This is a genomic window from Aeromicrobium sp. 636 (genome assembly GCF_024433585.1).
In the GTDB taxonomy this organism is placed as follows: Bacteria; Actinomycetota; Actinomycetes; order Propionibacteriales; family Nocardioidaceae; genus Aeromicrobium; species Aeromicrobium senzhongii.
Genome location: NZ_WNJU01000001.1, coordinates 55700 through 111870, shown reverse-complemented (window position 1 = coordinate 111870; position 56171 = coordinate 55700). Strand labels below are relative to the sequence as shown.

Annotated in this window: 61 protein-coding genes (2 of these 61 running past the window's edge); 15 read left to right on the top strand and 46 right to left on the bottom strand. The window is 70.2% G+C overall.

Features of this window, described 5'->3' with window-relative positions; all coding sequences use genetic code 11:
• From miaB to GL325_RS00605, 3 genes are all read right to left on the bottom strand, one after another.
• On the bottom strand, nt 1-1320 hold the 5' portion of the coding sequence (gene miaB / locus GL325_RS00615; RefSeq protein ID WP_187768292.1) for a tRNA (N6-isopentenyl adenosine(37)-C2)-methylthiotransferase MiaB. 165 nt of this gene lie to the left of the window's left edge; only the first 1320 of its 1485 coding nucleotides appear in the window; it begins with the start codon at nt 1318-1320; the stop codon falls past the left edge of the window.
• A 97-nt stretch (nt 1321-1417) separates the two neighbouring features.
• Nucleotides 1418-2026, bottom strand: a complete 609-nt coding sequence (locus tag GL325_RS00610) for a DUF305 domain-containing protein (RefSeq protein ID WP_154594779.1) — start codon at nt 2024-2026, stop codon at nt 1418-1420.
• A gap of 26 nt (nt 2027-2052) precedes the next feature.
• Nucleotides 2053-4452, bottom strand: coding sequence for an Ig-like domain repeat protein (locus GL325_RS00605; protein WP_187768291.1), 2400 nt, complete (start codon nt 4450-4452; stop codon nt 2053-2055).
• 429 nt (nt 4453-4881) lie between these two features.
• On the opposite strand from GL325_RS00605, the gene GL325_RS00600 reads away from it, so the two are divergent.
• From GL325_RS00600 to GL325_RS00580, 5 genes are read left to right on the top strand one after another with little or no spacing between them, the layout of a single operon-like run.
• Entirely contained in the window at nt 4882-5610 is a 729-nt protein-coding gene (locus GL325_RS00600; protein ID WP_154596121.1) for an amino acid ABC transporter ATP-binding protein, read from the top strand.
• A gap of 57 nt (nt 5611-5667) precedes the next feature.
• The gene (locus GL325_RS00595; protein ID WP_187768290.1) at nt 5668-6555 is read left to right on the top strand and encodes a glutamate ABC transporter substrate-binding protein; all 888 of its coding nucleotides are present in this window, start codon (nt 5668-5670) and stop codon (nt 6553-6555) included.
• Between the two features lie 40 nt (nt 6556-6595).
• Nucleotides 6596-7252, top strand: coding sequence for an amino acid ABC transporter permease (locus GL325_RS00590; protein ID WP_255955290.1), 657 nt, complete (start codon nt 6596-6598; stop codon nt 7250-7252).
• Entirely contained in the window at nt 7249-8085 is an 837-nt protein-coding gene (locus tag GL325_RS00585) for an amino acid ABC transporter permease (RefSeq protein ID WP_187768289.1), read from the top strand. Before GL325_RS00590 ends, GL325_RS00585 begins: the two co-directional genes overlap by 4 nt.
• Before the next feature lie 42 nt (nt 8086-8127).
• Nucleotides 8128-9627, top strand: a complete 1500-nt coding sequence (locus tag GL325_RS00580; protein ID WP_187411403.1) for an amidohydrolase — start codon at nt 8128-8130, stop codon at nt 9625-9627.
• 1 nt (nt 9628) lies between these two features.
• On the opposite strand, the gene GL325_RS00575 is transcribed toward GL325_RS00580, so the two are convergent.
• From GL325_RS00575 to dapA, 14 genes are all read right to left on the bottom strand, one after another.
• Nucleotides 9629-10150: a GNAT family N-acetyltransferase gene (locus GL325_RS00575; RefSeq protein WP_154594775.1), complete on the bottom strand. Its 522-nt coding sequence runs from the start codon at nt 10148-10150 to the stop codon at nt 9629-9631.
• Between the two features lie 9 nt (nt 10151-10159).
• Nucleotides 10160-10678, bottom strand: a complete 519-nt coding sequence (locus GL325_RS00570; RefSeq protein ID WP_154594774.1) for a regulatory protein RecX — start codon at nt 10676-10678, stop codon at nt 10160-10162.
• Complete coding sequence (gene recA, locus GL325_RS00565) at nt 10678-11787, bottom strand: recombinase RecA (RefSeq protein ID WP_154594773.1); 1110 nt, start codon at nt 11785-11787, stop codon at nt 10678-10680. The genes GL325_RS00570 and recA overlap by 1 nt, the downstream gene beginning before the upstream one ends.
• A 281-nt stretch (nt 11788-12068) precedes the next feature.
• Nucleotides 12069-12617, bottom strand: coding sequence for a type 1 glutamine amidotransferase domain-containing protein (locus GL325_RS00560; RefSeq protein ID WP_187768288.1), 549 nt, complete (start codon nt 12615-12617; stop codon nt 12069-12071).
• Between the two features lie 14 nt (nt 12618-12631).
• On the bottom strand, nt 12632-12826 hold the full coding sequence (locus tag GL325_RS00555; protein ID WP_187411404.1) for a DUF3046 domain-containing protein: 195 nt from the start codon (nt 12824-12826) through the stop codon (nt 12632-12634).
• A complete protein-coding gene (locus GL325_RS00550; RefSeq protein WP_154594770.1) occupies nt 12823-13119 on the bottom strand; it encodes a helix-turn-helix domain-containing protein in 297 nt (98 codons plus the stop codon). The genes GL325_RS00555 and GL325_RS00550 overlap by 4 nt, the downstream gene beginning before the upstream one ends.
• On the bottom strand, nt 13103-13636 hold the full coding sequence (locus tag GL325_RS00545) for a CinA family protein (RefSeq protein WP_222865752.1): 534 nt from the start codon (nt 13634-13636) through the stop codon (nt 13103-13105). Before GL325_RS00545 ends, GL325_RS00550 begins: the two co-directional genes overlap by 17 nt.
• On the bottom strand, nt 13633-14268 hold the full coding sequence (locus tag GL325_RS00540; protein ID WP_187768287.1) for a CDP-alcohol phosphatidyltransferase family protein: 636 nt from the start codon (nt 14266-14268) through the stop codon (nt 13633-13635). Before GL325_RS00540 ends, GL325_RS00545 begins: the two co-directional genes overlap by 4 nt.
• Before the next feature lie 15 nt (nt 14269-14283).
• Nucleotides 14284-14700, bottom strand: a complete 417-nt coding sequence (locus GL325_RS00535) for a DUF2752 domain-containing protein (RefSeq protein WP_222865753.1) — start codon at nt 14698-14700, stop codon at nt 14284-14286.
• Nucleotides 14701-14725: 25 nt separating this feature from the next.
• Nucleotides 14726-15037, bottom strand: a complete 312-nt coding sequence (locus GL325_RS00530; RefSeq protein ID WP_154594766.1) for a CD225/dispanin family protein — start codon at nt 15035-15037, stop codon at nt 14726-14728.
• A gap of 83 nt (nt 15038-15120) precedes the next feature.
• Complete coding sequence (locus GL325_RS00525) at nt 15121-17562, bottom strand: DNA translocase FtsK (RefSeq protein WP_154594765.1); 2442 nt, start codon at nt 17560-17562, stop codon at nt 15121-15123.
• 63 nt (nt 17563-17625) lie between these two features.
• On the bottom strand, nt 17626-18333 hold the full coding sequence (locus GL325_RS00520) for a sirohydrochlorin chelatase (protein ID WP_154594764.1): 708 nt from the start codon (nt 18331-18333) through the stop codon (nt 17626-17628).
• Nucleotides 18334-18408: 75 nt separating this feature from the next.
• A complete protein-coding gene (locus tag GL325_RS00515; RefSeq protein ID WP_154594763.1) occupies nt 18409-20088 on the bottom strand; it encodes a ribonuclease J in 1680 nt (559 codons plus the stop codon).
• The gene (dapA, locus tag GL325_RS00510; RefSeq protein WP_187768286.1) at nt 20085-20996 is read right to left on the bottom strand and encodes a 4-hydroxy-tetrahydrodipicolinate synthase; all 912 of its coding nucleotides are present in this window, start codon (nt 20994-20996) and stop codon (nt 20085-20087) included. Before dapA ends, GL325_RS00515 begins: the two co-directional genes overlap by 4 nt.
• 49 nt (nt 20997-21045) lie before the next feature.
• Here dapA and GL325_RS00505 point away from each other — a divergent pair, with 49 nt between their 5' ends.
• On the top strand, nt 21046-21831 hold the full coding sequence (locus GL325_RS00505) for a thioesterase family protein (protein WP_187768285.1): 786 nt from the start codon (nt 21046-21048) through the stop codon (nt 21829-21831).
• A gap of 3 nt (nt 21832-21834) precedes the next feature.
• Here the strand turns inward: GL325_RS00505 and GL325_RS00500 are convergent, their stop codons facing one another.
• From GL325_RS00500 to GL325_RS00490, 3 genes are read right to left on the bottom strand one after another with little or no spacing between them, the layout of a single operon-like run.
• Entirely contained in the window at nt 21835-22203 is a 369-nt protein-coding gene (locus GL325_RS00500) for a VOC family protein (protein ID WP_187768284.1), read from the bottom strand.
• A 57-nt stretch (nt 22204-22260) separates the two neighbouring features.
• A complete protein-coding gene (locus GL325_RS00495) occupies nt 22261-22749 on the bottom strand; it encodes a dihydrofolate reductase (protein WP_154594759.1) in 489 nt (162 codons plus the stop codon).
• Nucleotides 22749-23543, bottom strand: coding sequence for a thymidylate synthase (locus tag GL325_RS00490; RefSeq protein WP_187768283.1), 795 nt, complete (start codon nt 23541-23543; stop codon nt 22749-22751). The genes GL325_RS00495 and GL325_RS00490 overlap by 1 nt, the downstream gene beginning before the upstream one ends.
• Before the next feature lie 60 nt (nt 23544-23603).
• Between GL325_RS00490 and GL325_RS00485 the strand changes: the two genes are divergently transcribed.
• The 5 genes from GL325_RS00485 (at nt 23604) to GL325_RS00465 (ending at nt 26292) form a co-directional block, all read left to right on the top strand.
• Entirely contained in the window at nt 23604-24092 is a 489-nt protein-coding gene (locus GL325_RS00485) for a hypothetical protein (protein WP_187768282.1), read from the top strand.
• Nucleotides 24089-24619 carry a GNAT family N-acetyltransferase gene (locus GL325_RS00480; protein ID WP_187768281.1) on the top strand — a complete coding sequence of 177 codons (531 nt, stop codon included), beginning with the start codon at nt 24089-24091 and terminating at the stop codon, nt 24617-24619. The genes GL325_RS00485 and GL325_RS00480 overlap by 4 nt, the downstream gene beginning before the upstream one ends.
• Nucleotides 24616-25308 carry an AzlC family ABC transporter permease gene (locus GL325_RS00475; protein ID WP_255955282.1) on the top strand — a complete coding sequence of 231 codons (693 nt, stop codon included), beginning with the start codon at nt 24616-24618 and terminating at the stop codon, nt 25306-25308. The genes GL325_RS00480 and GL325_RS00475 overlap by 4 nt, the downstream gene beginning before the upstream one ends.
• On the top strand, nt 25301-25612 hold the full coding sequence (locus tag GL325_RS00470) for an AzlD domain-containing protein (RefSeq protein WP_187768280.1): 312 nt from the start codon (nt 25301-25303) through the stop codon (nt 25610-25612). Before GL325_RS00475 ends, GL325_RS00470 begins: the two co-directional genes overlap by 8 nt.
• 161 nt (nt 25613-25773) lie before the next feature.
• Nucleotides 25774-26292 carry a hypothetical protein gene (locus GL325_RS00465; protein WP_187768279.1) on the top strand — a complete coding sequence of 173 codons (519 nt, stop codon included), beginning with the start codon at nt 25774-25776 and terminating at the stop codon, nt 26290-26292.
• Between the two features lie 14 nt (nt 26293-26306).
• On the opposite strand, the gene dapB is transcribed toward GL325_RS00465, so the two are convergent.
• From dapB to hppD, 15 genes are all read right to left on the bottom strand, one after another.
• Nucleotides 26307-27053 (bottom strand): 4-hydroxy-tetrahydrodipicolinate reductase, encoded by a 747-nt coding sequence (gene dapB / locus GL325_RS00460; protein ID WP_154594752.1) that lies wholly within the window; start codon nt 27051-27053, stop codon nt 26307-26309.
• Between the two features lie 10 nt (nt 27054-27063).
• Nucleotides 27064-28137 (bottom strand): ABC transporter ATP-binding protein, encoded by a 1074-nt coding sequence (locus GL325_RS00455; RefSeq protein WP_187768278.1) that lies wholly within the window; start codon nt 28135-28137, stop codon nt 27064-27066.
• Between the two features lie 76 nt (nt 28138-28213).
• Nucleotides 28214-29218, bottom strand: coding sequence for a LacI family DNA-binding transcriptional regulator (locus GL325_RS00450; RefSeq protein ID WP_187768277.1), 1005 nt, complete (start codon nt 29216-29218; stop codon nt 28214-28216).
• Complete coding sequence (locus tag GL325_RS00445; RefSeq protein ID WP_187768276.1) at nt 29215-30573, bottom strand: GH1 family beta-glucosidase; 1359 nt, start codon at nt 30571-30573, stop codon at nt 29215-29217. Before GL325_RS00445 ends, GL325_RS00450 begins: the two co-directional genes overlap by 4 nt.
• Nucleotides 30570-31508, bottom strand: a complete 939-nt coding sequence (locus GL325_RS00440; RefSeq protein ID WP_154594748.1) for a carbohydrate ABC transporter permease — start codon at nt 31506-31508, stop codon at nt 30570-30572. Before GL325_RS00440 ends, GL325_RS00445 begins: the two co-directional genes overlap by 4 nt.
• A 1-nt stretch (nt 31509) precedes the next feature.
• Complete coding sequence (locus tag GL325_RS00435) at nt 31510-32412, bottom strand: carbohydrate ABC transporter permease (protein WP_154594747.1); 903 nt, start codon at nt 32410-32412, stop codon at nt 31510-31512.
• A gap of 93 nt (nt 32413-32505) precedes the next feature.
• Nucleotides 32506-33792 (bottom strand): extracellular solute-binding protein, encoded by a 1287-nt coding sequence (locus GL325_RS00430; RefSeq protein ID WP_187411407.1) that lies wholly within the window; start codon nt 33790-33792, stop codon nt 32506-32508.
• 168 nt (nt 33793-33960) lie between these two features.
• Nucleotides 33961-36180, bottom strand: a complete 2220-nt coding sequence (locus tag GL325_RS00425; protein WP_154594746.1) for a polyribonucleotide nucleotidyltransferase — start codon at nt 36178-36180, stop codon at nt 33961-33963.
• Between the two features lie 246 nt (nt 36181-36426).
• The gene (gene rpsO, locus GL325_RS00420) at nt 36427-36690 is read right to left on the bottom strand and encodes a 30S ribosomal protein S15 (RefSeq protein WP_187411971.1); all 264 of its coding nucleotides are present in this window, start codon (nt 36688-36690) and stop codon (nt 36427-36429) included.
• Nucleotides 36691-36848: 158 nt separating this feature from the next.
• The gene (locus GL325_RS00415; RefSeq protein WP_187768275.1) at nt 36849-37781 is read right to left on the bottom strand and encodes a bifunctional riboflavin kinase/FAD synthetase; all 933 of its coding nucleotides are present in this window, start codon (nt 37779-37781) and stop codon (nt 36849-36851) included.
• A 33-nt stretch (nt 37782-37814) separates the two neighbouring features.
• Complete coding sequence (locus tag GL325_RS00410; RefSeq protein ID WP_154594745.1) at nt 37815-38699, bottom strand: phenylalanine 4-monooxygenase; 885 nt, start codon at nt 38697-38699, stop codon at nt 37815-37817.
• Nucleotides 38700-38719: 20 nt separating this feature from the next.
• A complete protein-coding gene (fahA, locus tag GL325_RS00405; protein ID WP_187768274.1) occupies nt 38720-39868 on the bottom strand; it encodes a fumarylacetoacetase in 1149 nt (382 codons plus the stop codon).
• Nucleotides 39865-40566 carry a hypothetical protein gene (locus tag GL325_RS00400; RefSeq protein WP_187768273.1) on the bottom strand — a complete coding sequence of 234 codons (702 nt, stop codon included), beginning with the start codon at nt 40564-40566 and terminating at the stop codon, nt 39865-39867. Before GL325_RS00400 ends, fahA begins: the two co-directional genes overlap by 4 nt.
• Entirely contained in the window at nt 40563-41741 is a 1179-nt protein-coding gene (locus tag GL325_RS00395) for a homogentisate 1,2-dioxygenase (protein WP_187768272.1), read from the bottom strand. The genes GL325_RS00400 and GL325_RS00395 overlap by 4 nt, the downstream gene beginning before the upstream one ends.
• Nucleotides 41742-41758: 17 nt before the next feature.
• Nucleotides 41759-42955 (bottom strand): 4-hydroxyphenylpyruvate dioxygenase, encoded by a 1197-nt coding sequence (gene hppD / locus GL325_RS00390; protein ID WP_154594741.1) that lies wholly within the window; start codon nt 42953-42955, stop codon nt 41759-41761.
• Nucleotides 42956-43073: 118 nt separating this feature from the next.
• Between hppD and GL325_RS00385 the strand changes: the two genes are divergently transcribed.
• Together GL325_RS00385 and GL325_RS00380 are read left to right on the top strand one after the other, a co-directional pair.
• Nucleotides 43074-43565 (top strand): Lrp/AsnC family transcriptional regulator, encoded by a 492-nt coding sequence (locus GL325_RS00385; RefSeq protein WP_154594740.1) that lies wholly within the window; start codon nt 43074-43076, stop codon nt 43563-43565.
• A 42-nt stretch (nt 43566-43607) separates the two neighbouring features.
• The gene (locus tag GL325_RS00380; protein WP_187768271.1) at nt 43608-44201 is read left to right on the top strand and encodes a response regulator transcription factor; all 594 of its coding nucleotides are present in this window, start codon (nt 43608-43610) and stop codon (nt 44199-44201) included.
• A 1-nt stretch (nt 44202) separates the two neighbouring features.
• On the opposite strand, the gene GL325_RS00375 is transcribed toward GL325_RS00380, so the two are convergent.
• The 7 genes from GL325_RS00375 to rimP form a co-directional block, all read right to left on the bottom strand.
• The gene (locus tag GL325_RS00375; protein WP_154594738.1) at nt 44203-45444 is read right to left on the bottom strand and encodes a phosphatidylserine/phosphatidylglycerophosphate/cardiolipin synthase family protein; all 1242 of its coding nucleotides are present in this window, start codon (nt 45442-45444) and stop codon (nt 44203-44205) included.
• A gap of 20 nt (nt 45445-45464) precedes the next feature.
• The gene (gene truB / locus GL325_RS00370; RefSeq protein WP_255955274.1) at nt 45465-46355 is read right to left on the bottom strand and encodes a tRNA pseudouridine(55) synthase TruB; all 891 of its coding nucleotides are present in this window, start codon (nt 46353-46355) and stop codon (nt 45465-45467) included.
• Nucleotides 46345-46785, bottom strand: coding sequence for a 30S ribosome-binding factor RbfA (gene rbfA / locus GL325_RS00365; protein ID WP_154594737.1), 441 nt, complete (start codon nt 46783-46785; stop codon nt 46345-46347). The genes truB and rbfA overlap by 11 nt, the downstream gene beginning before the upstream one ends.
• Before the next feature lies 1 nt (nt 46786).
• On the bottom strand, nt 46787-49642 hold the full coding sequence (gene infB / locus GL325_RS00360; RefSeq protein ID WP_187768270.1) for a translation initiation factor IF-2: 2856 nt from the start codon (nt 49640-49642) through the stop codon (nt 46787-46789).
• A 141-nt stretch (nt 49643-49783) separates the two neighbouring features.
• On the bottom strand, nt 49784-50056 hold the full coding sequence (locus tag GL325_RS00355) for a YlxR family protein (protein WP_154594736.1): 273 nt from the start codon (nt 50054-50056) through the stop codon (nt 49784-49786).
• 17 nt (nt 50057-50073) lie between these two features.
• Complete coding sequence (nusA, locus tag GL325_RS00350) at nt 50074-51102, bottom strand: transcription termination factor NusA (RefSeq protein ID WP_154594735.1); 1029 nt, start codon at nt 51100-51102, stop codon at nt 50074-50076.
• A complete protein-coding gene (gene rimP, locus GL325_RS00345) occupies nt 51102-51566 on the bottom strand; it encodes a ribosome maturation factor RimP (RefSeq protein WP_154594734.1) in 465 nt (154 codons plus the stop codon). Before rimP ends, nusA begins: the two co-directional genes overlap by 1 nt.
• Before the next feature lie 73 nt (nt 51567-51639).
• Here rimP and GL325_RS00340 point away from each other — a divergent pair, with 73 nt between their 5' ends.
• Entirely contained in the window at nt 51640-52053 is a 414-nt protein-coding gene (locus tag GL325_RS00340; RefSeq protein WP_154594733.1) for a hypothetical protein, read from the top strand.
• On the top strand, nt 52050-52460 hold the full coding sequence (locus GL325_RS00335; RefSeq protein ID WP_187768269.1) for a DUF4439 domain-containing protein: 411 nt from the start codon (nt 52050-52052) through the stop codon (nt 52458-52460). Before GL325_RS00340 ends, GL325_RS00335 begins: the two co-directional genes overlap by 4 nt.
• Here the strand turns inward: GL325_RS00335 and GL325_RS00330 are convergent, their stop codons facing one another.
• The 4 genes in view from GL325_RS00330 to GL325_RS00315 are tightly spaced (at most 52 nt apart) and all read right to left on the bottom strand, a layout consistent with a single transcriptional unit that may run on beyond the window.
• Nucleotides 52461-53651 carry a hypothetical protein gene (locus GL325_RS00330; protein ID WP_187768268.1) on the bottom strand — a complete coding sequence of 397 codons (1191 nt, stop codon included), beginning with the start codon at nt 53649-53651 and terminating at the stop codon, nt 52461-52463. It lies immediately after the preceding gene.
• A 52-nt stretch (nt 53652-53703) separates the two neighbouring features.
• Nucleotides 53704-54834, bottom strand: a complete 1131-nt coding sequence (locus GL325_RS00325) for a hypothetical protein (protein WP_187768267.1) — start codon at nt 54832-54834, stop codon at nt 53704-53706.
• Nucleotides 54835-54874: 40 nt separating this feature from the next.
• Nucleotides 54875-55342, bottom strand: coding sequence for a hypothetical protein (locus GL325_RS00320; RefSeq protein WP_187768266.1), 468 nt, complete (start codon nt 55340-55342; stop codon nt 54875-54877).
• Between the two features lie 4 nt (nt 55343-55346).
• On the bottom strand, nt 55347-56171 hold the 3' portion of the coding sequence (locus tag GL325_RS00315) for a proline--tRNA ligase (RefSeq protein ID WP_187768265.1). Its footprint extends 918 nt past the window's final position; 825 of the gene's 1743 nt are visible here — the last part of the coding sequence; the start codon falls outside the window, past its right edge — the gene reads right to left on this strand; its stop codon occupies nt 55347-55349.

The following is a 56171-nucleotide window of genomic DNA, read 5'->3' as shown; positions in this document are numbered from 1 at the left end:
CAGGTGGTGCGGGGACGCCTTCGTGACGCGGGTGACGACGAGGTCGCCCGGGCGGACCTCGTGGTCGCCGGGGACGAAGTGCACGAGCCGGTTGTCGCGCGCGCGCCCGCTCATCCGGTGGGTCTCGGCGTCCTTGCGGCCGCCGGCGTGGGCCTGGTCGGCGACGAGCAGCTCGACGACCTGGCCCTCCAGTCGCTGGTTCTCGGACCACGAGATCTCGGACACGAGTGCCGAGAGTCGCTCGTAGCGCTCCTGCACGACGGCCTTCGGCAGCTGGTCGGGCAGGTCCGCGGCCGGCGTGCCGGGGCGCTGGGAGTACTGGAACGTGAAGGCGCTGGAGAAGCGCGCCTGGCGCACGACGTCCATCGTCTCGAGGAAGTCCTCCTCGGTCTCGCCGGGGAAGCCCACGATGATGTCGGTCGTGATCGACGCCTCAGGCATCGCCGCACGCACCCGGTCGAGGATCCCCAGGAAGCGATCACGGCGGTAGGAGCGGCGCATCGCCTTGAGGATGCGGTCCGAGCCCGACTGCAGCGGCATGTGCAGCTGGGGCATGACGTTGGGTGTCTCGGCCATCGCGGCGATGACGTCGTCGGAGAAGGCGGCCGGGTGCGGCGAGGTGAACCGCACGCGCTCGAGGCCCTCGATCTGCCCGCAGGCGCGCAGCAGTTTGGAGAACGCCTCGCGGTCGCCGAACTCGACGCCGTAGCTGTTGACGTTCTGGCCCAGCAGGGTCACCTCGACGACGCCCTCGGCCACGAGTGCCTCGATCTCGGCGAGGATGTCGCCGGGCCGGCGGTCGCGCTCCTTGCCGCGCAGGGCGGGCACGATGCAGAACGTGCAGGTGTTGTTGCAGCCGACGCTGATCGAGACCCACGCGGCGAAGACCGAGTCGCGCTTCGTGGGCAGGGTCGACGGGAAGACCTCGAGCGACTCGAGGATCTCGACCTGGGACTCCTCGGCGATCCTCGCGCGCTCCAGCAGGACCGGCAGCGAGCCGATGTTGTGGGTGCCGAAGACGACGTCCACCCACGGCGCCCGCCGGGTGATCGTGTCCTTGTCCTTCTGCGCGAGGCAGCCGCCCACGGCGACCTGCATCCCGGGGTTCTTGGCCTTGATGCTCGCGACGTGCCCGAGGTTGCCGTACAGCTTGTTGTCGGCGTTCTCGCGCACGGCGCAGGTGTTGAAGACGACGAGGTCCGGCGTCTGCCCCTGCTCGGCCGCCGCATAGCCCGCGGTCTCGAGCAGTCCCGACAGTCGTTCGCTGTCGTGCACGTTCATCTGGCAGCCGTAGGTACGGACTTCATAGGTCTTCGTCATGACCGTCCCATCGTACGTGGGCACCGACGCCGGCCCGGACCGAACCGGCGGGCCGCTGAGCGGCCGGGTCCGCCACCGCGATGGCGGACCCGGGCCGTCAGAGGGTCTTCTGGATCTGGCGCAGTCGCTCGATCTCGGCGGTCTGGGTCGCCGACACGTCGGCGGCGAAGGCACGGTTGATCGCCTCGGTGCCGTCGCTGAGCGCCCGGTCGGCCATCGCCACGGCTCCTTGGTGGTGGGCGATCATGCGCTCGACGAAGAGCTTGTCGAACGCCGTGCCCTTCACCGCGGCCAGCTCGTCGAGCTGTTCGGGCGTGAGCATGCCGTCCATGTGCGTGGCGTGCTCGCCGCTGGGCGTGAGCGGTGCCGTCGGCAGATCGCGCGCCTCGAGCCATGCCTGGAGCACGTCGATCTCGGCCTTCTGCGTGTCGCCGATCCGCTGCGCGAACCCGGCGACCTGCTCGTCCTTCGCCCGCGTCTTCGCCAGCTCGGCCATGAGGACCGCCTGGTGGTGGTGCGGGACCATCATCTCGACGAACTCACGGTCGATGTCGTTGAACTCGTCGGCGGGCGTCTCGACCTCGTCGGGGTCGACGCGCTTGTTGCCCTCCCCCGCCTCACCGGGCTGCAGGACGACCGGGCCGTCCTGACGGGGGGTGTCTTCCGAGCAGCCCGCCGCCGCGGTGAGCGCCAGAACGACGCTCACCGCGGCAGCAGCTCGACGAACCAAGGTCACTTGGTGACCCGGATCGTCGTCTTGGTGCTCTTGCCCGCCACCTTCGCGCTGCCCGCGTAGGTGACCTTGACCGTGTGCTTGCCGGCCTTGAGCTTCGGCAGGGTCACGGTGACCTTGCCCTTCTTCAGCGCGCCCTTGACGGACGTGCCGTTGACCTTCACGGTCACCTTGCCGGTCGGCGTGGTGCCCTTGGCGCTGACGGTCACCGTGACCTTGGCGCGAGCCGAGGCCTTGACCTTCTTGGCGGAGACCTTCACCTTCGCGGTCGCCTTGACGACCTTGAGGGTGACCGCCGAGGACGTCGAGCCGGTCGTCGCGGTGGACGACGGCACGAACTCGGCACGGATCGCGTACGTCTTGACCGCGAGGGTCTTCGGCAGCGTCAGCGTGGCCTTGCCGCCCTTGACCGGCACGCCGGCCTTCAGGACGGTGCTGCCCGCACGGAACGTCACGGTGCCCTGGGCGCCGGCGCCCGAGACCGTCGCGGTGACGGTCGCCGGGGTGGAGCCGAAGACCTGCGACGTACGGCTCAGCTTCACCGAGGTGGTGGTGCTGACGGCCGTCAGCTCGACCGACGCCGAGTACAGCGCGTCGTCGAGCTTGCTGTCGCCACGGACGACGAGCGACTTCGTGCCCGCCTTCTCGGTGGCGGCGACCGGGACGGTCAGCTCGACCGAGCCGTTCGCGGCGGCCTGGCCGCTGGCGACGACCTTGCTCCCACTCCACACGTCGACGTACTCACCGGAGGTGAACGTGTCGGCGGGCAGCGAGACGGTGACGTCCGTGGCGACCCCGGCGGGGACGCTGGCGGGCGAGACCGACGCGGCGGGCAGCGTGCCCGAAGCCTTCGGCGCCTTCTTCCACGGCCAGGAGATGGTCTGCTGCGTCGCGGGGTTGCGGACGTCCTGGCGGTGACGGACCGCGTCGGCGAACTCGTCGCCCTGGAGCTTCATGACGTCGAAGCCACGGGCGATCTCACTGCCGTAGAGGTAGCCGTTGTGCGAGTACACGGCCCAGTAGCCGCCGGTCACCAAGCGCGTCGCGTCGATCGGCCCGCGATCGAAGTAGCCGATCTCCTTGGCTTTGGACGGGTTCGTGAAGTCGATCAGCGAGGCGCCGCCCTGGTACCAGGCCTGGACGAGGACGTCCCGATCGGCGACCTGGACGATGTTGCCCTCGTGACCCACGCAGTTCTCGAACGTCGACTGACGACGCGGGATCTTGTAGTAGCTCTTCAGCTCCAGCTCCTGGCCCTTGATCGCGTAGATCGCGTTCGCACCGCGGTACTGCGGCGTGTTCGGGATGCAGGTCGCGCTGCTGCCGCCACCGAGCTCGTCCTGGAAGATCACCTTGCTGGCGTCGTCACTGAACTGCGCGGTGTGCCAGAAGGCGTAGTTCTCGTCACGGACGCGCTCCGTCACGACCGGGTTCAGCGGGTCGGAGATGTCGAACATCACGCCGTCGCCCATGCACGCACCGGCCATGATGCCCTTCTCCGGGTACGCGGTCAGGTCGTGGCAGCCGTTCGTCGCCGAGGTGGTGGCGCCGCCGTTGGGGCGGTCGTCAGCGGTGAACGCCGGGTTCGCCTCGTCCCAGGGCTTGTACTCCTTGACGATCGCCGCGCCGGCCGGGTTGTCGAGATCCACCTTGATGATCTCGAGCTGCTGGTGCGGGCGCTTGCAGTAGAACGCGCTGTCCGAGACGTCGTAGGCGGCGTTGTACAGGTACACCGAGCCCTCGTCCTCGGGGTTCGGCACCAGCGTGTGCGTGTGCGAGCCACAGCGCGCCTTCACGTTGCCGACGTACTGCGGCGCGGTCGGCTCGCTGATGTCGAAGATGCGAATGCCCTCCCACGCGTCGGCGCTCGAGGAGGCGACCGAGCCGGCGTCGCACGCCGACCCGTTGCGCGGCTGGTCGACGGAGAAGAACAGCAGGTCTCCGGCGATCGACATGTCGCCCTGACCGCCGGCGCAGTTGACGTTCGCCGCGACCGTGGCGTCCTCCGGGTTGCTGATGTCGTAGACCACGAATCCGCCGTAGCTGCCCTGGAAGGCGTAGTCGCCCTTGAACGCCATGTTGGACATCGTCGTCTGCCCCGGCTGCAACCCGATGTTCTTCACCAGGTCGATCTTGACGGACTCCTGCTCGCCGGCGGCGAGCATCTTGGCCTTGGGATCCATTCCCAGGTACGGCACGCCGGTGCCGGGAGCGAGGTTCCCGACGCTCTCGTCCTCGGCGGTGACGTCGGCCGTGCGGCTGGCGTCACCGAGGATGCGCGACTGCTCGGGCGTCTCGGGGATGTTGGGGTCGGCGTTGGCGGGTACGGCCAGCAGGCCGACCCCCAACGCGACGAGGGCCGCCGCACTCAAGGTGCGGCGAAGGGCAACTGTTTTCAAGGGAAGTCCTCACGACGAAGGGAACTGACGTGACACACGTCTCATGCGTCACGCCCCTGAGCGTAGAAGTCACGCGTTACGCATTCGCTACGGCGGCTGGACCAAGACGCGATAATCACACGTTTCAGTGGTGAAAGTGGACCTTGAACGGCCGCCCATAATATGGACACCTCGGCGCCGTCGCCAGTTCGGCCACCGCGCGCACAGCAGGGTGCGAGCTTCGGTATTCCAGTCGAAAGTGTCCACTTACTTCCCCAGTGGAAGCCACCGCGCGGCGTTGACGCCGCGGCGGGTGCACGGATTCGCCGGGACGACCACCATCGCCGTGGGTTTCGATCTGATTGCGGTCGGCGACGCGCCGGTGCGAATTGTTGCGTCCGCCCGGACCCTACGGTTGGGTAAGTCGGCATGGGAGCAAGCACGACGCCGATGGTCCGCATGAGCGGCGTCCAGAAGTGGTTCGGTGACCTTCACGTCCTGCAGGACATCGACTTCGAGGTCGCCACCGGCGAGGTCGTCGTCGTGATCGGGCCGTCCGGATCAGGCAAGTCGACACTGTGCCGGGCGATCAATCGCCTCGAGCCGATCAACGAGGGCACCATCGAGATCGACGGTGTCCCGCTGCCCGAGGAGGGCAAGGCGCTGGCGAAGCTGCGCGCCGAGGTCGGCATGGTGTTCCAGTCGTTCAACCTCTTCAGCCACAAGACCGTCCTGGAGAACGTGACCCTCGGTCCGACCAAGGTCCTGGGGAAGCCCAAGGCCGAGGCCGAGCAGCGCGCACACGAGCTGCTCGAGCGCGTCGGGGTGGCCAACCAGGCCGGCAAGCTGCCGGCTCAGCTGTCGGGCGGCCAGCAGCAGCGCGTCGCGATCGCCCGCGCCCTGGCCATGGACCCGAAGGTCATGCTGTTCGACGAGCCGACGTCCGCGCTCGACCCCGAGATGATCTCGGAGGTCCTCGAGACCATGGTCGATCTCGCCCGACGCGGCATGACGATGGTCGTCGTCACCCACGAGATGGGCTTCGCGCGCACCGCCGCCGACCGCGTCGTCTTCATGGCCGACGGCAGGATCGTCGAGCAGAACACCCCCGACGAGTTCTTCACGAACCCCCAGAGCGATCGCGCCCAGGACTTCCTCGGCAAGATCCTCAAGCACTGACAGCCCGCACCCTCCTGATTTCCGCAACATCATGATCCCGAAGGGGAAGGACGACAGATGAGAGCACGAAGGACACAGTTCGCGGCCGTGATCGCCGCCGGGCTGCTGGCGCTGAGCGCCTGTGGCGACGCCGGCAACAGCGACGACGCCGGCGACGCACCCGAGGTCGAGGTCGAGGAGCAGGACTTCGAGGCCGGCAGCCGCATGGCCGAGATCCAGGAGTCCGGCAAGGTCAAGATCGGCGTCAAGTACGACCAGCCCGGCATCGGCTTCAAGACCGCCACCGCCGACACGCCGTCGGGCTTCGACCCCGAGATCGGCAAGATCCTCGCGGCGAAGCTGGGCATCAAGGCCGACGACATCGAATGGGTCGAGGCCGTCTCGGCGAACCGCGAGCCGTTCCTGCAGAACGGCACGGTCGACTTCGTCATCGCCTCCTACTCGATCACCGACGACCGTCGCAAGGTCGTCGGCCAGGCCGGCCCGTACTACGTGACGGGTCAGAGCCTGCTCGTGGCCAAGGACGACAACTCGATCAACGGCCCGGACGACCTCAAGGGCAAGAAGGTCTGCTCGGTCACCGGCTCCACCTCGATCAAGACCGTCGAGGAGCAGTTCGGCGCCACGCCCGCCGGCTTCGACACCTACTCCGAGTGCGTCCGTCAGCTCGAGAACGGCTCGGTCGACGCGGTCACCACCGACGCGGCGATCCTGCTGGGCTACGCCGCCGAGAACCCCGACAAGCTCAAGGTCGTGGGCGAGCCCTTCTCCGAGGAGAACTACGGCATCGGCTACGGCAAGGACCACCCCGAGCTGTGCGAGTTCGTCAACGAGACGCTGACCAGCGCCTTCGAAGACGGCTCGTGGGAGAAGGCGTTCGACGCCACGCTCGGCAAGGGTGGCGCCGAGGCGGGCGACCCGCCGGCGCTCGACGAGTGCGCGTGACGCTGAGCCGATGATCAACCGACGACGAGGGTGGTGAGACGTGGACTTCACGTTCTTGCAGGACAGCTATGAACTGCTCCTCAAGGGCTTCTGGGTCACGCTGCGGGTCTTCCTGGCCAGCGGTCTCATCGCCCTCGTCCTCGGCACCATCGTGGCCGTGGCGCGGGTCAGCCCGGTCCCGGCGATGCGCGCCGTCGGGACGGCCTACGTCACGCTCTTCCGCAACACTCCCCTGCTGCTGCTGCTGTTCATCACGTACTACGGCCTGCCGGCGATGGGGATCGACTTCGGCTTCTTCTGGAACGTCTCGATGGCCGCCGGTCTCTACACCGCGGCGTTCGTCTGCGAGGCGCTGCGCTCGGGCATCAACGGCGTGCCGCTCGGCCAGGCCGAGGCGGCGCGAGCCGTGGGCATGCCTTTCTCGATGACCATGACCCAGGTGATCCTGCCCCAGGCGTTCCGCCTCGTGGTCCCGCCGATCGCCAGCGTGTTCATCGCGTTGGCCAAGAACACCTCATTGGTCGCCGCCCTGGGCCTGGCCGACCTCGCGTTCCGGCTCCAGGGCCTGCTGCGGGACTACCCCAGCTCGCGCACCGCCGCCTTCTTGACCATCGCGGCGATGTACATCGTCATCGTGGCGGCGATCTCAGCACTGGCCAGCTGGGCCGAACGACGCTGGAAGGTGGAGTCCCGATGAGCAGCGTCCTGTTCGACGTCCCCGGCCCCCGCGCCCGACGCCGCCACCGCATCCTGTCGGTGGTGACGATCGTGGCCGTCGTGGCGTTCCTGGCCCTGGTCCTGTGGCGCCTCGCCGAGACCGGTCAGCTGGCGTCCGACAAGTGGGAGGTCTTCGTCACCCCCGCGTACATCGAGTTCATCGCCGAGGGTCTGTACTACACGCTCCTGGCGGCCGTCATCGCCATCATCGGCGCCCTCGTGTTCGGCATGCTCTTCGGCATCGGCAAGCTGTCCGACCACGCTTGGGTCCGCTGGCCCAGCTGGCTGGTCGTGGAGTTCTTCCGGGCCGTCCCCCTCTACATCCTCATCACGTACCTGTGGGCGCTCTACAAGTTCCAGATCGAGCTGCTCGCCCCGCTGGTGATCGGCTTGATCCTCTACAACGGCTCGGTGCTCGCCGAGATCGTCCGCGCCGGCATCAACGCCGTCCCCAAGGGCCAGGTCGAGGCGGCGTACGCGCTCGGCATGCGCAAGAGCGCCGTGATGCGCATCGTGCAGCTGCCCCAGGCGATCAAGATCATGACCCCGTCGATCATCAGCCAGTGCATCGTCGCGCTGAAGGACACGTCGCTGGGCTACATCATCGTGGCGCCGGGCCTGACCTACGCGGGACGTCAGATCTGGCGCGAGTTCGACAACCACCTGCAGGTCGCGCTGGTCCTCGGGGCGATCTACATCATCCTCAACCTGATCCTCGAGCAGTTGGGTCGCTTCGCGCAGCGCCGGCTGACCGAATCGCGGTCCACCGACGCCCGGCCGCAGGCCGAGGTGCCGGTCCTCGTGGCACCCTGACCCGCAGGCGGAGCGGGCCAGCCCCCGGGCCACAATGTCTGCGTGAGCTCCCTGCTGCTGCGCCACGTCCGGCTCGTGCCGGTGCGTTCGGCGGCGCCGACCGAACCGGTGTCGCTGCGGATCCGTGACGGCGCGATCGTCGATCTCGCGCCCGAGCTGCGTGCCGAACGGGGCGACCGCGTGGTCGACGCCGACGGACGCTGGACCATCCCGGGCCTGTGGGACCAGCACGTCCATCTGACCCAGTGGGCCCAGACCCGCAGCCGCCTGGACGTCTCGGGTACGCGCGATCCCGCCGAGGTCATCCGGCTCGTCCGCGAGGAGCTGGCCGCCACGCCCGACGGCGACTGGGTGTTCGGCTACGGCTTCCGCCTCACCGACTGGGACCGGGTTCCCACGGTCGCCGAGCTCGACGCCGTCTCGGGCGTCCGCCCTGTCGTGCTGACCAGCGGGGATGCCCACACGGGCTGGCTGAACACGGCCGCCCTCTCCGCCCTCGGCGCTGATCCGACCGACGAGCCCGTCACCGAGGCACCCTGGTTCACGCTCATGACGCAGGTGGTCGAGCTCACCGCACAGCAGGACGGCGGCTCGGGCATCGCCGAGACCGTTCACGAGGCCGCCGCCCGCGGCGTGGTGGGCATCGTCGACTTCGAGTTCGCCGAGCCGCTGCTGACGTGGCCTGAGCGCGTCGCCCGCGGTGTCGACGCCCTGACGGTGCGGCGCGCGGTCTACCCCGAGTACCTGGAGTCCGTGATCTCCGCCGGGCTGAGGACCGGCTCGCCGCTGACGCCCGGCGGCGTCGTCACGATCGGCCCGCTCAAGATCATCTCCGACGGGTCGCTGAACACCCGCACGGCGTTCTGCCACGAGTCGTACCCCGGTGGGGGCGACCGCGGGGTCCAGAACCACGACCGGGCCGAGCTGGTCGCGCTGCTGCGACGTGCCGCGACCAACGGCCTCGAGGCAGCGGTCCACGCCATCGGCGACGCGGCCGCCCACGAGGCTCTGGCGGCCTTCTCCGCGTCCGGCGCGGTCGGCAGCATCGAGCACGCGCAACTGATGACCCCGGACGACATCGTCGCCATGGCGGCACTCGGCGTCCGGGCCAGCGTCCAGCCCGCGCACCTGCTCGACGATCGCGACGCCGCGGTGCAGCTGTGGCCGGGGCGCGAGCAGCACTGCTTCGCGCTGCGTTCCCTGCTCGACGCCGGCGTCGGCGTCGTTTTCGGCTCCGACGCGCCGGTCTCGCCGCTCGACCCGTGGGCCGCCATGGCTGCCGCCGTCCACCGCTCAGCTGATGACCGGGCGCCGTGGACTCCAGAGGAGGCGGTCACGGTGCGCGAGGCGCTCGCCGCCAGCGTCGACGGTCAGGACACGCCCCGGGTCGGGCAACGCGGCGATCTGGTCCTGCTCGACCGGGATCCGCTCGCGCACACCGACGACTCGGGGGCCGCGGCCACCCTGCTGCGCTCGGTCGGCGTCGAGGCCACGGTGCGCGCCGGACAGTTCACCCACACCGCGGCCGGCTTCGTACGCTGAGTCACTCGAAGCGTTCGCGCCTCGCCGTGCACACGATGTCGGCCCACGGTGCCCCCTCGGGCTGGATCCACAGTCCTGCCGTGAACCCGCACTTGGCCAACACCCGCAGCGAGCGATGGTTGCGCGCGTCGGGCGCCGCGAGGAACCGCGGAGCCCTCGGATACTGCGGCACGAGCACGTCGCGGCAGAACCGATCGATCATCTCGCTGCCGAGCCCGCGGTCGATCAACTCCGGCTCGCCGATGAGGTAGTCGAACGCCACCGCGTCCGGGTCCTGGCAGCGCACCGTCAGGTCGTCGTCGGCGGCCACCTCGAAGCTCTGGAGGTATCCGATCGGGGCTCCCCCGAGCTCGGCGATCCACAGCCGCACCGGGTCGCGACCCGCCAACCGCCCACCGAAGCGATCGCGCGCCGCGGCCAGGTCGGGCACCGGATCGGGAAACCACGTCAGGACGTGAGGACGGCTCCGCCACCGCACGAACAACGGCAGGTCCGCCTCGGTGGCGGCGCGGAAGGCGAACACGGCTCGATGCTAGGTCGACTCGAGCGGTTCGGTCTCGGCATCGAGCTCGGCCCGGACGACGTCGAACGCCACCTGCGGGGCGTAGCCCTTGCGCGCGAGCATCGCGGTCAGCCGCCGCACCTGGACCGACTGGTCGAGCCCCTGCACGGAGCGCAGCTTGCGCTGGACCAGCCGGTGCGCGGCCTGGCGCTCGGCGTCGGGATCGACGTCCTCCAGGACCGTGCCGATGATCTCAGCGGCGACGCCCTTGCGCTGCAACTCCATGCGCAGCACCGATCGGGCGAGCCCTTTGGCTCGACCCCGCTGCTCGACCCACGTCCGGGCGAACCGCTCGTCGTCGACCAGCCCTTCGGACTGCAACTGGTCGACGACGACGATGGCGACGTCCTCGGGGAACCGCCGACGAGCGAGAGCATCGAGCAGCTCACCGCGACTGCGATCGCGCGCGGCCAGACGATCCATCGCGATCGTCCGGCCGGCGACGATGACCGCCCTCGGATCAGCGTCCGGGTCGGTGGGGTCCAGCATCAGAAATCGGCGGCCGAGAGGTCGCCCGCGGGGTCGTCGGCCACCGCGGCATCGGCGGGCTCGTCGAGCTTCGCCCCGATACCGAGGTGCTCCTTGATCCGCTTGTCGAGCTCGTCGGCCAGGTCCGGGTTGTCACGCAGGAAGGCGCGCGCGTTCTCCTTGCCCTGGCCGAGCTGGTCGCCCTCGTACGTGTACCAAGCACCGGCCTTGCGGACGAAGCCCGCCTCGACGCCCATGTCGATCAGACTGCCCTCACGGCTGATCCCCTGGCCGTACATGATGTCGAACTCGGCCTGCTTGAACGGCGGGGCCATCTTGTTCTTGACGACCTTGACCCGGGTGCGGTTGCCGACCATGTCGGTGCCGTCCTTGAGGGTCTCGATGCGGCGCACGTCCAGGCGCACCGAGGCGTAGAACTTCAGTGCCTTGCCGCCCGTGGTGGTCTCGGGGCTGCCGAACATCACGCCGATCTTCTCGCGCAGCTGGTTGATGAAGATCGCCGTCGTGCCCGAGCCGTTGATGGCACCGGTCATCTTGCGCAGCGCCTGGCTCATGAGGCGGGCCTGCAGGCCGACGTGGCTGTCGCCCATCTCGCCGTCGATCTCGGCGCGGGGCACCAGGGCCGCCACGGAGTCGATGACGATGATGTCGAGGGCGCCGGAGCGGATCAGCATGTCGGCGATCTCGAGCGCCTGCTCGCCGGAGTCGGGCTGCGACACCAGCAACGCGTCGGTGTCGACACCCAGCTTGCGGGCGTACTCGGGGTCGAGCGCGTGCTCGGCGTCGATGAACGCCGCGACGCCGCCGGCCTTCTGGGCGTTGGCCACCGCGTGCAGGGCTACCGTGGTCTTGCCCGAGGACTCCGGGCCGTAGATCTCGACGACACGACCGCGGGGCAGTCCGCCGATGCCCAGCGCGACGTCCAAGGAGATGGCACCGGTCGGGATGATCTCGATCGGCGCGCGGGCCTGGTCACCCAGCCGCATCACGGCACCCTTGCCGTAGGACCGGTCGATCTGGGCGAGGGCGTTCTCGATCGCCTTGTCCTTGTTGGCGCGGTCCTTGGGGATGTCGCGGTTCGAACCAGTGGTGCTGGTGTTCTTAGCCATGCTGCGTCCTTCGTTCGTCGACCGTCACGGTCGTGGTGGCGGGCCATCTTCGACGGTAGGCGGACCCACTGACATTACGTGAGCCTCGTCGACTCGTCTGTGGATGACGCCCGACCTGACCGTCGGCCTGTGGAACGAGCCTAGGCCGAACAGATGTTCGATGGAAGGTCGACACGCCGAACACACGCACCTCCCCGAGATTTGCTCCGCATTCTCCCTTTCACACCCTCTGAAAGGTCAGATGCGGAGCAAATCTCGGGACGGGGCGGGACGGACGTGATTCAGGACACGAGGGCGTCGGCGATGGCGCCGACGAACGCGGGCAGGTCGTCGGGGTTGCGGCTCGTGATCAGGTTGCCGTCGACGACGACGGTCTCGTCGACCCAGTCGCCGCCGGCGTTCCTCACGTCCACCGCGAGGCTCGGGAAGCTGGTCAGGCGCTTGCCCTTGACCAGGTCGGCCGAGACCAGCAGCCAGGGAGCGTGGCAGATCGCCGCCACGGGCGCACCCGACTCGAGGGCGTTCGTGACGATCCGCTGGGCCTGCTCGTCGATGCGCAGGTGGTCGGCGTTCACGGTGCCGCCGGGGAAGACGAAGGCGTCGGGCCAGCCCTGGTCGAACTCGTCCAGGGTGCCGTCCACCCGCACCGAGATGGTCTTGTCGGTGTCGCCCTGCATCGCCTGCAGGGTGCCGGGGTGAGGGGCGAAGATGCGCACGTCCGCTCCCGCGTCCTCGAGACTGTCACGAGGGGTCGTGAGTTCGGATTCCTCGAAGTGGTCGGTCGCGATGATGGCGACACGCTTGCCGGTCAGGTCGGGGAGATCGCTCATGACCCGACGCTAACTCAACGTTCGCGCGCGGGCAGGTCGAGCGTCGCGTGCACCGCGCGCCACACCTGTTGGGGGTCGACACCGGCTTCGAGGGCCTCGACCGGGGTGCGACCGCCCAAGGCGCCGATCGCCTGCTGGCGGGCCCAGGAACTGGCATACGCCGCCCCGAGGGCAGCTTCCATGCGCTGCCAGAACTCGCTGTGCCTCACGCTGCGGAGGCCCGGGCCTCTTCGCGCGCGATCGACGACACGGTCGCCAGGTCGGCGGCTTCCTCGAGTTCGAGCAGCGAGCTGACGTCGAGCAGCACCTTGCTCAGCGGGACATCGAGCGCCTGGGCCAGGGCGGCGAGCAGCTCGGAGCTGGCCTCCTTCTGGCCGCGCTCGACCTCGGAGATGTATCCCAAGCTGATCCGAGCCCGCTCGGAGACGTCGCGCAGGGTCAGGCCTTCGGCGAGCCGACGTGCCCGGAGCACGTCGCCGATGAGTTCACGCATCGCGGTCATCGCCACCACCTTCCCTGTCAGGCTCAACGTCCGCCGAGCCGTTGTTCTTCCCCAGCCTATAGTGCAGGTCCGCCAGGACGGCGCGGACCGCTGCTCGCCGCACCTCGTCGCGGTCCCCGTCCAGTTGCAGCCGGCGTGAGCGCACGCCATCGGGGCCCGCCACGGCGACGTGGACGGTGCCGGCGCGATGACCCTCGGCCGGGCCCGGACCGGCGACACCGGTCGTGCCCAGGCCCCACGTGGCGCCCAGCCGTGCGCACGCACCGAGTGCCAGCTGCTCGGCCACCGCGGCGTCGACGGTGCCCTCACGGGCGATCAGGTCGGCGTCCACGCCCAGCAGGGCGGTCTTGAGATCGGGCTGGTAGGCGATGACTCCCCCGCGCACCACGACCGAGGCTCCCGGCACGTCGACGAGCGTCGCGCAGACCAAGCCGCCCGTGAGCGACTCAGCGGTCGCGACGGTCTGTCCCGCGGCGCGCAGGGCCGCCACCACGTCGGAGGCGGACGCCACGGTCACCGCGCGAGGTCGTCGGCCGGTGCCTCCGCGGCCAGTCGCCGGGCGTCGATGACGTACTGGACGCCGGTCACCAGCGCCAGCGCGAGCGCCGCGGCCATCACGACGTGGGTGATCCACAGCAGCACCGTCGGGACGAGACCGTCCCACAACTCGAGCGGCAGGCAGTACCCCGCGACGGCCACGGACTGCAGCACGGTCTTGAGCTTGCCCCCGCGACCGGCCGGCATGACGAAGCCGCGGCGGACCATCACCATCCGCATGACGGTGATCCCCCATTCGCGCACCAGCATCGCGATGACCGCGGCCCAGAAGACCGGTCCCCACGTCTGGTCGTTGAAGATGATCGCCAGTCCGATGAAGGCCATGCCGGTGAGGGCCTTGTCGGCGATCGGGTCGGCCATCTTGCCGAAGTCGGTGATGAGGTTGTGCTTGCGGGCGATGTCGCCGTCGATCTTGTCGGTGGCCATCAGGACCACGAACGCTGCCCACGCGGCGATCCGGTACCCGACCGACTCGCCACCGTCGTGCAGCAACAGCCAACCGAAGACCGGAACACCGAGGATCCGGATGACCGTCAGGGCGTTCGGGACGTTCCAGTTGCTCGGCGTGGTTGCCGGGGGCGAGGAATCCATGATGTTCAGTATGGCTCAGGCCGGTGAGAGCCACGTCCAGCCGGGCACATTGCGCGCCACCCAGTACGTCAGGACGACCACCAGCAGCGCCCAGATCCACCCTGCCGGGATCCGGCTGGGATGCCACGCGCGCCGGCCGAGCAGGCGCAGTCCCCAGGCCGCCCAGGCCACCAGGACGGCGGGCAACAGCAGCACGGCGAGCGGGTTGCGATCCCACGCGGTCGCGAGATCGCCGTGAGCCAGCGCGTGCAGGGCACGCAGGCTGCCGCACCCCGGGCAGAACAGGCCCGTGACGGCGAGGAAGGGGCAGGTCGGGTAGTGCCCGGACTCCTCCGGGGAGCGGGCGGCGACGACAGCGATGGCGGCCAGGCCGGCGAGGGTGACCGCTGAGAACGCGAACGCCCCGCGCCGCCGGGAGATCCCGGCGGCCACGGGGCGCGCGCTGACGTCGCTCAGATCAGAGGCTCGTCGACGTGGAGTCGCCATTGCTGGCCACGATCACGATGAAGATGACGTACAGGACGATCGCCACGAGACCGACGACGGCGGACCAGATGGCCCACGTCTTGGCCTTGCGCGAGGAGTCCTGGGCCCCGGCGAGATCGCCGGCGGCGAACTTGCCGTTCACCTGCGCCGCGTAGACGATCGAGACCACGCCGAGCGGCAGGCAGCAGAACAGCGTCGTGAGGATGGCCCACACGAGGTTGTTCGGCGGCGGCGTCTGTCCGACCGGTCCCGAGGGGGGCGGCGGCGGAGCGTTGTAAGACATGCATTCCCTTTCGTGTCACCGGTACCCCCGAGAGGGCGACCACGGTGGTTTACATGAGGTGGTTGGTTCGCTGATCCTAGTGGTCAACCGACCTGGATGCTGGCCAACACGTCAGCGAGGTCATCAGGCTTCACGAGCACGTCGCGCGCCTTCGAGCCCTCGCTGGGGCCCACGACGCCGCGGCTCTCGAGGATGTCCATCAGGCGGCCGGCCTTGGCGAATCCGACACGCAGCTTGCGCTGCAGCATCGACGTCGAGCCGAACTGCGTGTTGACCACGAGCTCGATCGCCTGGAGCACCAGGTCCATGTCGTCGCCGATGTCGTCGTCGAGCTCGCGCTTGGCCTGCTGCGGAGTCGTGACGTCCTCGCGGTACGACGGCTGCAACTGCTCCTTGCAGTGGTTGACGATCGTCTGGATCTCGGCCTCGGTGATCCAGGCCCCCTGCATGCGCATGGTCTTGTTCGCGCCCATCGGCAGGAACAGACCGTCGCCCTGACCGACGAGCTTCTCGGCGCCGGGCTGGTCCAAGATGACGCGGCTGTCGGCCAGCGAGCTGGTCGCGAAGGCCAGGCGGCTGGGCACGTTGGCCTTGATCAGACCCGTGACGACGTCGACGCTGGGTCGCTGCGTCGCGAGCACGAGGTGGATGCCCGCCGCACGGGCCAGCTGGGTGATGCGCACGATCGAGTCCTCGACGTCGCGCGGGGCGACCATCATCAGGTCGGCGAGCTCGTCGACCACCACCAGCAGGTACGGGTAGGGCGTCAGGACACGCTCGCTGCCCGGAGGCGCCTGCACCTTGCCGGAGGCGACGGCCTTGTTGAAGTCGTCGATGTGCCGGAAGCCGAAGTTCGCCAGGTCGTCGTAGCGCAGGTCCATCTCGCGCACGACCCAGGCCAGCGCCTCGGCGGCCTTCTTCGGGTTGGTGATGATCGGCGTGATGAGGTGCGGGATGCCCTCGTACGCGTTCAGCTCGACGCGCTTGGGGTCGACCAGGATCATCCGCACCTCGTCGGGCGTGGACCGCATGAGGATCGACGAGATCATCGAGTTCACGAAGCTGGACTTGCCCGATCCGGTCGCGCCGGCGACCAGCAGGTGCGGCATCTTGGCCAGGTTCGCCACGACGTAGCCGCCCTCGACGTCCTTGCCCAGGCCGATGACCATCGGATGGTGGTCGCTGCGCGCCTTGTTCGAGCGCAGGACGTCACCGAGGGACACCATCTCCTTGTCGACGTTCGGGATCTCGACGCCGATGGCGCTCTTGCCCGGGATCGGCGACAGGATGCGGACCTCGTTGGAGGCCACGGCGTAGGCGATGTTCTTGCTGAGTGCGGTGACCTTCTCGACCTTGACGGCGGGGCCGAGCTCGACCTCGTACCGGGTGACGGTCGGGCCGCGGGTGTAGCCCGTGACGGTCGCGTCGATCTGGAACTGCTCGAGCACCTCGGTGAGCCGGCCGACGACCTCGTCGGAGGCTGCCGAGCGGGCCTTGGGCGGCGTGCCCTCCTTGAGGGCGCTGGGCTCGGGGAGCGTGTAGACGACGTCGCCGGACAGGGCCAGTTGCTCGGCGCGGACCGGCAGCGGCTCGAGCGGCTTGAGGTCGGGCTGCGGCTCGGGCTCGGACACCGCGGGCACGGGCGGCACGAAGCTGACCGGGACCTGGCGATCGTCGTCGGGGCCGTCGACGAGCGGGTTCTCGAACGGCTCGTCCACGATGGGGACCGTGCGCGGATGGCGCTTCTTGACCGGCTCGGGCTTGGGCTCGGCCTCGGCGGAGGGCGCCTTCTCACGGCCGAGCATCTTGTCGGCGGTCGTGCGCAGTCGGTCGGGAACGGCGTACAAGGGGGTGCCCGTGACGACCAGGACACCGAAGATCACGACGATCACCAGGATCGGGGCGACGACCCAGCCGGTCTTGAGCAGGTCGACCAGGATCGCGGAGAACAGGAAGCCCACCGCTCCCCCGGCGTCGGCCATGTCCGGATCGCTGGGGCGCGGCGTGTCGTGGGCCAGGTGGACCAGGCCCAGGACGCCGCCGACGATGGCACTCCAGCCGATCGCCTGACGGCCGGCGGGGCCGTTGCGGTCGGGATGGCGCAGCGTCCGCCACGCCAGGACGGCGAGCAGGATGGGGACCGCCCAGGCCAGGACGCCGACCGAGCCGGTGGTGACGCGGCGCACGGCGGCACCGACGCCGCCGGGGATGTCCCACCACACCGAGGCGGCGGTCACGAGCGACAGCGAGACCAGCGCGAGGCCGACCCCGTCGCGTCGCTGCTCGGCGTCGAGCTCACGGGCACTGTGGCCGATGCTGCGCGCGATGGCACCGACGACGCCCGCCAGTCCGAGCCAGAAGACCGTGGAGGCGCGCATCACCCCGCGGAGGGCAGCAGCGAGCGGACCAGGTCCCGTCCTCGGTGCCGGCGCCTTGCGTGCGGGTTGCTTGCGCGGCGCGGGCTTCTTGCGGGCCTGGCTGCCGGACGGCCGCTTGCGCGGCGGGGAAGACGTTCGGGTCGCCATGATGCCAAGGCTAAACCAGAACCTGAGAGTTCTCACGGTCCCACGCCGCCAGCAGCGCGGCGGTCATCGGGTGGCGGAGCCCACCTCTCCCGGGAACGACAGCACCTCGGCGCGCTCGAGGGCCAGCGTCACGAGGCGCGCGTCAGGCGCCCCGGCGCCCAGCAACGGCGCGGTCACGACGTCGGCGCCCAGCCGCCCGATCGCCGAGGCGCCCTGGCCCGAGGCGAGCGCGTACATCGAGACGACGACCCGCTGGTTGTGGGCCCGGGCCACGTCGAGGGCGTCCTCGACCGGCGTGCCGACGCCGTCGACCACACCGACGTGGACCGGGCCTCCCCACACCGCGCTGAGCAATCGCGCGGCCTTGGAGATGTCGGCCAGCGCCCGGGGGCCGTCGGCCTCCGGGGCGACCATCACGATCGTGTCGGACGGACGGGCGCCCGCCTCGATCAGCCGTCGCACACCGATCTCGGCCAGGACCCAGTCCGGTCCCATCGCCGGGGCGACGCGGACCAGCGGGTCGTCGGCGGCCACCGCCGCCAGCCGCCCGGCGGTCGACACGTCGTGGTGCAACAGCAACGGGACGATGACCCGCGGCCCCGAGGTCTCCGCCACGACGTCCGCCAGCGAGGGCTGCTGGACGTCGAAGAAGGCATCGACGACCTCGGGTCCCCCGGCGTGGCGCCGAACGGCGTTGACCAGTGAGGCGATCGCGGACCGACCCGTGTGCGAGGTCGTCCCATGGCCGCACACGATGATCCGAGTTCTCACCCCTCCACACTGGGCAGACTCTGTTTCCCCCGGGTTACAACCCTTGCGAGGTTGGGTAACGAGTGACCCGAGGGATCAGGCCTCCAGCACGATCGGGATGATCAGCGGCCGGCGGCGCAGGCGACGACCCGCGAACGATCCGACGACGCGGCGCATGACCTGCTGCAGGGCCTCGGTGTCGCGCGCCCCGTCTGCGAGGGCCTCCTCGAGGGCGGACACGACCTTGGGCTGGATCGCGTCGAAGACCGAGTCGTCCTCGGCCAGGCCGCGGGCGTGGATCTCGGGTCCGCTGACGATCTTGCCGGTGGCCGAGTCGATGACGGCGATGACCGAGATGAAGCCCTCGGCCGCCAGCGTGCGCCGGTCCTTGAGGTCGGAGTCCGTGACGTCGCCGATCGACGAGCCGTCGACGTAGACGAAGCCCACGTCGTACGCGCCGACGATGCTGGCGTGGCCGTCGACCAGGTCGACCGCGTAGCCGTCCTCGGCGATGATCGTGTTCGGCACGCCGGTCTGGCGGGCCAGCTCCGCGTTGGAGTGCAGGTGGCGGATCTCGCCGTGCACCGGCATGACGTTCGAGGGCTGGACGATGTTGTAGCAGTACAGCAACTCACCGGCCGAGGCGTGACCGGACACGTGCACGAGCGCGTTGCCCTTGTGGACGACGTTCGCGCCCAGCTTGGTCAGGCCGTCGATGACGCGGTAGATCGCGTTCTCGTTGCCCGGGATCAGCGACGACGCGAGCAGCACGGTGTCGCCGGGCTCGAGGTGCACCTGGGGGTGCGTGCGGTTCGCGATGCGCGACAGGGCCGCCATCGGCTCGCCCTGCGAGCCGGTGGACATGAGGACCATCTGCTCCGGCGGCGCGGCGTCGATCTTGTCGACCACGACGCCGTCGGGCACGTTGAGGTAGCCCAGCTCGCGGGCGATCTGCATGTTGCGGACCATCGACCGGCCCACGTACGCGACCTTGCGGTTGTGCTTGACCGCGGCGTCCAGCACCTGCTGGACGCGGTGGATGTGCGAGGCGAAGGACGCGACGATGATGCGCTTCTTGCTGCGGGCGAAGACGGCGTCGATGGCCGGGGTGATCGACTTCTCGGCCGTCGTGAAGCCGGGCACCTCGGCGTTCGTGGAGTCGGTCAGGAACAGGTCGACGCCGGCCTCGCCGAGGCGGGCGAACGCGCGCAGGTCGGTGATGCGGCCGTCGAGCGGCAGCTGGTCCATCTTGAAGTCGCCCGTGTGCAGGGCGACGCCGGCGGCGGTCTTGATGGCCACGGCCAGGGCGTCGGGGATGGAGTGGTTGACGGCCACGAACTCGCACTCGAACGGCCCGAAGGACTCGACGTCGTTCTCGCTGACGACGTGCATCGGCACGTCCTTCAGGCGGTGCTCCTTGAGCTTCGGCGCGAGGAGCGCCAGCGTCAGCTTGGAACCGATGACGGGGATGTTGCCGCGCTCGCGCAGCAGGTACGGGACGCCGCCGATGTGGTCCTCGTGGCCGTGCGTCAGGACCAGGCCGACGACGTCGTCGAGGCGGTCCCGGATCGGGCCGAAGTCCGGCAGGATCAGGTCGACGCCGGGCTGGTGCTCCTCGGGGAAGAGCACGCCGCAGTCGACGATCAGCAGCTTCCCGTCGAACTCGAAGACGGTCATGTTGCGGCCGATCTCGCCCAGTCCTCCCAGGGGGACGACGCGCATGGCGCCCGGCGCGAGAGGTGCGGGGGTCGGAAGTTCTGTGTGCATATGGCTCATGCCAGTAGATCAGCGTCCTTGAGTGCCGCTCGAATGACCTGGACTTGTTCGTCCGTCGCGGGAGTGAGCGGCAGTCGCACGCCCGCGTGAGGGATGACGCCGAGCTCGACGAGCGCCGCCTTGGCGGCGATCGCACCCTGCGTCTGGCCCATGATCGCTGCGATCAGGGGCAGAAGTTCGTTGTCGATCTGGCGCGCACGCACCAGATCGCCGGCGTCGACCGCCGCGATGAGGTCCTTGATGGGGCTGGCGACGACGTGGCTGACCACGCTGACGACACCGACCGCGCCGAGCGCGAGCCACGGCAGGGCCAGCGCGTCGTCGCCGGCGTACAGCGCCAGGCTCGAGTTGGCGCGCAGGCGGGCGCCGCGCGCCAGGTCGCCGGAGGCGTCCTTGACGGCGACGACGGTCGGGCGCGACTCCAGCTCGGCGTACGTCGCCTCGCTGATCTCGACCGCGGTCCGGCCGAGGATGTCGTAGAGCATGATCGGCGTGTCACCCGCCGCGGCCACGACCGCGTCGATGTTGGCGAGGATGCCGGCCTGCGGGGGCTTGCTGTAGTACGGCGAGACCAGCAGGAGGCCGTGGGCGCCCACGCGGACGGCCTGCTCGGCCAGCTCGACGGTGTGGCGCGTGTCGTTCGTGCCGACGCCGGCCACGATCGTGGCGCGGTCGCCGACGGCCTCGAGCACGGCGGCCAGCAGCCGGCCGTCCTCCTCGCCGGTCGTGGTGGGCGACTCGCCGGTGGTGCCGCTGACGACGATGCCGTCGCTGCCGCTCTCGACCAGGTGCTGCGCCAACGCCGCGGCGGCGTCGAGGTCGAGCTCACCGTCGGGGGTGAACGGGGTGGCCATCGCGGTGAGGAGACGGCCGAACGGCGCGGCCTCGGTGGCGAGCGGAGACGTCATGTACCGAGGTTACCGTCACCGCGGCGAGGCCTTCGGGCAGGATGAGCCGGTGACCGACCACTATCCACAGGACATCACCGCGACCCGCGCCGACGACGGCACGTTGAGCTTGGCGGTGACCGATCGCTGGAACACTCCCCTGGGCAAGCCGAACGGCGGTTGGGTGCTGGCGTCGATGCTCCGCACCGCGATGGACACCACCGACGTGGGCCGTCCCGTCGTCGCCTCGATCACCTACTTCGCGTCTCCCGAGCCCGGGACGACCGCCACGCTGACTGTGACGCCGGTGAAGATGGGGCGCCGGGTCCAGACCGTCGAGGTCGACCTCGCGCACGGTGACAAGCCGCTGGCCCGCATGACCGCGAGCTTCGCCGCCGACCATCACGGGCACAGCCAGGAGCTCGGGACGCCGCCGCAGCTGCCCGCCCCGGACGGACTGCCCGATCCCCGCGACCTGGGCCTGCCCACCGACGGCCTCTTCGGGCGGGTGGAGTTCCGCATGCCCGTCACCCCCGGCTGGGCCGACGGCAAGCCGTCCGGCGACCCCACCGCCGAGCTGTGGCAGCGACTCGACGGCGGGACTGCCATCGACTGGCCCGCCGTGGCGCTGCTGACCGACACCTCTCCCCCGCCGGTCCTGGAGCTGGGCCAGCTCGTCTCCATGACGGTGCAGCTGACGGTCCACTTCCACCGGCTGCCCGAGCCCGGCACGTGGGTCGCGTCCCGCTTCACCACCCGCCACATCGCCGACGGCTTCCACGAGGAGGACGGCGAGCTGTGGGACGAGCAGGGGCGACTGGTGGCCCAGTCGCGCCAGCTCGCGATCCTGCTCTGAGCGTCAGTCCGAGACGTCGGTGACGCCCTCGTAGAGCCCGATGACGTTGCCGTCGGGGTCCTCGATCACGGCCCACCAACTGGTGTCGGAGATGGGCTGACGCTCCATCACGACCCGGGCGCCGCGCTCGCGTGCCGCGGCCAGGGTGTCGTCGATGGAGTCCACCTCGACGTAGGAGCGCGGCTGCGTGAACCCGGGTGACCGGGGCGCGAGGCCGCCGCCGCTGATCTCGTTCGGGGCCTGCCACATGGGGTAGCCCTCGAAGCCGGGATGCTCCACGAACTTCCAGCCGAAGAGGGCGCTGTAGAAGTCCTGGGCCCGTCGGTGGTCGGAGGTCGGGATGTCGATGTGGGTGATGTCGCCGTGTGCCATGGATCACTCCTGTCCTGTCCCGTCAGTGTCGGCCCGGGACAGCGGGCAGGACAAGGGTCAGCGACGCACGTACGTGGCGATCTCGTAGTCGGGCGTGCCGGCGTGGGCCTCGCGCTCCGTCTCACGCCAGACCTCGGGGTCGACCGGACCGAAGAAGGCGTCGCCCTCGGGGCTGAGGGGGACGTGGGTGACCACCAGCTCGTCGACGAGGCCGCGCTCGAGCGCCTCGTCGTAGACCGTCGCGCCGCCGACGAGGAAGACCTGGTCGTCGATCTCGGCGGCCCGCGTCAGCGCCGTGTCGAGGTCGGCCGCCACGATCACCGAGGGATCGCCGGGATCCCAGTCGCCGCGCCGCGTCAGCACGATGGAGGTGCGTCCGGGCAGCGGACGGCCGATGGCCTCGTACGTCGCCCGGCCCATCACCATGGGGTGGCCCCAGGTGATCTCCTTGAACTGGCGCATGTCACCGGTGCGAGGCCAGGGCATGCCGCCGTCGCGGCCGATGACCCCGTTCTCGCCGACGGCCACCACGATCGTGACGCCCATCAGACGGCGATCGGCGCCTTGATGGCGGGATGGGACCGGTAGCCCTCGACCGAGATCGAGTCGAGCGTGAACTCGTCGATGTCGGTGACGGCGGGGTCGAGGCGCAGGGTCGGCAGCGGCAGCGGGTCGCGCGTCAGCTGCTCGCGCGCCTGGTCGAGGTGGTTGACGTACAGGTGGCAGTCGCCGCCGGTCCAGATGAACTCTCCCGGCTCGAGGCCCGTCACCTGGGCGACCATGTGCGTCAGCAAGGCGTAGGAGGCGATGTTGAACGGCACGCCCAGGAACACGTCGGCGGAGCGCTGGTAGAGCTGGCAGCTGAGCTTGCCGTCGGCCACGTAGAACTGGAAGAACGCGTGGCACGGCGCCAAGGCCATCGCGTCGAGGTCGGCCACGTTCCAGGCGCTGACGATGTGACGGCGTGAGTTCGGGTCGGCCTTGATCGCCTCGATGACCCCTCGGAGCTGGTCGATGTGCTCGCCGCCGGGCGTCGGCCAGGAGCGCCACTGGTAGCCGTAGATGGGGCCGAGGTCGCCGTTGTCGTCGGCCCACTCGTCCCAGATCGTGACACCGTTGTCGCGCAGGTACTGCGTGTTCGTGTCGCCGGCGATGAACCACAGCAGCTCGGCCACGACGCTCTTGAGGTGGACCTTCTTGGTCGTGACGACCGGGAAGCCCTCGGCCAGGTCGAACCGCATCTGGTGCCCGAAGACGCTGCGCGTGCCGGTGCCCGTGCGGTCGCCCTTGGCGACCCCCTCGTCGAGGATGCGGCGGACGAGATCGAGGTAGGCCTGCATGTCCGCAGACTAGCAACGCGGGCGAACGACGACGGGCAGTGACGTGAGATACTGACCGGCGTGACGGAACCCACGGCGCCCACCCCTGCGGACGTGAAGCGATTCGTCGCCCTCCAGCTCGCGGTCACCCTCGTCTTCGCGCTCTTCGCCGTCCTGGCGTTCGGCCGCGGCGGCGAGCCCGGGGCACACTGGTGGGCAGCGCTCGCGCTGGTCGCGCTGGTGTTCGTCGCCGGTGCCGTCGTCTCGCGCTGGTGGGCCCAGCCGCAGAGCCTGCCCCTCGACGACCCTGCACCGGAGCAGACCGCGATGCGCCGACTGGCCGCGCACATCGCCCGGGCCTTCGTGGTGCTCGAGATCCCGCTCGTGGTGTGCGCGGTGCTCGGCGTGACCGGCCTCATCGGCGGCCTCGTCATGGCCGTGGCCGTCGTGCCCGCCCTCGCCGCCCTGGCCTTCGGGACGTGGCCCACCCGGCGCAACATCGACCGCTTCGCCGGTGCCCTGGAGCGCCAGGGCGCCGACTCCGGCCTGCGTCAGGCGTTCGGCCGATGAACGCCGACGTCTCCGTGCGTCTGGCCTGGCCCGACGACGGCGCCCGGATCGCCGCGGTGCAGCGCGCGCACTGGCTGCGCAGCTACGGCGACCTCGTGGACCCGGCCGAGCTCGAGGCCCTCGACGAGACTGTGATGACGGCCCGCTGGACCCAGCTGATCAGCGCACCCCGCGATGCCCGGATGCGGACCCTGGTGGCCCTCGAGCGCGCCACCCTGCGCGGCTTCGCGCTGGTCCACCCGTGCCACGACCCGGACGCCGACCAGGTGCGTGACGCCGAGATCGGCGAGTTCGTCGTCGACGCCGACCACCGGAGCCTCGGTCACGGGTCGCGCCTGCTGCACGCCTGTGTCGACACCGTTCGCGCCGACAGCTTCGAGCGGGCCGTGTGGTGGGTCTCCCCCACCGACGACGAGCTGCGTGCCTGGTTGAAGGAGTCCGGCTGGGAGCCCGACGGTGCGCACCGCGAGTTCGCGGGAGCGAACGGGCCGGTCAAGCAGATCCGTCTCCACACGACGCTGACGTGAGCGAGCCCACCAGCGACCGGACCGTCATCGCGGACTCCCTCGGGGTGGGTGTGGGAGTCGGGTTGTACGGCGTGAGCTTCGGCGCCCTGGCCACCACCAGCGGCCTCACGGTCCTGCAGGCGTGTGCGCTCTCGCTGCTCGCGTTCACGGGCGCCTCGCAGTTCGCGTTCCTCGGCGTCGTGGCCTCCGGCGGAGCCCCCTTGACCGGCGCGCTCACCGCGGTCCTGCTCGGGGTCCGCAACACGTTCTACGGCATCACCCTGGCGCCGGTCCTCCAGGTCAAGGGCCTGCGCCGCTGGGCGACGGCGCACGTCGTGATCGACGAGTCGACGGCGATGTCCGTCGTGCGGACCGACCCCCGCCAGGCGCGGCTCGGGTTCTACTGGACCGGGCTGACCATCTTCGCGATCTGGAACCTCATGACCCTCCTGGGGGCGCTCGCCGGCGAGCGGATCGGCGATCCCCGCACGATCGGCCTGGACGCCGCCGTGGCGGCGGCCTTCCTCGGCCTGCTGTGGCCGCGACTGGACTCGACGGCGTCGCGACTCCTGGCACTGCTGGCGGCCGCGGTGGCCCTGGGCCTGGTGCCGTTCACGCCGGCCGGCGCGCCCATCATCATCGGCGGCATCGTCGCCGTGCTCGTGGGTCTGAGGTTCGTGCCCTCCACACCGGGGAGCATCGATGAGTGAGCTGTGGTGGGGTGTGCTGATGGTCGCCGTCGGCTGCTACGGCCTCAAACTGCTCGGCCTGTCCGTCCCGGAGCGGGTGTTGGAGCACCCGCTGACCGTCCGAGCCGCCGCCTTCATCCCGGTCGGTCTGCTGGCCGCGCTGGTGGTCGTCCAGGGGTTCTCTGACGGGTCGCGCGTCGTGGTGGACGCCCGGCTGGCAGGGCTGGCCGTCGCGGCCTTCCTGCTGTGGCGCAAGGTCCCGTTCCTGGTGATGCTGATCGCCGCGGCCGCGACGGCGGCACTCGTGCGGGCCGTCGCCGGCTGATCGATCCCGGCCACATGGGCTACCGATCCTCGTACCGGGCGGCGAGGGTCGCTGCTCCCCCACTACGGCGTGCCGGCTGGGCTCGACGGAACCGCCTTCGCCTGACCGGGCTGACGCGCGTCGCCGACCGGTCGAGGGCACACCGTGACACTGTCGACCCTGTGAACAAGACTCTCGGATCCCTGCTGGTGGCCCTCCTCCTGCTCGCGACGACCGCGGGTTGCGGGGAGGAGCCCCGACCGACCGGCGGGGCGGCCGACGGGACCGAGAGGATCACCTCGAGCGATGAGCGTCTGTCGGTCGCGAAGGGCTCGTGGACCGAGCACGAGTCCTCCGGAACCGTGGCGCTCACCCTGCAGGACGCGGAGGACACGTCCCGCCAGCTCATCGTCTCGCCGTTCGACACGGCGGCCGAGGCCGAGAACCAGGCGATCTACCTCGCCACGGGCCTCGCCGGCCAGGACATCGTGTGCGAGCGCACCGAGCTCGGCGGCCGCATCGCGATGGACTGCCCCTTCAGCGCGGACGGCACCGACTACCGCAAGGTTCTGGTCGTGCTGGAGCACGACACGGCGGCGGTGGCCCTGTTCCAGACCGCCGCGTCCTCGAGGCGGGAGGCGTTCGCCGCCCTGGAAGCGATCCTCGACGGCGGTCGGTGGAAGGACGGCGCGCCGCTCTGAGCCGCCGCCCGGGCTCAGTCCAGGCCCAGGACCTCGTCGAGCCCGACGGTCACCCCGGGGTGACCCGGGATCCACCGCAAGGCGGCGACGACTCCCGGCATGAACGACTCACGGCTGGAGGAGTCGTGGCGGATGCTGAAGATCTCGCCCGGGTCGCCCAGGAGGACCTCCTGGGAGGCGATGAACCCGCGGGCGCGGACCGCGTGCACCGGGATGCCCGCGACCTTCGCCCCGCGCGCCCCGTCGGGGTCGGTCGTGGTGGCGTCGGGCAGCCCGGGCGAACCGGCCTCGCGACGCGCCTCGGCGATGACCTCGGCGGTGCGGACGGCGGTGCCCGAGGGCGCGTCGACCTTGTCCGGGTGGTGCATCTCGATGACCTCGACGGACTCGAAGAACGGCGCCGCCACGGCGGCGAACCGCATCATCAGCACGGCACCGATCGAGAAGTTCGGCACGACGATCGCACCGACGCCGTCGTGGTCGGCCACGATCTCGCGCAGCTGCCCGACCTTGTCGTCGCCGAAGCCCGAGGTGCCGATCACGACGTGGATGCCGCGCTCGAGGCACCAACGGGCCTGGTCGAACGCGACGTCCGGCGTGGTGAACACCAGGGCGGCCTCGGCACCCGCCTCCTCGATCGTCGCCAGGTCGTCGTCGACATCGATCCGCGCGACGAGTTCGAGCCCGTCCGCCGCCTCGATCGCCTCCGCCGAGGTCGAACCCATCCGGCCCTTCGCACCCAGTACCGCCACGCGTGTCATGCGTCCGATGCTATCGAGCCAGTCGCTCGCCGCTGACGGGGTCGAAGTGGTGGACCGCCTCGGGGTCGATCACTTCCAGGTGCGTGGACGTGCCCTTGACCGGGGGCCGGCGCCAGTCGGCACGCGACACGACCGGAGTCGCCACGCCGTCGGCCCGTCCGTAGAGGTACGCGTCCGAGCCCAGCTCCTCGACGACGTCGACCACGATGGGCAGCCCCTCGTCCGACGGCGCCAGGTTCTCGGGACGCACGCCCACGACCACGGTGGAGCCGCTCGCCTCGATCAGCGCCGAGCGGGGCACGGGCAGCACGGTCGTGCCGAAGGCGACACCGCCGTCGATCACCGGCAGCTCGAGCAGGTTCATCGCGGGCGATCCCATGAAGCCGGCGACGAAGAGGTTCACCGGCCGGTCGTAGAGCTCGCGAGGCGCGGCGACCTGTTGCAGGACGCCGTCCTTGAGCACCGCGACCCGGTCGCCCATGGTCATGGCCTCGACCTGGTCGTGCGTGACGTAGACCGTCGTGGTCCCCAGCCGCCGCTGCAGCGCCGCGACCTGGGTGCGGGTCTGGACACGCAGCTTGGCGTCGAGGTTCGACAGTGGCTCGTCCATGCAGAACACCCGCGGCGACCGGACGATGGCCCGGCCCATCGCGACGCGCTGGCGCTGGCCGCCCGACAGCGCCTTCGGCTTGCGGCCGAGGAACTCCGTCAGGCCCAGCAGGTCGGCGGCCTCGGCCACCCGACGATTGATGTCGCCCTTCGACACCTTCGCGATCCGCAGGGCGAACCCCATGTTCTCGGCGACGGTCATGTGCGGGTAGAGCGCGTAGTTCTGGAAGACCATCGCGATGTCGCGCTCCTTCGGCGGCATCCGCGTGACGTCGCGGTCGCCGATGTGGATGCTTCCGTCGTCGACGTCCTCCAGCCCGGCCAGCATCCGCAGCGTCGTGGACTTCCCACATCCCGACGGCCCGACGAGGACGAGGAACTCCCCGTCCTCGACCTCGAGATCGATGTGATCGACCGCCGGTCGCTCCTGGCCGGGGTAGACCCGGGTCGCTCCCTCGAACACCACAGCACTCATGCCGCCACCTCCGTGAAGAAGAACCCGTACGCCGGCGGCGGCACGAGGTGTGCCGTTGTCGCTCGCTGTCGCTCACTCATGACGACTCTCCCATTCGCAGTTCGGTGGACAAGATGACCGAGGTCGGCTCGGCGTCGGGGTCCTCGATCCGGCGCGCGAGCACGTCGACGAGCGTCGCGCCCAGTTCGGCCAGTGGCTGGTGGACCGTGGTCAGCGCGGGTGTCGACGCCGCCGCGGCCGCCGATCCGTCGAAGCCGACCAGGGCGACGTCCTGCGGGACGTCGACACCGCGTCGCGTGAGCTCGCGCAGGGCGCCGAGGGCCATCACGTCGTTCGCGGCGAAGATCGCGTCCAGGTCGGGGCACCGGTCCAGCAGGACCGCGGCGCCCCGGGCACCGCTCGTCTCACTGAAGTCCCCCGTCTCGACCAGGTCGGCGTCGAACGGCAGGCCGGCGGCGTCGAGGGCCTCGCGGTAACCCGCCAGGCGGTCGCGACCGGACGCCATGTCCTGCGGACCCGTGATGCAGGCGACCCGGCGGCGCCCGCGCTCGATGATGTGGTCGACGGCGCGTCGCGCGCCACCGAGGTTGTCGACGTCGACGAAGCACGCGCGCGGGTCGTTGGGGCGGCCGACGTAGACGACCGGCAGGTCCGGCCCCTGCGGCAGGCTGAGCGCGTCGTGCAGCGAGACGACCATGACGCCGTCGACGTGCTGCGGCGTCAGGAACTGGCCGAGCCGGGACAGGTGCGACTCGTCCGGGACCATCGACAGCACCAGGCGGCGCGACGTCTCGTCGACGGCCCGCGAGATGCCGCGGACCAGGCCGGCGAAGAAGGGCTCGGCGAAGACGCGCTCCTCGTCCTCGGCGATGACCAGGGCGACGGTGTCGGTGCGGCGGGTCTTGAGCGAGCGCGCCGCCTGGTTGGGCACGTAGCCCAGCTCGCGCACCGCCTGCTCGACCGCCTCGCGGGTCCGCTGCGACACGTGGTCCGAGCCGTTGACGACCCGGGACGCCGTGCCGCGGCCGACTCCGGCGAGTCGGGCCACCTCCTCCAGCGTCGGCTGGCGAATGTCCGTCATGAGCTCCCCTTCGTGCTGGTCGATCGCGCCAGCTCGGCGAACCACAGTGCGCTGGCCTTGGGCGTGCGCACCAGTGTCTCGAAGTCGACGTGCACGATGCCGAAACGCTTGTCGTACCCCTCGGCCCACTCGAAGTTGTCGAGCAGGGACCAGGCGAAGTAGCCCCGCACGTCGACCCCGTCGTCCCGCGCGTCGGCCAGGGCCTGCAGGTGGCCGTCGATGAACTCGATGCGGTCCTGGTCGTCGACCGCGCCGTCCGGGGTGAGGACGTCGTCGAAGGCCGCCCCGTTCTCGGTGACGTAGATCGGGACCGGCGGGTAGTCGCGGTGGACCTGGTCCAGGACCTCGCGCAGTCCGCTCGGGTCGATGTCCCAGCCCGAGGCCGTCTTGGGCCAGTCGCGCGACACGAAGTCGACCTCGGAGGCACCGGGCCACGGGCTCGCCGCGACGACGTGGCGCGAGTAGTAGTTGACGCCCAGGAAGTCCAGGGGAGCCGCGATGGTCTCGAGGTCCTCGGCCATGATGACCTCGGTGCCACCGACACCGGCGATGTCGTCGAGGACGTCCTGCGGATAGCGCCCCAGCAGCAACGGGTCGAGGAACCAGCGGTTCATCAGACCGTCGATGCGACGCGCCGCGTCGTCGTGGCGACCGGTCTCGTCGGCCGGTGAGACCGCATAGAGGTTCACGGTCACGCCGACCTGGGCCTCGGGCCGGCCGTCGCGCAGCCGGGGCACGGCCAGGCCGTGGGCGAGGTTGAGGTGGTGGGACGCCGCAAGCGCCGCCGCCGGCTCGGTGCGACCCGGTGCGTGGATTCCTGCGCCGTAGCCCAGGAACGCGGCGCACCACGGCTCGTTGAGCGTCGTCCAGTGACGGACGCGGTCGCCCAGCGCTTCAGCGACGATCTGCGCGTAGTCGGCGAACCGCTCGGCGGTGTCGCGCACCGGCCAGCCGCCCGCGTCCTCGAGCGCCTGCGGCAGGTCCCAGTGGAACAACGTGGGCCACGGCTCGATCCCGGCCTCCAGCAGCCCGTCGACGAGCCGGTCGTAGAAGGCCAGGCCACGTGCCTCCACCTTCCCTCGCCCCTCCGGTTGGATCCGGGGCCACGCGATGGAGAACCGGTAGGCGTCCAGGCCGAGATCCTTGACCAGGGCGACGTCCTCGGGCCAGCGGTGGTAGTGATCGACCGCCACCTCGCCGTTCTCTCCGCAGCGGGTCATCCCGGGACGTGCCGCGAAGGTGTCCCAGATCGACGGGCCGCGTCCGTCCAGCGTCGTCGCTCCCTCGATCTGGTAGGCCGACGTGGCCACGCCCCACAGGAACCCCGGATCGAACCGCTCGTTGAGACCGTTCATGACTTGAGGCCACCTTCCATGATTCCGCCCACGATCTGGCGGCCGAACACGATGAACACCACGACGAGCGGCAGGGTGCCCATGAGCGTCCCGGCCATGACCAGTGCCTGGTCGGTGTAATAGCCGCCGGCCAGCCGCGAGAGCGCGACCTGCACCGTCGGATGGTTGAAGTCCAGGGCGATGTACGGCCACAGGAAGTCGTTCCAGCGCTCCATGAACGTCAGCAGTCCGAGCACCGCCGCCGCAGGTCTCAGCGCCGGGAACACGATCGACCAGAAGATCCGCAGCGTCGACGCCCCGTCCACCCGCGCAGCCTCGATCAGCTCGTCCGGGATCGCCTGCAGCGCGTACTGGCGCATGAAGAAGACACCGAAGCCGCTGACCAGGAACGGCAGCGTCACCGAGGCGAGGCCGCCGGCCAGTCCGATCTTCGTCATCAGCATGTACAGCGGGATCAGTCCCAACTGGACCGGCACCATCATCGTCGCGACCACGATGATCAGCAGCACGTTGCTGCCGCGGAACTTCAGCTTGGCGAACGCGAAGCCGGCCAGGGCCGAGCTGACGACCACCGCGAGGGTGGCGGTCGACGCGACGATGAGTGAGTTCAACAGGGCCTTGCCGAACTGCACGTCGGGGTTCGCGAAGACGCGGTCGATGTTCGACGCGAGCCGGTCGCCGGGCAACAACGGCGGCGGGATCCCCAGGATGTCGCTGTTGGCGCGCGAGGCCATCACCAGCATGAAGTACAGCGGCGCGGCCGCGAGCAGGACGACGAACGTCAGCGCGACGTACATCAGCGGGGAGGCTCCGGTGACCTTCGATCGCCGGTGGGCGCCGGTCCCCCGGTCCGACCCGCCGAGCTGGTCGACGGCACGCGGTACCGTGCCGGCGCGCCGGTCCGCTGCGCCACCGGTGTGGGTGCGAAGGCTCATGTCAGTCCGCCGATCGGATGCGCCGCAGCAGCAGCAGGTTGATGGCCGCCACGAGGGCGATGATGAGGAAGAGGACCCAGGCGATCGTCGAGGCGTACCCGAACCGCTGGCCGGTGAAGGCCTCCTGGACCAGGTACATCGCGACGGTCTGGAACTGTCCGCGGTTGCCGCCGGAGATCGCGTTCGCGCCGGGGTTGAAGAGCAACGGCTCGGTGAAGAGCTGGATGCCACCGATCGTGGCGACGATCGTCACGAAGATCAACGTGGGGCGCAGCATGGGCACCGTGATGGACCAGAACTGCCGCCATGCCGAGGCGCCGTCGATCTTCGCCGCCTCGTAGAGCTCCTTGGGCACCGATTGCAGGGCCGCCAGCAGGATCAGCGCGTTGTAGCCGGTCCACCGCCAGTCGACCATCGTCGCGATCGCGAGCCAGGACGACCAGCGGTGGGCCCGCCAGTCGATGGCGTCGATGCCGATCTGCCCCAGCAGCCAGTTCGCGATGCCGTAGTCGCGGGCGAAGATCATCCCGAAGATGATGCCGACGGCCGCGACCGACGCGACGTTCGGCAGCAGGACGCCCATCCGCCAGAAGGTCCGCGACCGCAGGCGCGTGTTGAGCATCTGGGCCAGCACGGTGGCCAGCACCAGCTGCGGCACGGTGGCCAGGACGAAGATGCCGAAGGTGTTGACCAGGGCGCGCCAGAAGGAGCTGTCGACCATCAGCTCGCGGTAGTTCTCCAACCCGATGAACTCGACCTTGCCCGCGAGCAACGTCCACTCGTGCATCGAGACCCATGCGGTGTAGACGAGCGGGAACAGGCCGAACACCGCGAAGACGAGGAAGTACGGCGAGACGAACGCGAGGCCGGCGCCCTGTTGGCGAGCCAGTCGTGTGCGTGCCATGACGAGATCCTCTCCGATCTGGGGGTCCGAACGTGGGCGGCCGGTGTCCGCGTCTTGGAGGAACGCGCGGACACCGGCCGCGTCAGGGGTGCGTCAGCGCCCGGCCTTCGTGGCGGCTGCGCTCGCATCGTCCCAGCCCTGCGCGGGCGGGACCTCACCGTTCTCGACACTGCGGAGCGCGTTCTCGACCGCGTCGCGGACGGGAACGTTCTTCGTGCCGAGGTAGACCGGCTCCAGTGCCGCTGCACCAGCGGCGAACAGCTGGCCGATCGGGGCCTCGTTGAAGTAGGGGTTCGTGGCCTCCTTCAACTCGGTCTTCTCGTACAGCGCGGGCAGGGACGGCAGGCGACCCTCGGCCTCGAAGGCGAGCATCTGGCCCTCCTCGTCGCTGAGGTAGTCGATCAGCTCGAGCGCCATCTCCTGGTGCTTGCTGGTCTGCGGCACGGCGAGCCACGAACCGCCCCAGTTGCCGCCGCCACCGGGCACCGTGGCGATGTCCCACTTGCCGGCATTGGCCTCACCGGACTGGTCCTTGATGTAACCGGTCATCCAGGCGGGGCAGGCGACCGTGGCGAAGGAGCCGTTCTTGAAGCCGGCGTTCCACTCGTCGCTGAAGGCCTTGAGCTGGGCCGACAGGTCGGCCTCGGTCATCTCGACCGAGTAGTCCCAAGCGGTCTTGATCGCGGGGTTCTCGTCGAAGACGAGCTTGTCGTCACGATCGAAGTAGGTGTGGTCCCCCTCCTGCATGAGGATGGAGTTGTAGGTGTTCGTCGACGAGTCGACGAACGCGACCTTCTGGTTCCCGATGCCCTTCTGGAACTTCTTGCCGGTGGCGATGTACGCGTCCCAGGTCGGCCACAGCTGGGCCACCTCGGCGCGGTCGGTCGGCAGTCCGGCCTTCTCGAACAGGTCGCGGCGGTAGCACATGGCCAGGCCGCCCACGTCCGTCCCGTAGCCGATCGTCGTCTTGCCGTCGGCGCTCGTGGCCTTGTCCCAGACCCACGGGAGCCAGCGGTCCTTGACGTCGTTGCCACCCTCGTCCTGGAGGTTGACGAACTTGTTCGCGGCGGCCAGGAAGGCCACGGTCTGGCCCTCCTCGATGGCGACCACGTCGCCGGCGTCGCCGCCGGCGGCGATCTGCTGCGTCAGCTTCGTGTTGTACTTGCCGAGGTCGCCCTCGGCCGTCTCGACGATCTTGACGCCGGGGTGGTCTGCCTCGAACTTCTTGTACGCCTCGGTGTAGCCGAACTTGCCGAAGAGATTCACCCGCAGGGTGATGTCGTCCCCGTCGTCGCTCGACCCGCTACCGCCACAGGCGGCGAGGCCGCCCAGGGCGATCGCCGTGGCGAGCGTGGCGGCGAACTGTCGTGTGCGATTCACGTCATGCCTTCCGTCGGTCCCCCACCCGACATGGGAGCGCTCCCATGAGTGTGGCTCACGTCACATGCCACGTCAAGAGATTTTTGGGAGCGCTCCCAAAATGATGGTTCCGGGAACGACGCAGCCCCGCACCGAACCGGTGCGGGGCTGCGTCGTGGAGCGGGAGGATCAGGCCTCGGAGGGCTCCTCGGCCGTCTCGACGGCCGCGTCCTCGGTCGCCTCGACGACCGGGATCAGCGACAGCTTGCCGCGATCGCCGACCTCGGCGATCTGGACCTGGATCTTGTCACCGACCTTGACGACGTCGTCGACGTTGTTGACCCGCTGGCCGCCGTTGAGCTCGCGCAGCTTGCTGATGTGCAGCAGGCCGTCCTTGCCCGGCAGCAGCGAGATGAACGCGCCGAAGTCGACCGTCTTGACGACGGTGCCCAGGTAGCGCTCGCCGACCTCGGGCATCGTCGGGTTGGCGATCGCGTTGATGGCGGAGCGAGCCGCCTCGGCCGCGTCGCCACCCTCGGCGCCGATGTAGACGGTGCCGTCGTCGTCGATCGAGATCTTCGCGCCGGTGTCGTCCTGGATCTGGTTGATCATCTTGCCCTTCGGGCCGATGACCTCGCCGATCTTGTCGACCGGGATCTTCACCGTGATGATCCGCGGAGCGTAAGGGCTCATCTCGTCGGGCTCGCTGATGGCCTCGGCCATCACGTCCAGGATCGTCTGACGCGCGTCGTGCGCCTGCTGCAGGGCACCGGCCAGCACGTCGGCGGGGATGCCGTCGAGCTTGGTGTCCAGCTGCAGGGCGGTGACGAACTCACGCGTGCCGGCGACCTTGAAGTCCATGTCGCCGTAGGCGTCCTCGGCTCCGAGGATGTCGGTCAGCGTGACGAACTTCTGCTCGCCGTCGACCACACCGGAGATGAGGCCCATCGCGATGCCGGCGACCGGGGCGCGCAGCGGCACACCGGCGTTCAGCAGACCCAGGGTCGAGGCGCACACCGAGCCCATGGACGTCGAGCCGTTCGAGCTCAGCGCCTCGGAGACCTGGCGGATCGCGTACGGGAACTCCGCACGCGACGGCAGCACGGGCAGCAGGGCCCGGCCGGCCAGGGCGCCGTGACCGATCTCGCGACGCTTGGGCGAGCCCACGCGACCGGTCTCACCGGTGGAGAACGGCGGGAAGTTGTAGTTGTGCATGTACCGACGCGTGGTCTCGGGCGAGAGCGTGTCGAGCTTCTGCTCCAGGTCGAGCATGTTCAGCGTCGTGACACCCAGGATCTGGGTCTCGCCACGCTGGAACAGCGCCGAGCCGTGCACGCGAGGAATGATGCCGACCTCGGCGGACAGGGCGCGGATGTCGGCCAGGCCACGACCGTCGATGCGGACGTTGTCGCGCAGGACGCGCTCGCGCACGAGCTCCTTGGTCAGCGAGCGCAGCGCGGCGCCGAGCTCCTTCTCGCGGCCCTCGAAGCGCTCACCGAGCTGGTCGATGACGTTGGCCTTGATCTCGGACTCGCGCTCCTCGCGGTCGGCCTTGCGGACGATCGTGAGCGCACCGGCCAGGTCGGCCGACGCGATCTCGCGGACGGCCTCGTAGACGTCGTCCTCGTAGTCGAGGAAGACCGGGAAGTCCTGGACGGGCTTGGCGGCCGTCGCGGCCAGCTCGGCCTGGGCATCGCACAGCTGGCGGATGAAGCCCTTGGCGGCCTCGAGGCCACCGGCGACGATCTCCTCGGTGGGCGCCTGGACGCCGCTCTGGACGAGCTCCCACGTGTTCTCGGTGGACTCGGCCTCGACCATCATGATGGCGACGTCGTCGCCCGCGACACGGCCCGCGACGACCATGTCGAACACGGCCTCCTCGAGCTGGCTGTGCGTCGGGAAGGCGACCCACTGGCCGTCGATGAGCGCGACGCGCGTGGCGCCGATCGGGCCGCTGAAGGGCAGGCCCGAGATCTGCGTGGACGCCGAGGCGGCGTTGATCGCCAGCACGTCATACGGGGTGTCGGGGTTGAGCGACAGGACCGTGATGACGACCTGGACCTCGTTGCGCAGGCCCTTCTTGAAGGTCGGGCGCAGCGGGCGGTCGATCAGGCGGCAGGTGAGGATCGCGTCCTCGCTGGGACGGCCCTCACGACGGAAGAACGACCCCGGGATGCGACCCGCGGCGTACATGCGCTCCTCGACGTCGACCGTCAGCGGGAAGAAGTCGAAGTGGTCCTTGGGGTGCTTGCCGGCCGTGGTGGCCGAGAGCAGCATGGTGTCGTCGTCGAGGTAGGCGGCGACGGCGCCGGCGGCCTGCTGGGCCAGCAAGCCGGTCTCGAAACGCACCGTGCGGGTGCCGAAACGGCCGTTGTCGAGGACGGTCTCTACGGTGGTGATGTCGGACATGGAAGTCCCTTCTGCAGGGTTTCGCCCTGCGGTTTCGGGACGAGGCGGCTGCGCCGGCGCGGTCCGCATTCGGACCCGGGCCGGGCCGGTCTTCGATCGAGGCCCGCGGCCGCCCCTGAGGGCTCCGAGGGCCACTACCGAGGACCGAGCAATCGCCGACCTCGTCGTGGGTGATTCTTGTTCAGTTGTGATGGTGTCGCATTGAGGAACGGGCGGCCACCCCCGAGGGGATGACCGCCCGTCGCATCAGCGGCGCAGGCCCAGTCGCTCGATGAGCGAGCGGTAGCGCTCGATGTCGTTGTTCTGCAGGTAGTTCAGCAGGCGGCGACGCTGGCCGACCAGGAGCAGCAGGCCACGACGGCTGTGGTGGTCGTGCTTGTGCTCCTTCAGGTGCTCGGTCAGGTGAGCGATGCGGCCCGTCAGCAGCGCGATCTGGACCTCCGGGGAACCGGTGTCGCCCTCGCCCGTGGCGTACTGCTCGATGATTTCCTGCTTCGAAAGGTTTGCCACCGTGGGGGCAGCGGTCTTCTTCGACACGTTTCTCCTTGGGATGTCCGTTGCACGGCGCGCCCGGGCCTGTTCACCGGGGCACTCTGGGTCCGTGGCCGTTCTACGGCAACTCTCAGGGTATCAGCGCCGCGGTGAACGTTCCTAATCGCCACGCAGGCTCAGGGGTGCAGCACGGACCGCGCGTCCGCGACGTCGCGGTGCATCTGCTCGACGAGCGCATCGAGCGACTCGTAGGCCACCATCTCGCGCAGCCGGGCGACGAACTCGACGCGGACCGACTGCCCGTAGAGGTCGAGGTCGTCACGGTCCAGGACGTACGACTCGACCCGTCGTCCGGTGACCCCGTCGAAGGTCGGATTGGTGCCGATCGACGTGGCGGCCGGCAGCCGCGTGCCGTCGGACAGGACGAGCCACGCGGCGTACACGCCGTCCGGCGGCACGGCGTAGGAGTCGTCCACCGGGACGTTCGCGGTCGGGAAGCCGAGCTCGCGTCCCCGCCGGTCCCCCGTGACGACGGTCCCCTCCACCTCGTGCGGCCGGCCCAGGATCTCGGCGGCCCGCCCCATGTCGCCGGAGGCGACCGCATCGCGGGCGCGGGTCGACGAGAAGGCCACACCGTCGCCGGCCAGCGCGGCCTCCGCGGCGGTGAACCCGTGTCGGCGGCCGGACTCCTGCAGCGTCTCGATCGACCCGGAGGCGCGGCTGCCGTACCGGAAGCCCTCCCCCACCACGACCGCGCGCGCATGGCACTGGTCCAGGACGACCGCGCCCACGAACTCGTCCGGCGACCACGAGGCCATCTCGGCGGTGAAGTCCAGGACGCGCACGTGGTCGGCGCCGTGCTGGTGCAACAGCTCGATGCGGCGCTCGAGGGTGGTCAGGCGCTTCGGCGCGCGCTCGGGGGCGAAGATCGCGACCGGGTGCGGATCGAAGGTGATCGCGACGGTCTGAGCCTCGCCCGCGGCCGCGCGCGTGGCCGCGAGGAGCGACTGGTGTCCGAGGTGCACCCCGTCGAAGTTGCCGATCGTGACGGCGCTCGGTCCGGGCACAGCCGTGGCGGGAGCACCCTCGACCGCCTTCCAGATCACCACGGCGACACTGTGCCACACCCGTCGCCGGCGGCTTCAGGCAGCGAGCCTCATCGCCTCGATCGAGTCGTCGGTGCAGGTGTCCCAGAAGCCTCCGACGACGTCCTGGAGCTGGCCGAAGGACCCGGCCGCGAACAGCACCTCCTGGTAGTGCGTGATGTCGTAGTCGGTCGTCCCCATCTCGACCAGGTCGAGCGGCCGGATGGTCATCTGGCGGAACTCCTCGATCTCGCCGGGGCTGGACAAGATGCCGGCGCCGTACGCCTTGAGCCCGTCGGGCTCGTGGACCACACCGAACTCGAGGGTGAACCAGAAGACCTTGCTGACGAACTGCAGCGCCTCGTCGGACTCGACGCGTCGCACCGCCGCCCCGGCCGCCTCGTACAGCTGGGTGAACCGGGTGTCGGCCAGGGTGTTGCCGTGGCCGACCACCTCGTGGAGGACGTCGGGCTCGGGCGTGTAGAGCGGAACCGAGTGGTGCCGGACGTACTGCGTCGCCCAGAACCGGTGGTCCGCCAGGGCGCCGTAGAACTCACGCAGCGGCACCAGGCCCGCGGCGGGCTGGTAGGCGAACCCGGTCAACGGCGCCAGAGCCGCCGAGAGCTCGGCCAGCTGGGGGACGTGGTCCTCGGGCAGCCCGAACGCCTCCTTGCCGTCGAGGTACTCCCGGCACGCGTAGTGCCGGTGCTTGTCGCGCAGGTCCTCGCAGACCACCCGCCACACCTCGTGCTCGGCGTCGGTGTAGTCGATGAGCGGCGGCGGGTCCCCCGAGGTCCACCGGGCCGCGGCCGTGGCGATCCGGTCGCGGCGCTCGCGGTACGTGGGGTCCTCCAATCCCGGGTGCCCCGCACTCAGCTCGACCGAGACGCTGCCGTCGCCCTTCTTCGTGAGGGGCGCGAAGTACTGGCCTTCCTCGAACATGTCACTCCTTCCCGCGGTCCTCAGACCACGCGTCCTTCGACCTCGCCCAGGGGCAGCAACCGGCCGTCGTGCGTCCTGGCCGCGGCGGAGATGGTCACGGTGTCGCCGTCCTGCAGGAACCCCCGGGTGCTCCCGTCGTCCAACGTCACCGGCTCGGTGCCGTTCCAGGTCAGCTCCAGCAAGGAGCCTCGTTGTCCGGGCTCCGGACCGCTGACGGTGCCCGACGCGAAGAGGTCGCCCGGGCGCAGGGACGCCCCGTTCACCGTCAGGTGCGCGAGCATCTGAGCCGGCGTCCACGACATCGTGGCGAACGGCGGCCGCGACACCACCGTGCCGTTGACCGCGACCGTCAGCTCCAGGTCGAGACCCTGGCCCGGTGGGCTCAGATAGTCCTGCAGCTCGACGTGCGGGGGCGGTGGATCGGTCCGTGCGTCGGTGAGCGCGGCCCACGGCACGACCCACGGCGAGACCGACGTCGCGAAGGACTTGCCCAGGAACGGACCGAGCGGCACGTACTCCCACGCCTGGATGTCGCGTGCCGACCAGTCGTTGACGACGCAGATCCCGAAGACGTGCTGCTCGAACTCCCCGACGCCGACCGGTTGCCCGAGGTCCGAGCCGGCCCCGACCACGAAGCCGATCTCGGCCTCGACGTCGAGCCTGGCACTCGGGCCGAAGCCGATGGTGCCGTCGGCCGAGCGCAGTTGCCCGGAGGGTCGTCGCACGGGCGTGCCCGAGACCACGACCGTCCCCGCCCGGCCGTGGTAGCCGATCGGCAGGTGGTCCCAGTTCGGCGTGAGCGGCTCCCCGTCAGGACGGAAGATCCGGCCGACGTTCGTCGCGTGGTGCCGCGACGCGTAGAAGTCGACGTAGTCCGCGACGGCGAACGGCAGGTGCAGCCGCACCTCGCCGACCGGCCGGGTGGGCGACGCCTCGAGGGCGGCCTCCTGCAGCGCCGCCCGCACGCGAGCCCACACCTGCGGGCCCGCGGCGAGGAAGCGATCGAGCGTTCCGGCGGCGAACACGGGCGCCTGGTCCGGGACCAGCGTCTGCGCCAGGGTGGTCAGGTCGAGGACGCGGTCACCGAGGCCCACACCCACTCGCGGTCCGTCGAGATCCGCGGCGGTGAAGCTGCAGTACGGCAGCGTCGCCAGGTCGAAGCCGGTCATGCGATCAGCCCCAGTCCCCGCAGGCCTGCGAGCGGCTCGTCGAGGTCGCACGTGCCGATCGACCGGAACAGCCGTCTCGAGTCGGACAGTGTCGTCAGGTCGAGGTCGGCGGAGGCCGCCGTCAGGACCGGCTCCGGATCGTCGCCGCGCATCGCCGCGACGACCGCCGCCATCACGTTGACGAAGCCGTGGGCGCCGTCGTGGGCGACGGCCGCGTGCAACCCCGCCGTCAGCTTGAACGGCTGGTCGTGGGCGACGCAGTGCGCGATCGCCGCGGCCAGCTCGGCGGCCGTCGGCACGTACGCTCCCCCGCAGCGGAGCTTGAGCACCGCGCCCGCGGGGACCTCGAAGCCCGATCCCCACGGCATCTCGACCGCGGTCGTCCGCACGGCCACGTCCGGCAGCGCCGCGACCGGCCCGAGCACCTCGATGGCCACCGGCTCGACCGGCGTGCCGCCCGTGGCCGCGAGAGCCGGGCCCACCTCGTCGACGGCACCCACGAGGGACAGCCGCACGGACGCCGTGGCTGCCGCGAGCAACGCGGGCAGACGGGCCGTGTCGCACACGAGCGGCCCGAGCAGGACGCCGACCGGGCCCTCGCTCCGGGCCCGGTGCTGCTTGACAGCCACGTCCACCGGGGCGTTCCCCGGCGGGAAGATCGCGGCGTCGTCGAAGAACCCGTCGAACGTCGCCGTCATGAGCGACCCCACGAGAGGTGGTAGACGCCGTCGTCGGCCGCGCGGCCGCCCTCACCCAGCTCGAGCGGGCGGAACGTGTCGACCATGACCGCGAGCTCGTCGAAGGACTCCGCGCCCAGGCTCGCCTCGATCGACGACGGCTGGGGCCCGTGGGAGTGGCCCCCCGGGTGCACCGAGACCGAGCCCTTGGCGATGCCGGAGCCCTTGCGCGCCTCGTAGTCGCCGTCGACGTAGAACATGATCTCGTCGGAGTCGACGTTCGAGTGGTAGTACGGCACGGGGATCGCGAGCGGGTGGTAGTCCACCTTGCGCGGCACGAAGTTGCAGACGACGAAGTTGGTGGCCTCGAACACCTGGTGCACCGGCGGCGGCTGGTGGACCCGCCCGGTGATCGGCTCGAAGTCGGCCACGTTGAACGCGTACGGGTAGAGGCAGCCGTCCCAGCCCACGACGTCGAACGGATGCCGCGGGACCACGTGGACCGTCCCCGACAGGCCGCCGGGGCCGGAGCCTCGGTGCTTCACGAAGACCTCGACGTCCGTCCCCTCGCGGACCTCCGGCTCGCCGGGGCCACGCAGGTCGCGCTCGCAGTAAGGGGCGTGCTCCAGCAGTTGCCCGAACCTCGACAGGTACCGCTTGGGAGGGCCGATGTGGCTGTTCGCCTCGATGCAGTACGCCCGCACCGGACCGTCCGGGACCCACCGGTGCGTCGTCGCACGCGGGACGATCAGGTAGTCCCCCGACCCGAACGGCAGGTGCCCGAAGACGGTCTCGAGCGTGCCGCGCCCCGACTCGATGAAGACGCACTCGTCGCCCGTGGCGTTGCGGTACAGCGGGGACGTCTGCTCCCCGACCACGTACGAGAGCCTCACGTCGGCGTTGCCCAGCACGAGGCGCCGGCCCCGGACCAGATCACGCTCGGCATCGCTGAACAGGTCGTGCAGGCGCAGGTGGCGCGGCAGCAACGGCTCGTTGGGAGCCGTGGCCTGGTCGGGCAGGTCCCACGTCCGGGCCTCGACGATCGCTGACGGCACGCCCACGTGGTAGAGCAGGGACGAGTCCGAGCTGAAGCCCTCCTCCCCCATCAGCTCCTCGCGGTACAGCGACCCGTCGGCCGCCCGGTGCTGGGTGTGACGCTTGGGCGGAACGAGCCCCGCGCTGCGGTAGTGGGCCATGTCAGGGCCTCCCGGGCCTAGAAGTTGCCACGCCGCGCCTGCTCGCGCTCGATCGCCTCGAACAAGGCCTGGAAGTTGCCCTTGCCGAAGCCCAGCGAGCCGTGGCGCTCGATCAGCTCGAAGAACACCGTCGGCCGGTCGCCGATCGGCTTGGTGAAGATCTGCAGCAGGTAGCCGTCCTCGTCCCGGTCGACCAGGATCCCGCGACGCTGCAGTTCCTCGATGGGCACGCGCACCTCGCCGATCCGCTCCCGCAGCGCCGGGTCCGTGTAGTACGAGTCGGGCGTGGCGAGGAACTCGATCCCCGCGTCGCGCAGCCGGTCGACGGTCTGCACGATGTCGGGCGTCGCCAGGGCCAGGTGCTGCACGCCGGGACCGCGGTAGAACTCCAGGTACTCGTCGATCTGGGACTTCTTCTTGGCGATCGCGGGCTCGTTCAGCGGGAACTTCACCCGGTGGTTGCCGCTGGCGACCACCTTGCTCATCAGGGCGCTGTACTCGGTGGCGATGTCGTCGCCCACGAACTCGGCCATGTTGGTGAAGCCCATGACACGGCGGTAGAAGTCGACCCACTCGTCCATCCGGCCCAGCTCGACGTTGCCCACCACGTGGTCGAGCGCCTGGAAGATGGGAGGCGCTCCCGGGTCGCGCCGCAGGGTCGACGACCGTGCCACGAAGCCCGGCAGGTAAGGGCCGGAGTACCGGCTGCGGTCGACCAGCGAGTGTCGCGTGTCGCCGTACGCGGCGATCGCCGCCATCCGCACGGTGCCGTGCTCGTCGGTGACGTCGTGCGGCTCCTGCAGGATCGTCGCGCCCTGCTCGCGGGCGTGGCGCACGCACACGTCCACGTCGGGGACCTCGAGCGCGACGTCGACGACCCCGTCGCCGTGGAGGCGGTGGTGATCCATCACAGGGCTGTCGGGCGCGACGCCACCGCGGAGCACGAAACGGACGGCGCCACTCGCGACGACGTACGCGTGATGGTCGCGGTTGCCGGTCTCGGGGCCGGAGTAGGCCACGAGGTCCATGCCGTAGGCGGACATGAAGAAGTGGGCCGACTGGGTGGCGTTGCCGACGTCCCACACCAGCGCGTCCCAGCCGGTGACCGGGAACGGGTCCGTCGTGGCATCGTGCTCGACCAGGCCGACGAGCTGGCGCAGCTGATCGAGGTCGAGGTGGGCGAGCCGCTCGGCGTCCGTGAGATCGAGAGTCATGTGACTCAGGACACACCTGAGGTCGGCGCTGGGCAACCTCCACCCCCGGAACTGTCCACGCTAGACATTCAGCGCACAACAACCGGGTGGAAACTGTCCAGATTGCTAGGCTCGATCCATGGTGGACCGTTTGGATGTCGCGCTCATCGAGGCCATGCACGACCACCCCCGGGTCGGTGACCTGGAGTTGTCACGACTCCTGGGCGTCGCCCGAGCGACGGTCCAGTCGCGCCTGCGCAAGCTGGAGGAGTCGGGCGTGATCACCGGGTACGCCCCCGACATCGACCTCGCGGCCGCCGGCCACCCGGTGCAGGCGTTCGTGACGCTGCAGATCGTCCAGGGCTCCATCGACGCCGTCACCGAGGAGCTCATGTCGCTGCCGAGCGTCCTCGAGGCCTTCATCACCAGCGGTGAGGCGGACATCGTCTGCAAGATCGCCGCGACGTCCCACGAGGACCTCAAGGACACGCTGCTGCACATCAGCGGATCCGGGTCCGTGGCCCGCACCAGCAGCGTGATCGTGCTGTCCGAGCTCGTCCCCCCTCGGGTCCTTCCCGTGCTGCGCCGGGGAGCGTCCGATCCTCCGCCGCGCGCGCCCGCTTTCCGCTGAGGCCCCTTCAGCTGCGACCAGCCAGGGTGGACCATCGAAGGTATGCGGCAGATCGTGGTGGTGGCGCAGGGCGCACGTGCGTCCTCGATCGCCGACGCGCTGCGCGCCGCTGGATTCGAGGTCCACGTGACCTCGGGGGGCAATGGGCTCGCCGACGCGCGCCATGACGAGGCCGACCTCGTCGTGCTCGATCCGGACAGTGCGGGGACGCACGGGGCCGCCCTGGTCGAGCGTCAGGGCGAGGAACGACCGGCGCTCCCGGTCGTCGTCCTGGCTGCCGGGACCGACGACCACGAGGTGGTCTCCCGCGTCCGGGAGCACCTCCGGCACACGGACCCGTCCCCGGGCGGCGGCGAGGACCTGTCCACCGGCGCACTGCGGCTCGACGCCCGGGCCCGGCGCGCCTGGGTGGGCGAACGCGAGGTCGCGCTCTCACCGCGGGAGTTCGCCCTGGCCAAGACCCTGCTGCGCCATCGTGGGCAGGTCCTCACGCGCGAGCAGCTGCTCGAGCACGTCTGGGGACACGAGAACGGACTGCGCTCGAACGTCGTCGACGTGTACGTCGGCTACCTGCGCAGGAAGCTCGGCAGCGACGCAGTCGTCACGGTGCGCGGCATCGGCTACCGCGCGGGCTGACTCAGACCAGCGGACGCCACGGGCGCAGCAGCCGCTCGTACAGCCGCGCGATGGTGGGACGCGACCGCCACGTGGCGACGTCGAGCACCTCGGCCTTCTGGGCGTCGCGCTCGAAGATGCGGCTCATGCCCCGGGCCAGCTTCTCGTCGAGGATCTCGAGGTTGATCTCGTAGTTGCCGGTCAGGCTCAGCCGGTCGATGTTGGCCGTGCCGATGGTCGACCACTCGCCGTCGATCGTCATGGTCTTGGCGTGCACCATGTGGTCGCGGTAGCGCAGGATCTCGATCCCGGCCTCCAGCATCGGACCGAAGTAGCTGCGGGCGATGAAGTCGGCCACGACATGGTTCGACACCTTCGGCACCAGGATCCGCACGTGCACGCCGCGCCGGCTGGCGTCGATCAGCGCCTGCAGGATGTCCTGGTCGGGGATGAAGTACGCCTGCGTGATCTCGATGGTCGACACGGCACGGTCGATGGCCTCGAGGTACATCCCGCGGATCGGGAAGATCAGCTGGCGCGGGACGTTGCGGTGGGCCCGCACGTGCGGATCCCACGTGGCCTCGGTCAGGGCCCGGATCTTCGTGCGGAACAGGCTGTCGTTCCAGAAGTCGATGACCGCGTTCTCGAGGTCCCACACCGCCGGACCCGTGAGGGCCACGTGGGTGTCGCGCCACTCGTTCGCGTAGAGGCTGCCGATGTTGTACCCACCCACGAACCCGATGGCGTCGTCGACGACGAGGATCTTGCGGTGGTCACGGCCCCACGAGCGCGGGCTGAACACGTTCAGGCGCCGCGGCAGGATCGGGTAGCGCATCATCTTGATCCCGTGACCGAACCGGAAGAAGCGCGGCGGCACGACGAGGTTCGCGAACCCGTCGTAGATCACGCACACCTCGACGCCGCGGTCGGCCGCGTCGCGCAACGCCTGGCGGAACCGGCGGCCCATCGCGTCGGCCTTGATGATGTAGGACTCCAGCAGGATGCGGCGACGGGCCCCGGCGATCGCCGCGAGCATGTCGTCGTACAGCACCTCGCCCGAGACGTAGACCTGCACCTCGTTGCCGCCGCCGATCGGGAAGTGCTCGGCGGGGACGCGCGGCAGCGGAGGCGTGCCCTTGGCACGCAGGCGCTTGCGGATCGAGGTCGTCGCCATCAGCGAGACGATGGCGCCCACCTGGACCAGCAGGCCGCCGAGGAGGACACGTCGGACCCACCCGCGAGAAGACGAAGATCCGAACGGCATGGCGTTCAGCCTAGGCCGTCTCAGACGAAGACTGCGACCGGGCGCGCCCCGGCGCCCGCGGACTCGTACAACGCCAGGAAGGAGCCGTCGGGCGCGAACATCGCGACCGGGGCGCCGGGCGGCAGCTGCAGGTCCGGAAGGGCCCGGCCGAACCGGACGGCCTGGGCCTGCTGCTCCGAGAGCTCGGCCCCCGGGAAGGAGGCGCGAGCGGCGTCGTTGAGGCCGACGATCTCGAAGGACTGCGCCAGCTCGTCGAGCGTGCGGGCGCGGTCGAGGCCGAAGCGGCCCACGCGGGTGCGCCGCAGGCTGGTGAGGTGTCCCCCGACGCCCAAAGACGCGCCGAGGTCGCGCGCGAGCGCTCGCACGTACGTGCCGCTGGAGCACTCGACCCGGACCTGGGCGTACGCCCTCGTTCCGGGTGTGAAGTCGAGCAGCTCGAAGGTCGAGACCTCGACCGCGCGGGCGGCCAGCTCGACCTGCTCGCCCGAGCGGACCCGGGCGTAGGAGCGCTTGCCGTCGACCTTGATCGCCGACACCGCGGACGGCACCTGCTCGATCTTTCCGGTCAGCGGGAGCATCGCCTCGCGCACCGCCTCCGCGCCGAGGGACGAGGCGTCGGCGGTGCCGGTCTCGTCCCCCTGCGCGTCGTCGGTGACGGTCGTGGCGCCCAGGGCGATCGTCGCGAGGTACTCCTTGTCGGAGCCCGCGACGTAGCCCAGCAGCCGCGTCGCACGGTTGACCCCGACCACCAGGACTCCGGTGGCCATCGGATCGAGCGTGCCGGCGTGGCCGACTTTGCGCGTGCCGGCCAGCCGGCGGATGCGCGCGACGACGTCGTGCGAGGTCCAGTCAGCGGGCTTGTCGACGACGACGAGCCCGCTGGCCGGACCACCCGGTGACTCAGTCGTCACCGGGCTCCTCGTCGTCCTCGCGCACCTTGTACGGATCCGGCTCGCCGGCGTACGCCGCGCCCTGGGCCCGCTCGGCGACGCGGGCGTCGGACTCGCGGGCCTTGGCCAGCAGCTCCTCGATCTCGCGCGCCGTCTCGGGCACCGAGTCCAGGAAGAACTCGAGCGACGGCGTGTGCCGCACCCCGAGCTGACTGCCGACCTCCTTGCGGATCAGACCGGTGGCGCTGATCAGCGCCGCCGCCGTGTCCGCCCGAGCGCGCTCGTCGCCCATGACCGTGTAGAAGATCGAGGCGTGCTGACCGTCACCGGTCAGCCGCACATCGGTGATGGTGACGAAGCCGAGCCGCGGGTCCTTGACCCGCCGCTCGAGCATCGTCGCCACGATCTCCTTGATGCGGTCGGAGAGCTTGGCCTGACGTGGACCTGCCATGTCAGTCGCGCTTCTTCTCGACCAGCTCGAAGGCCTCGATCACGTCGCCGACCTTGATGTCGGAGTACGAGACCACGACACCGCACTCGAAGCCCTCGCGGACCTCGGACGCGTCGTCCTTCTCACGGCGCAGGGACAGGACGTCGAGGTTGTCGGCCACGACCGAGCCGTCGCGCACGATGCGAACCTTCGCATTGCGGCGGATGGACCCGCTGGTGACCATGCAGCCCGCGATGTTGCCGCCCTTGACCTTCGACGACTTGAAGATGTCGCGGATCTCGGCGGTACCGAGCTGCTGCTCCTCGTAGATCGGCTTGAGCATGCCCTTGAGGGCCGCCTCGATCTCGTCGATGGCCTGGTAGATGACCGAGTAGTACTTGATCTCGACACCCTCGCGGTCGGCCAGCTCCGTCGCCTTGCCCTGCGGGCGGACGTTGTAGCCGACGATGACCGCGTTGGACGCAGCCGCCAGGTTGACGTCGGTCTCGGTGATCGCGCCGACACCGCGGTCGATGACCCGCAGTGCGACCTCGTCGCCGATCTCGATGTTGGCCAGCGAGTCCTCGAGCGCCTCGACCGAGCCGGCGCCGTCACCCTTTAGGATGAGCAGCAGCTCGTCGGTCTCGCCCTTCTCCAGCGAGGACATGAAGTCCTCGAGGGTCCGGCGACCCGAACGCTTGGCCAGCAGCGCGTTGCGCTCACGGGCCTCACGCTTCTCGGCGATCTGACGGGCCAGGCGGTCGTCCTCGACCACCATGAAGTTGTCACCTGCGCCGGGCACGGCCGTCAGGCCGAGCACGAGCGCCGGACGCGACGGGGTCGCCTCCTCGATGTTGGCACCGAACTCGTCGAGCATTGCGCGAACACGACCGAAGGCCGGTCCGGCCACGAGCGAGTCGCCGACCCGCAGCGTGCCGCGCTGGACCAGCACGGTGGCGACGGGGCCACGACCGCGGTCGAGGTGAGCCTCGATCGCGAGACCCTCGGCCCGCTGGTTCGGGTTGGCACGCAGGTCCAGCTCGGCGTCCGCCGTCAGCACGATGGCCTCCAGCAGCGCGTCGAGACCGATCTCGGACTTGGCCGAGACGTCGATGAACATCGTGTCTCCGCCGTACTCCTCGGGCACGAGACCGTACTCGGTCAGCTGGCCGCGGACCTTGGTCGGATCGGCGCCTTCCTTGTCGATCTTGTTGACCGCGACGACGACCGGGACACCGGCGGCCTTGGCGTGGTTGAGCGCCTCGACCGTCTGCGGCATGACGCCGTCGTCGGCCGCGACCACGAGGATCGCGATGTCGGTCGCCTGGGCACCACGGGCTCGCATGGCGGTGAACGCCTCGTGACCCGGGGTGTCGATGAAGGTGATCGCGCGCTCGTTGCCGTCGACCTCGGTGGTGACCTGGTAGGCACCGATCGACTGCGTGATGCCGCCGGCCTCCTTGGCCGCGACGTTCGCCTGACGCAGGGCGTCGAGCAGCTTCGTCTTGCCGTGGTCGACGTGACCCATGACCGTGACGACCGGCGGGCGCGCCGTCAGATCGGAGTCGTCGCCGACGTCCTCGCCGAACTCCAGCGAGAAGGACTCGAGCAGCTCGCGGTCCTCGTCCTCGGGCGAGACGACCTGGACGTCGTAGTTCAGCTCCTCACCGAGCAGCTGCAGCGTCTCGTCGTTGACCGACTGGGTCGCGGTGACCATCTCGCCGAGGTGGAACAGCACCTGGACGAGCGATGCCGCGTCGACGCCGATCTTGTCGGCGAAGTCGGTCAGCGAGGCGCCACGTGCGAGGCGCACTGCCTCGCCGTCGCCCTTGCGGACGCGCACGCCGCCGATCGACGGCGCCTGCATCTGGTCGAATTCCTGACGCTTCGCGCGCTTGCTCTTGCGACCACGACGCACGGGGCCACCGGCGCGACCGAAGGCACCCTGGGTGCCGCCGCGCTGGTTGCGACCGGGTCCACCGGGACGACCGCCGCCCGCGGGGGGACCACTGAAGCCGCCGGGACGAGCGCCGCCACCGGCACCGCCGCCGGGACGGCCTGCGCCGCCACCGCCACCGGGACGACCACCGGGACCACCGGCGCGACCGCCGGGGCCGGGACGGCCACCGGGACGTGCCGGGGTGACCGACGACTGCTTGGGCATCATGGCCGGGTTCGGGCGGGGCATGCCCGGACGTGCCGGAGCGGCGCCGGCGCCACCCTCACGTGCGGCAGGCGGCCGCGGGGCGCGGTCCTGCTGCATGCCCTGCTTGGACGAGAACGGGTTGTTGCCCGGACGCGCCGCAGGGGTGCGAGGACCGGGACGGGGGCCGCCGGTGGGCAGGCCGCCGGCCTGACCCGGACGCGGCGTGGAAGCCGGACCCGGACGCGGGCCCGGGGTACGGGTCGGAGCGGGGCCGGGACGGGCACTCGTGGACTCGGCAGCCGGGGCCGGAGCCTCAGGAGCCGGAACCTCGGCCGCAGGAGCCTCCGGGGCCGGAGCCTCGGGAGCTGCGGGCGCGGGTGCCTTGGGACCGGGGGTGGGAGCCGGGCCGGGCTTCGGCGCGGCGGGAGCCGACGGGGTGACCGGCGGCGCGGCGACCTCGGCGGCGGTGGACTCGGCGGGAGCCGGCGCGGGGGCCTTCTCCTTCGCCTGGGGGGCCTCGGCCGGCTGGGCGGCGGGGGCCTTCTTGGCGGACTTCTTGGCGCCCTGCTCGCGCAGGCGGTCGCCGTGCTCCTCCTTGAGGCGGCGCACGACAGGCGCCTCGACGGTCGAGGACGCGGACTTCACGTACTCGCCCATCTCCTTGAGGGTGGACAGGACGACCTTGCTCTCAACACCTAGCTCGCGGGCGAGCTCGTGGACTCTTACAGCCACTCTTCTCCTTCAGGGATCCGGCCCCGAAGGAGGCACGGATCAGTAGTTGACGTACAGGCTCATTGGGAAGTACTCATCGAGTGCTCATGAGCGTGTGCTCCGATTTCCGTTTCGAGTGGCACCGGTCGGTACCACGGGTGGTCAGGCTCTCCGGGCGACTTCGGCTCGCACCCAATCAGCGACGGCGTTCGTACTGACGGGCCCTTCGAGACGAAGCGCCCTGACGAACGCCCGCCGGTCGAGGGCGAGCTTCAGGCACCGTTCCGCGGGGTGCAAGTGCGCTCCGCGGCCCGGTCGAGATCCGCCGGGATCGGGCTCCACGGTCCATCCCGTGTCATCCCGGTCGGCGACGACTCTCACCAGAGTGGTCTTGTCCGCACGCTGCCGACATCCGACGCACGTACGAATCACCATCGTCAAGTCTAGCGGCTCTACCGGGAGGACGACGAATCGCCATCGGGCACGGGCGCGGTGTCAGGCCGGATGTCGATCCGCCAACCGGTCAACTTCGCTGCGAGGCGGGCGTTCTGGCCCTCCTTGCCGATCGCGAGGGAAAGTTGGAAGTCCGGCACGACGACCCGCGCGGAGCGCATCGTCTCGTCCACGATCGTCACGCCCTTGACCTGGGCCGGCGACAACGCGTAGGCGATGAACTCGGCCGGGTTCTCGCTGAAGTCGACGATGTCGATCTTCTCGCCGTGCAGCTCGCTCATCACCGAGCGCACCCGCTGGCCCATCGGACCGATGCAGGCGCCCTTGGGGTTGACGCCCGGAGCGTTCGCCTTGACCGCGATCTTCGTCCGGTGACCGGCCTCGCGGGCGATCGCGGCGATCTCGACGGTGCCGTCGGCGATCTCGGGCGACTCCAGCGCGAACAGCAGCTTCACCAGGTTCGGGTGGGTGCGCGACACCTTGACGCGGGGCCCGCGCATGCCGCGCTCGACCTCGTAGACGTACGCCTTGATCCGCTCGCCGTGGGCGTAGCGCTCCTCGGGGACCCGCTCGTTCACCGGCAGGATCGCCTCGATGTTGCCCAGGTCGATCAGCACGTCGCCGGGCGACCGGCCCTGCTGGATGACCCCGGAGACGATGTCGCCGACCCGGCCGGAGAACTCGCCGAACTTGCGCTCGTCCTCGACGTCGCGGATGCGCTGCATGATCAGCTGGCGGGCGACCGACGCGGCGAAGCGACCGAAGTCCTCCGGGGTGTCGTCGAACTCCTCGGTGAAGGTCGCCGGCTGGGGCTCGCCGTCCTCGGTGGGCGGCGGGGTGACCCGCTCGCGGGCCCACACGGTGACGTGGCCGGTCTTGCGGTCCAGCTCGACGCGCGCGTGCTGCTGGGCGCCGCCGGTCTTGTGATACGCGGACAGCAGCGCGGTCTCGATCGCGTCGACGACGAGGTCGAAGCTGATCCCCTTCTCGCGCTCCAGCATCCGCAGCGCGGACATGTCGATGTCCATCAGACGTCCTTCCGGTTCAACTCGATCTGGACGACGGCCTTGACGATCTCGTCGTACGGGAAGCGGGTGGTGTCACCCGAGATGCTCAGCTCGACGCCGCTGTCGTCGCTCGAGCCGATACGGGCCTCGAAGCGCTCGCCGTCGGTGAGCTCGACCGCGACGAGGCGGCCGGCGTTGCGGCGCCAGTGGCGCGGCTCGACGAGGGGGCGGTCGACGCCACGCGAGGCGACCTCGAGGGTGTAGCGGCCCTCCCCCATCACGTCGGACTCGTCGAGGACGGCGGAGATGGCACGGGTGGCCTCGGCGACCTGGTCGATGCCGACGCCGCCATCGCGATCGACGGCGACGAGCAGACGGCGGCGCTCGTCCTTGCCCAGCAGCTCGACCTCTTCGAGGTCAAGTCCCAGCGAGGCGGTCACGGGCTCGAGGAGACTCGATATCCGGTCGATGATCGGGGTCGTCATCTCTGGTCCTCTTCAGTTGTGGTGCGTGAACACCCCATCTTATCGAAGTGCGCTCGCTCGGTAGTCTGCGGTCGTGAGCAGCCGTCGTGTCGTCCTGGCAGCCGCCGGTGGCGTGGCCGTCGCGTTGGCCGGCCTCTTCGTCACCGACACCTTCGACGACGCCCTGCGTGCCGTGGGCGCGAAGCCCAAGCCGCTCCCCCGTCCCGAGGACACCTCCTTGATGAAGGCCGTGGTGGACGACCAGCAGCGGGTGCTGGCCATCGCACGCGGAGCCGACAACACCGCCGTCGCGACCCTGCTGGCCGCCCAACTGGAGCAACTCGGCGCCACCCCCGGGACCACGACGACAGCGGGTGACCTCGCGGGAGCGCTGCGCACCGCCTCCCGCCATCGCGCGACCGACGCCCGGACCGCGATCTCGCCGGAGTTCGCCCAGGTTCTGGCCTCCCTGTCGGCCGGCCTCGCCCAAGCGGTGACGCTGGCATGAGCGCCGAGACGCAGCTGCGCCTCACCGAGCGCTGGCTGGCCCTCGAGCACGAGGCGATCTGGGTCCTGGGACTCGTGGGCGCACGCTTCCCCGACCTGGCCGGCGCCGCACGCAAGGACCTGGCGGCGCACCGGACCACCCGGGATCGGCTCGGCGGCGTCGTCGAGTCGCTCGCCGGCCGCCCGGCGGGCCCGCGACCCTCCTACGCGGTGACCGATCCGCGGGACGCCGCCGCCGCACGGGCCCTGGTGCAGGACGTCGAGTCGCGCATCGCCGCCACCTGCGTCCGGTTGGTGGCCGTCACCGAGGACAAGGCACGTGACCGCGCGGTCCGCGGCCTGCGCACCGCAGCGCTGGGCCAGGTGCGCTGGGGCGCCGAGCCCGAGCCCTTCCCCGGGCTGGACTGATCAGTCCGCCGGCACCAACTCGAGGACGTCGAACGTCTTCGGCGTGATCTCGTACTGGGGCCGCGCGATGTACGTCTCCGGGGTCGCGGGCCGACCGTGCCACACGAATTGGACGTCCTTGATGCGACGGAGCTCACCACGGGCCATGTCGAGCAGGAACGCCTGGGTGCCACCCTCGAGCAGGATCGAGAAGGCCGCCCACCGGTCGGAGGCCGTCAGATACACCGAGCCCGCGTTGCCCACGGTGATCTGGAAGCGGCCGTACTTCGGCGATTCGATGAGGATCGGCTTGCCGTCCTCGCTGTGGCTCATCCGCACGCCCGACTCGTTCGCGTAGAGCTCGGGCCCCGGCAGATTCGATTCGTCCACCTCGCCGTCCGGGCCCTTCGCCGGATCCCAGCGGACCAGGCGGTTGGCCAGGACCACCTCGAGCAGGCCGTCGGGCCCTGCGAAGAGATCGGTCGCACCCGGAACGATCTCGGTGGGCTCACCGCTGCCGTCGATCGGCACCGCGAACACGGACGTCCGGCCTCGGGCACCGCGCACCTCGTTCACCGTCGCCTCCGTGTACCCGACGAAGTACACGGTCTCACCGCGCACCACGGGATCGACCAGCCCGGTGGGCCACGGCGGGTTGGACTTGCCCGCGCCCTTCGCGCTGACCAGCAGGGTCTCGCGGCCGGTCTCGAGGTCGTGGACGTAGAGGTCGCCGAGGCTGATGTCGTAGGTCTCGACCCACAGCACACGGTTACCGTCGATCGTCGTGGCGCTGTAGCCCAGATCGTGCACCAACGGCGGCGCGGGCCGAGCCGTCCGGGGCCGGTCGGACAGCACGCGGGTCTTGCCCGTTGCGGGGTCCCGGGCCATGAGGGCCGCCTGGCGCGGGTCGCTGTCGCCCGGCCGCTTCGAGATGTCGAACCGACCGGGGAATCGCTGGTAGATCTCGGTGCCGTCCTCGGTCCAGCCGGCGAAGGCGGCCGAGCGGTCGCCGAGGCGACCCAGCACCTTGCCGCTCACCGTGTAGTCCTGCCCCTCCTGCGCGAAGGGCGTGCTGGCGTCGGCGACGAGTCGCGTGGGCTCGGCGTATCCCTCGGGGTCGCCGGACCCCTCACCCGAGCAGGCACCGAGGCCTGCTGCGAGGACGAGAGCCGAGACTCCCGTGATCACATGCGCACGGACGGTGCTGCGCATCATGGACTCCCCCATCCATTCGCTGTAACTGGCGTTGACGGATTCTGGCAGATCAGCGCACGAACTCGATCACGGGTTCGGTGGGATAGGGGTCCGAGCTGGCGAGGACCCCGAGGAAGTACGAGGTGGTCTGTAGTCCTCTCAGGTTCCGGGACGCGGGTACCCGCAGCAGCTTCTCGCCGATGACGTCGAACACGTACTGCGTCTGGTCGCCGTCGTCATCAACCGTGAACCGCACCCACCGCCCGTTCGCCTCCAGCCACGCGAACCTGCCCGATGCACCCGTGGCCACGAAGCGTCGGTCACCGGTGTCGATGGTCAGCTCCTGGGGCTCGCCGGCACACGCGACCGTGACGCCCTCGCCGGCGGAGACGCCGCAGTCGGCCGGCAACTCGGTGCCGTCGACCTCGCCCTCGGCACCCCGCTCGGGGTCCCAGTCCACGACGCGATCCTCCAAGGCCACCTGCAGCATCCCCTCGGCCGGCGCCAGCACCGCCTGGTCGCCGAAGACGTCGGTCGCGCCCGCGGCCACGAGCTCGGGCTCCCCCGAGCCGTCGACCGGCATCCGATACACGGACGTCCGGGTGGGCAGGCGTTCCGGATCGTCGCCGTCGATCCCGACGAAGTACACGTCCTCCCCGTGGATCACCGGACCGGTGGTCGTGGCCAGCGCCCCCGATCGCACCAGGCGCCGCTCCGTCCCGGCGTCCATGTCGCGGACGTACAGGTCGCCACCGGGCGCGTTGCCCCGAACCTCGATCCAGACGACGAGATCGCCCGCGACCACGGTGGACACGATCTGCAGCGCATTCCCGGGAATCCGGTCGCGCGCCACCTGTCCCTGCCGCCGGGCGCGGTCCGACACCACCGTGGTGCGCCCCGTCTTCGGGTCGCGTGCCACCAACGCCACGGCGTACGGGTCGTCGTCCTTCGGGTCGCCGTCGGCGCTGTGGGCGTGGCGCTCGTGGATCTCGGTGCCGTCCGCCGTCCACCCCGCCAGCGAGGCGGCACGGCCGTCGATCCGGGTCGGGACGAGCGTGACGACGTCGTAGTCCTCGCCGACCGTCAATTCCGGCACGGAGTCCAGCGACAGCACGGTGGGGCCCGACGGCTCCGGCGACGACTCACTCGTGCACGCCGTCAGGCCGAGAACCAGCAGGACGAGGATTGCGGTACGTCTCACCGGCTCATCCTCACGGCGGTGTCAATGCCGACGGCCCGTTTCATCGCTCGGGGTTGTCGAGGCAGTCGGTCTGGGCACGCACCTCGAGGGCGCCGTCCTCGTGCACGAACACCCCGCCGTTGAAGCCCTCGGCGTAGAACGACACGCCGGGCCCTGAGGGCCACTGCTGGACCCCGTCGTGCCGGATCCCCAGGTCCTCGATCGCCGCGATGGCCCGCGCGAGACTCGCGTCGGCGTCCTCGACGACACCGGCAGCAGCCTCGTACGAATACGAGATCTTGTTCCACTCGTTGCCGCCCAGCCCGCCGCACGGGACGTCGCGGGCCGGAGCCTCGACGGGGGCCTCACCCTCGGACGCGGACTCCAGGATCGCCGTGCCGGCCTTGCGCAGGTCCGCGAGCGACCCCTGGGCGGACAGCCCGTCGGGATCGTCAGAACAGGCGGACAGCGCGAGCACCAGCACCAGCGCGATGACAGGGCGTCGCGCCCCGAGCAGTCCCCCGACCACGAGCTCAGGCCGTCAAGGTGGCGACCAACTCCGCCACGGGCACGTCGCGGCGCTCGCCGGTGGCGCGATCCTTGACCTCGACGACACCGTCGGCCAGGCCCTTGCCCACCACGACGATCGTCGGGACACCGATCAGCTCGGCATCCTTGAACTTCACGCCGGGCGACATCTTGGGTCGGTCGTCGTACAGGACCTCCAGGCCGGCGGCCTCGAGGTCGGCGACGATCGCGTCGGCACCCTCGAACAGCTCGGGCGCCTTGCCCGCCACGACGAGGTGGATGTCGAACGGTGCGACCTCCCGGGGCCAGACGATGCCGGCCTCGTCGTAGGAGCCCTCGACGACCGCGGCGACCGCACGCGAGACGCCGATGCCGTACGAGCCCATCGTGACCGTGACGAGCTTGCCGTTCTCGTCCAGCACCTGCAGGCCGAGTCGCTCGGCGTACTTGCGGCCGAGCTGGAAGATGTGGCCCATCTCCATGCCGCGCGCCAGCTCCAGCGGACCGGAGCCGTCCGGCGCCGGATCGCCGGCGCGCACCTCGGCGGCCTCGATCGTGCCGTCGGAGGTGAAGTCACGACCGGCGACCAGGTCGAAGACGTGCTTGCCGGGCTGGTCGGCGCCGGTGATCCAGCTCGTCCCGTCGACGACCCGCGGGTCGGTCAGGTAGCGGATGCCGGTGGCCTTCTCGGTGCCCAGCACGCCGGGGCCGATGTAGCCCTTGGCCAGGTCCGGGTACTTGGCGAAGGCGGTCTCGTCGAACGCCTCGACCTCCGCCGGGGACACCTGCGCCTCGAGGCGCTTGGCGTCGACCTCGCGGTCGCCGGGCAG

Coding starts and splice junctions, on each gene's coding strand:
- GL325_RS00600 (WP_154596121.1), top strand. CDS start 4,882: ATGGTCCGCATGAGCGGCGTCCAGAAGTGGTTCGGTGACCTTCACGTC.
- GL325_RS00595 (WP_187768290.1), top strand. CDS start 5,668: ATGAGAGCACGAAGGACACAGTTCGCGGCCGTGATCGCCGCCGGGCTG.
- GL325_RS00585 (WP_187768289.1), top strand. CDS start 7,249: ATGAGCAGCGTCCTGTTCGACGTCCCCGGCCCCCGCGCCCGACGCCGC.
- GL325_RS00570 (WP_154594774.1), bottom strand. CDS start 10,678: ATGCTGGACCCCACCGACCCGGACGCTGATCCGAGGGCGGTCATCGTC.
- recA (WP_154594773.1), bottom strand. CDS start 11,787: ATGGCTAAGAACACCAGCACCACTGGTTCGAACCGCGACATCCCCAAG.
- GL325_RS00560 (WP_187768288.1), bottom strand. CDS start 12,617: ATGAGCGATCTCCCCGACCTGACCGGCAAGCGTGTCGCCATCATCGCG.
- GL325_RS00550 (WP_154594770.1), bottom strand. CDS start 13,119: ATGACCGCGATGCGTGAACTCATCGGCGACGTGCTCCGGGCACGTCGG.
- GL325_RS00540 (WP_187768287.1), bottom strand. CDS start 14,268: ATGGATTCCTCGCCCCCGGCAACCACGCCGAGCAACTGGAACGTCCCG.
- GL325_RS00530 (WP_154594766.1), bottom strand. CDS start 15,037: ATGTCTTACAACGCTCCGCCGCCGCCCCCCTCGGGACCGGTCGGACAG.
- GL325_RS00525 (WP_154594765.1), bottom strand. CDS start 17,562: ATGGCGACCCGAACGTCTTCCCCGCCGCGCAAGCGGCCGTCCGGCAGC.
- GL325_RS00515 (WP_154594763.1), bottom strand. CDS start 20,088: ATGAGCCATATGCACACAGAACTTCCGACCCCCGCACCTCTCGCGCCG.
- dapA (WP_187768286.1), bottom strand. CDS start 20,996: ATGACGTCTCCGCTCGCCACCGAGGCCGCGCCGTTCGGCCGTCTCCTC.
- GL325_RS00500 (WP_187768284.1), bottom strand. CDS start 22,203: ATGGCACACGGCGACATCACCCACATCGACATCCCGACCTCCGACCAC.
- GL325_RS00495 (WP_154594759.1), bottom strand. CDS start 22,749: ATGGGCGTCACGATCGTGGTGGCCGTCGGCGAGAACGGGGTCATCGGC.
- GL325_RS00490 (WP_187768283.1), bottom strand. CDS start 23,543: ATGCAGGCCTACCTCGATCTCGTCCGCCGCATCCTCGACGAGGGGGTC.
- GL325_RS00480 (WP_187768281.1), top strand. CDS start 24,089: ATGAACGCCGACGTCTCCGTGCGTCTGGCCTGGCCCGACGACGGCGCC.
- GL325_RS00470 (WP_187768280.1), top strand. CDS start 25,301: ATGAGTGAGCTGTGGTGGGGTGTGCTGATGGTCGCCGTCGGCTGCTAC.
- dapB (WP_154594752.1), bottom strand. CDS start 27,053: ATGACACGCGTGGCGGTACTGGGTGCGAAGGGCCGGATGGGTTCGACC.
- GL325_RS00455 (WP_187768278.1), bottom strand. CDS start 28,137: ATGAGTGCTGTGGTGTTCGAGGGAGCGACCCGGGTCTACCCCGGCCAG.
- GL325_RS00450 (WP_187768277.1), bottom strand. CDS start 29,218: ATGACGGACATTCGCCAGCCGACGCTGGAGGAGGTGGCCCGACTCGCC.
- GL325_RS00445 (WP_187768276.1), bottom strand. CDS start 30,573: ATGAACGGTCTCAACGAGCGGTTCGATCCGGGGTTCCTGTGGGGCGTG.
- GL325_RS00440 (WP_154594748.1), bottom strand. CDS start 31,508: ATGAGCCTTCGCACCCACACCGGTGGCGCAGCGGACCGGCGCGCCGGC.
- GL325_RS00435 (WP_154594747.1), bottom strand. CDS start 32,412: ATGGCACGCACACGACTGGCTCGCCAACAGGGCGCCGGCCTCGCGTTC.
- GL325_RS00425 (WP_154594746.1), bottom strand. CDS start 36,180: ATGTCCGACATCACCACCGTAGAGACCGTCCTCGACAACGGCCGTTTC.
- GL325_RS00410 (WP_154594745.1), bottom strand. CDS start 38,699: ATGTTCGAGGAAGGCCAGTACTTCGCGCCCCTCACGAAGAAGGGCGAC.
- fahA (WP_187768274.1), bottom strand. CDS start 39,868: ATGACCGGCTTCGACCTGGCGACGCTGCCGTACTGCAGCTTCACCGCC.
- GL325_RS00400 (WP_187768273.1), bottom strand. CDS start 40,566: ATGACGGCGACGTTCGACGGGTTCTTCGACGACGCCGCGATCTTCCCG.
- GL325_RS00395 (WP_187768272.1), bottom strand. CDS start 41,741: ATGGCCCACTACCGCAGCGCGGGGCTCGTTCCGCCCAAGCGTCACACC.
- hppD (WP_154594741.1), bottom strand. CDS start 42,955: ATGACTCTCGATCTCACGGACGCCGAGCGGCTCGCCCACCTCGACCTC.
- GL325_RS00385 (WP_154594740.1), top strand. CDS start 43,074: ATGGTGGACCGTTTGGATGTCGCGCTCATCGAGGCCATGCACGACCAC.
- GL325_RS00380 (WP_187768271.1), top strand. CDS start 43,608: ATGCGGCAGATCGTGGTGGTGGCGCAGGGCGCACGTGCGTCCTCGATC.
- GL325_RS00375 (WP_154594738.1), bottom strand. CDS start 45,444: ATGCCGTTCGGATCTTCGTCTTCTCGCGGGTGGGTCCGACGTGTCCTC.
- rbfA (WP_154594737.1), bottom strand. CDS start 46,785: ATGGCAGGTCCACGTCAGGCCAAGCTCTCCGACCGCATCAAGGAGATC.
- GL325_RS00355 (WP_154594736.1), bottom strand. CDS start 50,056: ATGGTGATTCGTACGTGCGTCGGATGTCGGCAGCGTGCGGACAAGACC.
- nusA (WP_154594735.1), bottom strand. CDS start 51,102: ATGGACATCGACATGTCCGCGCTGCGGATGCTGGAGCGCGAGAAGGGG.
- rimP (WP_154594734.1), bottom strand. CDS start 51,566: ATGACGACCCCGATCATCGACCGGATATCGAGTCTCCTCGAGCCCGTG.
- GL325_RS00335 (WP_187768269.1), top strand. CDS start 52,050: ATGAGCGCCGAGACGCAGCTGCGCCTCACCGAGCGCTGGCTGGCCCTC.
- GL325_RS00330 (WP_187768268.1), bottom strand. CDS start 53,651: ATGCGCAGCACCGTCCGTGCGCATGTGATCACGGGAGTCTCGGCTCTC.